Source organism: Erythrobacter sp. BLCC-B19 (assembly GCF_028621955.1).
Classification (GTDB): domain Bacteria; phylum Pseudomonadota; class Alphaproteobacteria; order Sphingomonadales; family Sphingomonadaceae; genus Erythrobacter.
The window spans coordinates 3,050,379-3,106,222 of record NZ_CP117516.1 but is presented as its reverse complement, the minus strand read 5'-3'; the positions used below and the strand labels follow the sequence as shown (position 1 = coordinate 3,106,222).

The following is a 55,844-nucleotide window of genomic DNA, read 5'->3' as shown; positions in this document are numbered from 1 at the left end:
AGCGCGCCAATAGGGGGGTGTTTCGGAGTGGTCAAGCCTGACATCGCCCCCTTGCTGCAAAAATTTTTCCGTCCGCCCGATCAATCGGCGAACGCGGCGTCCTCCAGCTGCAATTCGGCCGCCGGGCGGTTGCCCCAATCGTCGATCTTCGCGCGGCCCGCCAGGTGAAAGCGGCGGCCCTGATGGCGGTGGAGCAGGGTCTGACCCATCTCGCTCTCGCCTGCGCGGAAGGCGATCGCCTTGAAGCTCCTGCCGTCATTGCCCGCCGCGATGATCCGCACGTGATCCTTCCCGACGATATCCGCCTTGATGATCCGCACCGGCCCCACGGCAATGCGCGGCGCAGGCCAGCCGACGCCGTAGGGGCCGGCCGCCTCCAGCGTTTCGACCAGTTCGGGGGTGAGCCCGCCGGGGGCCAATGCCAGATCGAGCAGCATCGCCGCCCCGGCGCGCGCGCGCTCGACGTCGCGGGCAAGGCGGGTGTCGAGGAACTCGGCAAAGTCGGCCAGCCGCGCAGGTGCAATCGTAAGCCCGGCTGCCATTGCGTGGCCGCCCCCTGCGACCAGCAGGCCGGCCTCGCGCGCGGCGATGATCGCAGCGCCGAGGTCAACCCCGCTGATCGAGCGCCCCGAGCCCTTGCCCTGTGTTTCGTCGAGCGCGATCACCACGGCGGGCTTGCCGGTCTTCTCCTTGATCCGGCCCGCGACAATGCCGATCACCCCGGGATGCCAGCCGTGCCCCGAGAGCACCTGCACCGCCATATTGTGCTGGCCTGCCAGCTGCGCTTCAGCCGCCTCCTGCACCTCGGCCTCGATGGCGCGGCGTTCCTCGTTGAGCTGGGAGAGCTGGGCGGCGATGGCACGCGCCTCCTCCGGGTCGGTGGTGGTGAGCAGGCGCACGCCCAGCGTCGATTCGCCGATTCGCCCCCCGGCATTGATGCGCGGCCCCAGGGCAAAACCGAGGTCGCTGCATTGCGGCGCGCGGGTGAGGCGGCTTGCGTCCATCAGCGCGGCCATCCCGATCCGCTCGCGCCGGGCGAGGATTTTCAGCCCCTGCGCCACGAAGGCGCGGTTGAGGCCGTGGAGCGCGGCGACGTCAGCCACCGTCCCGAGCGCGACCAGATCGAGCAGGCCCATCAGTTCCGGCTCGCGCCGCCCGTCGGCAAACCAACCCCGCCCGCGCAACGTGCGCACGAGCGCCACGCCGAGCAGGAAGGCAACGCCGACGGCGGCAAGGTGCCCGTGGCTCGCCCCAAGGTCGCTCTCGTCAAGACGGTTGGGATTGACCAGCGCGGCGGCGGGGGGAAGTTCAGGCGCGCACTTGTGGTGATCGACGACGATCACATCGACCCCGGCGGCGCGGGCCATGCCCAGCGCCTCGTGGGCCATCGCGCCGCAATCGACCGTGACGATCAGCTGCGATCCGCTCTCGGCCAGCCGCACCAGCGCCTCGCCCGAGGGGCCGTAGCCTTCGAGCAGGCGGTCGGGGATGTAATAGCCTGCGTCGAGCCCCAGCTGGCGCAGCAGTTCGACCAGCAGCGCAGCGCTGGTGGCGCCGTCGACGTCGTAGTCGCCATAGATCGTCACCCGCTCCTGCGCGATCACTGCGGCAGCCAGTCGCTCGGCAGCGGTGTCCATGTCGCGGAAGACGGACGGGTCAGGCAGAAAGGCGCGCAAGGTGGGCTGGGCGTGACGGGGCAGGTCATCCTGAGCGACGCCGCGGGTCAGCAGCAGCTGATCGAGGATCGAGTGGCCAAGGCCATGCACATCCTCGCCCAGCTCCATGTTCCCGCCCCGCCAGCGCCAGGCCTTGCCTGACAGGGAGGCGGAAACGCCAAGAACCGGCGCCAAGCCGGGTGGGGGCAGGGGGGTGGTGGCCATGGCCCGTCGATAGCGCAAAGCCGCTGCAACCGACAGGTGCGCGCGGTTGACAATCGACAGCTGCAAGGGCCAGCCTTGCGCCATGTCGTCTGCCGCGCCCCGTCTGCTGATCCTGTGGCACAGCCGCACCGGCGCTGCGGCCGCCATGGCGCGCGCTGCGGCCGAGGGTGCAGGCGAGGCCGCCTGGTTGGTGGCGGCCGAGGATGCGGTGCCCGCGATGCTGCTGGCAGCCGGCGGCTATCTGTTCTGCTGTCCCGAAAACCTCGGCAGCATGAGCGGGCTGATGAAGGAGATGTTCGACCGCTGCTACTATCCGGCTCTCGGCCAGATCGAGGGGCGACCCTATGCGACCCTGATCGCGGCAGGATCGGACGGGGCAGGGGCCGAACGTCAGATCGACCGGATCGTGACGGGCTGGCGTCTTCGCCGCGTTGCCGATCCGCTGATCGTGAACCTTTCCGCCCAAACCCCAGAGGCCATTGCCGCACCCAAACAGGTGCCTGCCGCCCTGCTCGATCAGTGCCGGGAATTGGGGGCAGGATTTGCCGAAGGACTGCGGATCGGGGTGTTCTAGCGATTGCTCCGAATTGGGACAGGCTTGCGGTTTGGGGACTCGACGATGGCCGGCAAACAGGCCAAAGTTGGCGCGCACAACAAAAATGTGGCGGGCATAAATCGAGGGGGTCTCGAAGATTTCACAGTCGCAGCGCGCTCAAGTTGCTGAGCTGCATCTGCTGTTTGCCGCGGGCAGACGGCCTGATCGTGCTGCGGTGCGCGCGGCGCTGGCGCGCTTGCCCCTTGGCGCCGTCAGCCATGATCCCGATCCGTCTGCCCTTTCCGATGATGAAGCGCTGTGGGCGGGGCAGTTGCACTGGATCGAATTGCTGCGCGACGGTTTGACCTTCGATCTCAGCGGACTTGCCCCGGGCCCGGCCAGCGCCTTCCCCGCACTGGAGCACCGCTTCGACCTGCCAGCGCTTCCCACTGCGGCCGAATATGAGGCGATGACCTTGCGGCCGGGCCCGCATCTCGCATCCGCTGGTGCAAGCCTGCCCGTCAATCGGACGATGCTGATGCTGGCGTGCGATCTGGTGCGACAGTTCGAGGATCTGGGCGCGGTGGTCTGGAGCCCGGCAGGCAGCGCGATCGGCCGACGTTTCTTTGAAAGCGTGACCAGTGCATGGATCGAAGGCGGCCCGTTCCCGGCACTCGGCCTGACCGCCTTCACGGCAGCACCGGACGGCGCGCTGCAAAGCGTCGGGCTCGGCTTCTGGATCGGTCAGGAACTCAGGATCGAGCCGCCTCTCAGCCACGACCGCGTGGCAGCGACGCGGCTTGGGATCCGGATCATCAACCATCTGGTGATCGGCGGGCCGCTCGATCACGACGACCATATCGTCGCGCCCGATGGCACCCGCCTGGTGCTGCGTCCTGCGCGGGAGCGGGCCACGATCAGCGTCTGGCGTGAATAGATGCCGAACTGGGGTCGCACAGCCAGCCTGACTGTTATCGCGTTCCGCTCGGTCAATGCGCCGGGTTCGGCGGCTTATGACCCCGGTTTGCAGCGCCATCACCTGCTGCCCCGGCAATTGCTCTCGCAGCGCTGCTTTGGGGCCATGTTTGCCCATCTCGGGCGGGTTCGCGTCGGGTTTGACGACTTCCGCCGCAATGGCCTGCTGCTGCCCGCCACCGAAGCGGCCACGATCCGCACCGGGATGCCGCTCCACCGCGGGCCGCACCGGCGCTATAACGAGGTCGTGATCGCCCGCGTCGGCCGGATTGAGGTCAGCTGGGCCAACACCCGCCGCCATGACGAGCAAGCCGCGCTGGCCGATGCCCTGCTGCGTCTCGAACTGCTGCAAGGCGCCCTGCGCCGCCGCCTGCTGGCCGAGCGCCGGCGGGTCGTGCTCAACCGCAAGGACCCGCTCGGCACCGGCTTCGACTTCACCGAGCTCGACGCGATGGCCGAAGCTCTGTGGATGGCCGAGTAGGCCTTACTCCGCAGCTTCCGCCATCGCCGCCCATGCGGTGTAGCCGGAATTGGCGGCGAGGCGCGCCTTGGCCTCGTGATATTCGCGCTCGAACCGGGCGACGAGGTCTTCCACGGTGCCCACTTCCTTGATCGTCCCGATCCCCTGGCCCGAACCCCAGATGTCCTTCCACGCCTTGGCCTTGGTGTTGCCGCCGCTGCCGAAGTTCATCTTGCTGGGATCGCTTTCGGGCAGGTTGTCGGGGTCCATCCCCGCTGCCTCGATCGAGGAGCGCAGGTAATTGCCATGCACCCCGGTGAAGAGGTTGGTGTAGACGATCCCTTCCGAGGAACCTTCGACGATGCCGTTCTTGTAGCCATCGGTCGCATTGGCTTCCTTGGTGGCGATGAAGGCGCTGCCGCAATAGGCGAAATCGGCGCGCAGGGCTTGGGCGGCGAGGATCGAGGCACCGTGACCGATGGCCCCCGACAGCGCCACCGGCCCATCGAACCAGGCGCGGATTTCCTGCATCAGCGCGAAGGGCGAGAGCGCACCGGCATGGCCGCCTGCCCCTGCCGCCACCGGGATCAGGCCCGTCGCGCCCTTTTCGATCGCCTTCATCGCAAAGCGGTTGTTGATCACGTCATGCATCGTGATCCCGCCCCAATTGCGCACCGCGGTATAGATGTCCTCGCGCGCGCCCAGCGAGGTAATGATCATCGGCACCTGCCACTTGGCGCAGGTCGCCATGTCGGCATCGACGCGGTCGTTGGTCTTGTGGACGATCTGGTTGACCGCAAAGGGCGCCGCCGGGCGATCCGGGTTCGCGCGGTTGTGCGCGGCGAGTTCCTCGGTGATCTGGTGGAGCCATTCATCCAGCTGCGACTGCGGGCGCGCATTCAGCGCCGGAAAGCTGCCGATGATCCCCGCCTTGCACTGCGCGATCACAAGTTCGGGCCCGGAGACGATGAACAGCGGCGAGCCGATCAGCGGCAGGCGCAGGCGATCAAACGGGGCGGGAAGGGGCATCGGTTTCTCCTCAAAACGCTTTTGCGATCAACCCGCGTCTCTAGCGTGGGTTCCAAGGCTGCCAAGCGTGATTTTGATGGTGACGCAGCGTCAATCGAGCAGCTCAGGCGAGCACATCCTCGATCCCGTAGAACCGCGCCGCCGTGCCTGCGAACAGCGCTGCCTTCTCGTCAGCGCTGGCCGAACGGGCGAGGCGCTTGAAGGCGTTCCACAGCACCGCGTAATCCGCACCCCAGTAATCGACCGGGTAATTGCTCTCGAACATCGCGCGGCCCGCCCCGAAAGCCTCGATGCAGGTTTCGATATAGGGTCGCCACAGCGCGGCGAGGTGTTCGGAGGAATATCCGGCCGCCGGGCCTTCTTCGGGCAGCGCGCAAAAGGCCATCGCAAGGCCGCCGAGCTTGACCACCACGTTCTCGCATTCTGCCAGCGCGCGGATGTTGCGGCGCCATTCGTCAAAGCGTTCGTGAAGCCTGCCCTTGTAGCTGCCGATCCCGACCGGGGTGCCCACATGGTCGAGGCAGATCGGCTGATCGGGGAAGGCGCGCGCGAGATCGATCACGTCGGGCAATTGCGGTTCGAGCAGCCAGGCATCGAAGGTCATTCCGCGCTTGCCAAGCTCGGCAAACCCTTCGCGGAAGGTGGCATCGCGGTAGAGGCCTTGCGCGTGGTGGAACGGCGGACCGAGCACGCCCGGATCGGCGTCCCACGCGGCGGCGTGGCGGATGCCGCGGAAGCGGGTGGAGGCCGCTTGCAGCGCGTCCAGAACCTCGCCTGCCGCAGCCCCGAGGGTCAGATCGGCGTGGCCGACGATCCCGGCGCAATAGCGTGCCGGGCCATAGAGCCCGCTCGCCGATTGCGCCGCGACGCCATTGACGAATTCGACCTCGCCCACGTTCTTCAGCGCATCGCCATAGGCCCCGTTATAGAAGGCGCCGCACTCCATATAGACCGTGCCGATGATGTTGTGACCGGTGGTCAGGTGCGCGTGCAGCTGGTCGAAGGTGTAATAGGCATTGGGCACGATCGCGCTGATGAAGGGGTGGTGCGGCTCCGGGAACATTCCGACCAGCGGACGCAGATCCCACAGGTGATGGTGGGGATCGATGATGGGCAGATCGGGGTCGATGATCGCTTCGGTCATGCTCTCTCCTGTTTGCGTCGCGGGGCGGTTGTTCAGCCTCCAGAAATCTCCGCTACCCTTGTCTGTGCCGCGTTCGCCGCCTTGGCAAGTGACGGCGCGCGCGAGTGATAAATTGGGGGGTCGGGGATGCGCAGGATTGGTCTGTCAGGCGTAATGGGCGCAGCGCTGCTGTTGGGGCTCGGCGGCTGCACGGTGAAGCAATACATGGGCATCTCGGCCCGCACGCCGGTGACGCCGCAGGAACAGGCGCGGCTTGATGCTGCGCTGGCCGCGGTGCCGGCTAAGGGCAAGGCTGGCGGCTGCCCTTGGCGCGGCGCTGACGGGGTGGTCACCAATATCGCCTGCGATGCCATGCCTTTGCCGCAGCTCGCTCAGCTTGCCGGGATGGATCACAAGCCCGCGCTGCTTGAACTCGGTATCCGCTTCGAGGAAGGGCGCGGGGTGCCGCAGGATTGGGACAAGGCAGAACTCGCCTATCGCCGCGCGGCGTGGCAGAACTCCTACATCGCTGGCCAACAGGTCGCCGGGGTGGGCAGCCTGCAGCGTCCGATGGAGCCGATCATGGTGCCGGGCGCAGCGGGGCTGGAAAGCGCCGAAGTTCGTCTTGCCAATCTGCGCGCGCGCAAGAAGGCGCTCTAATCGATCAGGCCCACCGCAAGGTGCGCCCACACGGTCAGGAACAGCAGAACGGCAAGGATGATCCCGCCGATCCGCCAGCGCGGCGCATCGAGGAAGTGTATCGCTGCCTCGATCGCGCCGCACAGCAGCGCGAGCAGCAGCGCCATCGCCGCGAAGTCCTCAGCGCCCCACTGGGCCTCGCCCATCATCGTTCCGAGCGCCGGAAAGGCGAGCAGCATCGCCGCGCCGATCCACAGCTTGGGATGAAAGGTGAAACGCGATCGGGGTGTTGCCGCGCCGGGGGTGTCGGTGTTCATCAGGGCATCCCTCCCAAGATGCATTGGCCTGCCAAGAAGCCTTTTGGCATTTCCCGCATAACGTGCCACGCATTGCGCGGCGGGGAAAGAGGCAAGCGAGGAGGGCGTGATGGGGCTGCGCGACTGGTACGAGGCGAACGTCATGCCGCGGCTGATCACCTGTGCGTGCTCGCAGGGACAGGTGATGAAACGCCGCGCCGCGGTGGTGCCGAGGGCGCGCGGCGACGTGTTCGAGCTGGGCTGCGGGGGCGGGATCAATCACGAATTCTACGATGCCCGCGCGATCACCTCCTATGCCGGGATCGACCCGCATGAGGGGCTGCTCGATGCCACGCGCGCTGCGGCGCGGGCGAAGGGCTGGGCGGCCGACCTCAGGCAGGGGCGGGGCGAGGCGATTCCGTTCGCCGATGCCAGCTTTGACTGCGTGGTGTGCACCTTCACCTTGTGCTCGGTCGATGATCCCACGCAGGTGATGCGCGAGCTGCGCCGGATCCTGCGCCCCGGCGGGCAAGCCCTGTTCCTAGAACATGGCCGTGCGCCCGACGCTGGCGTGCGCGGGTGGCAGGAGCGGGTCGAGCCCTTGTGGAAACGGCTTGCGGGTGGCTGCCATCTGACCCGGCCCATTGCCAGCGCGCTGACCGGAGCAGGCTTTGCCGTCGAGACCTTGGGGCAGGGCTACACCCCCAAGGCGCCGCGCTTTGCCGGATGGATGGAGTGGGGGGTGGCGCGCAAGGCGGGCGCGTGATCAGCCGAGCGGCGCAGGCGGCAATTCGCCTGCCTCGACCCGCCGCAGCAGCTCCGTTGCAACCGGCATTCCGGGCGAAAGACTGAGCGCCTTGCCGAGCCATTCGCGCATCGCAGCGCCCTCGCTTTCGCCCTTGCCGCTTTTGGCGATGAGCCGCGCATAGCCGAAGCATCCCATCGCCAGCCCATCCTCGCAGGCCGCGCGGTAGGCGCCCGCGGCGCGCTGCCATTGCCGGCTGACCGGGGCATCCCTGTCGGGGTGGGCGGCAATCGCGCTGCCGGGAACCATGGGGCACACGAAGCCCGGATCATCGTCGCAGGCAAGATGATAGAGCGCCGATCCGCGCACGCGGTTGGTCGCAAAGCCGAAGCCGTGGTCGTAATGCCACGCGAGGTTCTGGCAGCTGTCACGATCCATCCGTTCGCACCCGAGCAACAGCGCCGCATTGGCGGCGGCCGGATCATCGCCGAGGCTCGCCTCAAGGTGGATATCGTAAAGGCTGGCGAGACCGAAGCAGACCGAGCCGGAACCGTCGAGGCAGGCCTGGCGCAGGCTATCGAGCGCGGCCTTGTCGCCTTTTGCTGCTTCGCGCGCGAGGTGGAGGCTGAGATTGCGGCAGCTGACCTGCGTGCCGAGTTTGCAGGCGCGGGCGTAGAAGGCAGTGCCCGCTGTGACTTGGGCCGGGGTCACGCTGCCGGTGCCCTCCTCGGCGGCGCGCAATTCCTCGCGGGCGAGATTGTGGCAGGCCGCACCTATCCCGCCATCGCAGGCGCGGGCCATCAGGGCGAGGTAGCGCGCCGCATCGGGTGCGACCCCTTCGCCGTCGCGGTAGACGATGCCGACTTCGAAGCAGTCGCGCATCGATCCCGCATCGCAGCCCTGTTGCCAAAGCGTGCGGGCAGTGTCGTAGTCGCCGCTGCGATAGGCTGCCATGGCTGGGCCTTCGTCGGTCTGTGCGGACTGCGACGAGGCCAAGGCAGGTGAGGCAAGCCCGGGCAGGGCGAATGCAATCAGGGCAGCGGCCAGCGCGATCAGCGACCGCACGGCGCGCTGCCCCTTGTGCATCTTACTCGCCGAAAGTGCGCTGCCACCAGCCGCGGCGCGGCTTGGCCTCGGCATCGGGAGCGGCATCGGCAGACGGCGCCGCTTCAGCTGCCGGTTCTGCGGCAGCAGGAGCGGGCTCGCTGACCTCGGCGGTCGCAGCAGGCTCGGCCTCGGCGACCTTGGCCTTGCGGGGCGCACGCTTGCGCTTGGGCTTTTCAGCCGGAGCCTCTTCGGCAGCTTCTGCCGGGACTTCCGCCTCGGCAGGTGCCTCTGCCTGTGCCGCAGCAGCTTCCGCTTCGGCGGCGAGCATGGCCTTGGTCTTGCGCGGGGCGCGCTTGCGCTTGGGCTTTTCGGCCGGGGCTTCGGCTTCTGCGTCAGCCGCGGCGTCCGTTTCGGCAGCCGCTTCGGGTTCGGCGGGCGCTTCGACCGGCGCAGGCAGTTCGGTGTCGCCTTCGCCATCGGAGGCCGCGTCGGCATCGCCGGTCAGGGCTTCGCCGTCGCTGTCCTGCCCGTCGCCATCACCGCCTTCGCGGCGCTTGCGACCACGACCGCCGCGGCGGCGGCGCTTTTTCGGACGGCCTTCGCCGCCATCCTCGTCATTGGCAGGCGCGGCATTGTCCGCCGCATCGTCAGCCTCATCGCCGCCTTCTTCGTCAGATGCGCCCTCGGAGCCTTCGCCCTCGACGCCATCTTCACGGTCGCGGTTGCGGCCACGGCCACCCCGACGACGACGACGCTTCTTCTTGCGCCCACCTTCGTCGTCACTGTCGCTCCGTTCGCGGCGCGGCTGACGCGGCTCGCGCGCCTCGGGCTCTTCTTCGGCGTAATCGTCCTCTTCCTCGGGCAGATCATCATCGTCGTCATCGACGATCGGCTCGAACTTGGGCGCATGAACCGGGCGCGGGCCGGCGCTGGAGACCGTCATCTTCGCGCCTTCGTCCTCGCCCTCGGGCACGACTTCGACGCTGACGCCGTAACGCTGCTCGATCTCGACGAGGTCGGCGCGCTTTTCGTTGAGGAGGTAGATCGCTGCCTCAGTGCTCGCGGCGAGACGGATCTGCGTGCCCTTGCCCTTGGCCGCCTCGTCCTCGATCAGACGCAGCGCCGAAAGGCCCGCCGACGATGCCGTGCGCACCAGCCCCGTGCCATCGCAATGCGGGCAGGGGCGGGTGGTGGCTTCGAGCACGCCGGTGCGCAGTCGCTGGCGGCTCATCTCCATCAGACCGAAGGAGCTGATGCGGCCGACCTGAATACGCGCGCGATCATTCTTGAGCGCGTCCTTCATCGCCTTCTCGACCTTGCGGACGTTGGAGGGGTACTCCATGTCGATGAAGTCGATCACGACAAGGCCCGCCATGTCGCGCAGGCGCAGCTGGCGGGCGATTTCCTTGGCGGCTTCGAGGTTGGTGTGGAGCGCGGTCGCCTCGATCCCGTGCTCCTTGGTGGAGCGGCCGGAGTTGATGTCGATCGACACCAGCGCTTCGGTCGGGTTGATGATGAGATAGCCGCCGCTCTTGAGCTGCACCATCGGATCATACATCGCGCGCAGCTGGTCTTCCGCGCCATAGCGCTGGAACAGCGGCACGGGATCGGAATAGGCCTTCACCCGCCGAGCGTGGCTGGGCATGAGGAGCTTCATGAAGGCCTTGGCCGACTTGTAGCCTTCCTCGCCCTCGACGACGACTTCCTCGATTTCCTTATTGTAGATGTCGCGGATCGCGCGCTTGATGAGGTCGCTGTCCGAATGGATCAGCGCGGGCGCGACCGAAGCCAGCGTCTTCTCGCGGATCTCGTCCCACACGCGGGCGAGGTAATCGAAGTCGCGCTTGATCTCGGGCTTGGTGCGGCTCATGCCGGCGGTGCGCACGATTAGGCCCATGGTCTTGGGCAGCTTGAGGTCGGACACCATGTCCTTCAGGCGCTTGCGATCGCTGGTGGAGCTGATCTTGCGGCTGATCCCGCCGCCGTGCGACGAGTTGGGCATCAGCACGGTGTAGCGGCCCGCGAGGCTCAGGTAGGTGGTCAGCGCCGCGCCCTTGTTGCCGCGCTCTTCCTTGACGACCTGCACCAGCAGCACCTGACGGCGCTGGATCACGTCCTGGATCTTGTAGCGGCGGCGCAGCGCCATACGCTTGGCGCGAACTTCGTCTACCTGCTTGGCGCGGCTGCGGCCGCCCTTGCTGTCACCCTTGCCCTGACGGCGGCGACCACGGCCACGGCCGCGACGTTCCTCGCCACCTTCGGTGTCTTCGGCGGCTTCTTCGCCGTTCTCGTCGTCCGAGCTGTCTTCTTCGTCCGATGCGCCGCCTTCGATGGTGGCGACATCGTCCTTGTCGGAGGTGTCGACTTCCTCGACGCCGTTTTCGGCAAAGTCTTCGGCGAGCGCTTCGCCGCTATTGTCCTCGGCGTCATATTCGGCGCCCGGCGAGATGCCCTCGTCTTCCTCTTCGGCGCGCAGGCGTTCTTCTTCCTCGGCGGCCTCGGCCTCTTCGGCGAGCAGCGCGTCGCGATCCGCCTTGGGGATCTGGTAGTAATCGGGGTGGATTTCGCTGAAGGCGAGGAAGCCGTGGCGATTGCCGCCAAAGTCGACGAAAGCCGCCTGCAGCGAGGGTTCGACCCGGGTTACTTTCGCAAGATAGATATTGCCCTTGATCTGCTTGTGTTCGGCAGATTCAAAGTCGAATTCCTCAATCCGGTTGCCTTGCAGAACCGCCACCCGGGTTTCTTCCGGGTGGCGCGCATCGATAAGCATGCGCGTTGCCATTGAAATGTCTCCATGCGCCCGGCCTTGCCCACAAGGGGGCATGAAGGGGGCGCGCATATTGTGGTGAACCGGCGAGGCGCTGGGCTGAGCCGGAAGGGATAATCGCGCTTGCGCCGCACAAGGCGGTCAGCGCGAAGCTCGTGTCTGCAGTGGCGAACGTGCGGCCAAGCGCCGCGTCTTGACCCGAAAGAGCACGCGAGCGCGAAGCGCGCTCCATGCTCGTCGATCGGGAAAAACGTGTCGTCACTGCATCAACCTGTCTTGAGCCGGGGGCGAGAGAGAAAAGGTGGTGCCCCGGCGTGGGAGGTGGGCAGATAGGGCGCAGCGCGCCTTGTTCCAACCTCTCCAACAACATCGCTAGCACTGTGGGGCAAACCCCGCAACTCTATTGCGCTGCCTGCTGACATGACCGTAAGCGCTTTAACCATCATGAGCTTTCGCACTCTCTTGCTGATGGTTCTGCTGGTGCCGGCGGCGGTGCTGGGCGGCGCGCAGGTGCTGGGGGTGGTGATCCCGGTGCCGCACTGGGGGCGCGGTTATGTGGTCGAAGTGCCGCTGGATGACGCCGTCGCCGAGCCTTTGATCCTGCCCAAGGTGGCGGGGCCGGACGATCCATCGCGTCCCTTGGTGGTGATCGACGCCGGTCATGGCGGGCGCGATCCGGGTGCAATCGGCGTGGATGCCGATGGGCGCAAGTTCGCCGAAAAGGACATCACCCTCGCAATCGCGCTGGCGTTGCGGGACGAATTGCTGAAGATCGGCGGTATTCGCGTGGCCTTGACGCGCGAGGATGACCGCATCCTGCCGCTGCCGCATCGTCCCGAGATTGCGCGCCAGCTTGAGGCGGATCTGTTCATCTCGATCCACGCCGATTCCGCCGGCGAGCGGTCTGATGTCAGCGGGGCGAGCATCTACACCTTGTCGGAAAAGGCCTCGAGCGAGGCGGCGGCCCGCTTCGCTGCGCGCGAAAACGATGCCGACCGGCTGAACGGCCTGACGATCGAGGGGCAGAGCGCGGCGGTCAGTGCGATCCTCGTCGAACTCTCCCAGCAGCGCACTCAGGAGGATGCGCTTGAATTTTCAGGGCTGGTGCTGCGCGAGGGGGACAAGCGGCTCGCCTTCCATCCGCAGCCCAGACGCGCTGCCGCACTGGCGGTGCTGCGCGCGCCCGATGTGCCTTCGGTCCTGTTCGAGAGCGGCTTTGTCACCAATCTGACCGATCGGGCGCGGCTGACCACGCGCGAGGGACGGGCGCAGTATGCCGCGGTGCTGGCCCGCGCGATCCAGGTCTATTTCGCGCGGCGCAGCAGCGCGGCCGAGGGCGGGGAATAGCATTGCAATGCGACTAGCCTTGCCGCCAGCCCGCGTGCTAGTTGGCGCGCGGCCATGACAGACACTGCCCCGCCTTCCGACCAAGCCTCACGCTGGGCCTATGTGCGTTATCGCGTCAATCGCGATCTCGGCGCAGCAGTCGGATGGTTCCGCGCGCGGTGGCGCGAGAGCCGGCTGTTCCGGCTCGTGGCCATCGCCTTCGGCGCTTTTCTTGCCCTGTGGATCGCGGTGTTCGTCTGGCTGGCAAGCGATCTGCCCGAGGCCGAAGCGCTGCTCACCTATGAAACCCCCTTGCCCACGGTCGTGCGCGGCTATGATGGCGAGATCGTCCATTCCTACGCCCGCGAACGCCGCGTGCAGCTGCAATATGCTGATTTTCCGAAGAAGCTGATCGAGGCCTATCTCGCGGCCGAGGACAAGACCTTCTTCAGCCACGGCGGGATCGACTATCTTGGAACCGCCAACGCCGTGTTCGATTACGCCCGCAAGGCCGGAACGGGTGAGCGCGCGGTGGGCGGATCGACCATCACCCAGCAGGTCGCCAAGAACCTGCTCCTGGGCGATGAGTACTCGGTCACCCGCAAGCTCAAGGAAATGATCCTTGCCGGCCGCATCGAAGGCGTGCTGACCAAGGAGGAAATCCTCGAACTCTATCTCAACGAGATCCCGCTCGGGCGGCGCAGCTTTGGCGTGCAGGCCGCATCGCGCGCCTATTTCGACAAGGATGTCGACCAGCTTGAACTGCACGAAATGGCTTTCCTTGCGATCCTGCCCAAGGCGCCGGAACGTTATGGCCGCAAGGGCCAGGAAGCAGCGGCACTCGAACGGCGCAACTTCGTGCTCGATCAGATGGAGCAGAACGGCTTCATTACCGGCTCCGAACGGCGCGCGGCGGCGGCCAAGCCGCTCGGGCTGGTCACGCAGCGGCGCGAGCGCAGCGTGGACGCGGGCTATTATCTCGAAGAGGTGCGCCGCGAGTTGATCGAACGCTTTGGCGAGACGGCCGAAAAGGGGCCGAACTCGGTCTATGCCGGCGGCCTGTGGGTGCGCACCAGTCTCGATCCGCAAATGCAGCTCGCCGCGCGCGACGCCTTGCGCGAAGGTCTGCTGCGCTATCACGGCGGGCGCGCGTGGTCCGGGCCGATCGCGACAATCGACCTGTCGGAAGGCAGTTGGGCCGGGCAGCTCCAGTCCTCGCCGCTGGGCATCAGCTACAAGGACTGGCGCGTGGGCGTGGTGACGCAGCGCAGCGGCCAGTCAGCACGGATCGGCTTTGCCGATGGCAAGGAGGCGCCGTTGTTCGGCCTGCCCAATGCCTTGAAGGCCGGCGATGTGATCGCCGCCAGCCCCAGCGGCAATGGCTATGCCGTGCGCACCATCCCCGAAGCGCAGGGCGCGCTGGTGGTGGAGCAGGCGCAGACCGGACGGATCATGGCGATGCAGGGCGGGTTCGACCACCGCCTGTCGGATTTCAACCGCGCGACGCAGGCCAATCGCCAGCCGGGCTCGACCATCAAGCCCTTCGTCTATGCGGCAGGGCTCGATAGCGGGATGACCCCTTCGACCCAGATCGATAACTCGCGCTTCTGCTATTATCAGGGTGCCAACCTTGGCGAGAAGTGCATCCGCGGATCGGGCAGCGGCGGGCAATATCCGATGCGCTATGGGCTCGAGCAGTCGCAGAACATCATGACCGTGCAGATCGGCATGACCGCGGGGATGCCCAATGTCGTCAAGGGGATCGAAAAGCTCGGGATCGGGAAGTTCCCGGCCTATCCCTCCACCGCGCTGGGGGCGGGCGAGACGACGCTGGTGAAGATGGTTGCGGCCTATTCGGCGCTGGCCAACCACGGGCGGCTCAATCCGCCGACGGTGATCGACTATGTGCAGGATCGCCGCGGCAAGGTGCTGTGGCGCGCCGATACCCGCGATTGCCGGGGCTGCAACATGGCCAAGTGGGATGGCAAGCCGATGCCGCGCTTTGGCGTCAAGGGTGCGCAGGCGATGGACGCGCGCACCGCGTTCCAGGTTATGCATATGCTGCGCGGCGCGGTGAGCCGTGGGACGGCGACGGTTCTGAACCCGCTCGGCCTGCCGCTGTTCGGCAAGACCGGCACGACCACCGGCCCCAAGGACGTGTGGTTCATCGGCGGCACGCAGGCGATGATCGCGGGCGCTTATGTGGGCTTCGATCAGCCGCGCAACATGGGCGGTTATGCCTATGGCGGCACCATCGCTGCGCCGATCATCAAGAGCCTGATCGAAAAGACCAAGCCCAAGTGGTCCGACCTGCCCGCCGTGGCGCCGCAGGGCGTGCGGATGGTGCGGGTCGACCGCCGCTCGGGCAAGCGGGTGTTCGATGGCTGGCCGACCGACGATCCCAAGTCGGCGATCATCTGGGAAGCCTTCAAGCCTGATACCGAGCCTGAGCGCTACACCCGTCAGGACGCGATTGCCGCCAAGCGCAACGAGATCATCGCGCTGATCCGCGCCGGGCGTCGCAATGCCGAAAGCGCGGTGGTGGACGAGCCTGTCGATGAGCCGGTCGACTATATCGACGCGGGCGGGGTCGATTGAGCTTGTGCGGGCGGAACCGCAGGCGGGGCTGGCGGGTTTATGCGCCATGACCTCACTTCGCACCGCTTTCGCCGCCGCACTCGTTCTGACTGCCGCTGCCGCCTCAAGCACCATCGCCTTGACCAGCGCCGCGGCTGAATTGCCCAAGGGCACCAAGGCACCCGGCTTTTCCACCCGCGCTGCCCTTGCCGGAAAGGAGTTCGGCTTCACGCTCTCCGCTGCGCTGGCGAAGGGACCGGTCGTGCTCTATTTCTATCCCAAGGCCTTTACCGAGGGCTGCACGCTTGAGGCCAATGCTTTTGCTGCGGCGATGCCCCAGTTCAAGGCGGCCGGTGCCAGCGTTATCGGGATGTCGAATGACGACATCGCCACGCTGAAGCGGTTCAGCAAGGAAGAATGTCGCGATGCCTTCCCCGTGGGTGTCGCCTCGCCTGCGATCATTTCATCCTATGACGTGGCGATGGGAAGTTCGGGACTTGCGACACGGACGTCCTATGTCATCGCGCGCGACGGACGGATCGTTGCGGTGCATTCCAACGCGGATTATCGCGGGCACGTCGAAAAGACCCTTGCGGCGGTGCGCGCGCTGAAGAAGTAGCACGGGGCTGCGCTTTACAATCGCGCCGCCCACGCTAAGCGGTGCGGCCCTGTCAGCTTTCAGGTGTGAAGGAAAACCCATGCGGGCCGAGGCCCAAGCCTATATCAACCGGATCGAAGCGGCCCTCGCGCTGGTGCGCCTGTCGCTCGACTGGGAGCGCGCCCTGCGCCGGCTCGACGAGCTGAACGCGCGGGTGCAGGACCCGAACCTCTGGGACAACCCCAAGCAGGCGCAGGCCATCAGCCGCGAGCAGAAGACGCTCGAGACGGCGGTGAACACGGTCAACGAGATCGCCGCCGAAATGGCCGACGCGATCGAATTCATCGAAATGGGCGAGGCCGAGGGCGAGGAGGCAATCGTCGAGGATGGTCTCGCCACGCTCGCCGCGCTCGCCGACCGGGCCGATGCCGACAAGGTGCAGGCGCTGCTATCGGGCGAGGCCGACGGCAACGACACCTATCTCGAAATCCACGCGGGCGCGGGCGGCACGGAAAGCCAGGACTGGGCCGAAATGCTCTTCCGGATGTATGGCCGCTGGGCCGAACGCCGCGGCTTTAAGGTCGAGACGGTCGAATATCAGGCGGGCGAGCAGGCCGGGATCAAGTCGGCGACGCTGCTCATCAAGGGCGACGGTGCCTATGGCTATGCCAAGACCGAAAGCGGCGTCCACCGCCTCGTCCGCATCAGCCCCTATGACAGCTCGGCGCGGCGCCACACCTCGTTTTCGAGCGTGTGGGTCTTCCCGGTGATCGACGATTCCTTCGAGATCGAGATCAACCCGGCCGACCTCAAGATCGACACCTATCGTGCTTCAGGTGCGGGCGGGCAGCACGTCAACACGACCGACTCCGCGGTGCGCATCACCCACCAGCCGACCGGCATCGTGGTCGCCAGCCAGCAGGACCGCAGCCAGCACAAGAACCGCGAAATCGCGATGAATATGCTGAAGGCGCGGCTTTACGAGGCCGAAATGCGCGCCCGTGAGGAAGCCGCCAGCGCCGAACATTCGGCCAAGAGCGACATTGGCTGGGGCCACCAGATCCGCTCCTACGTCTTGCAGCCCTACCAGATGGTCAAGGACCTGCGCACCGGCGTGGTCTCGACCTCGCCCGATGCCGTGCTCGACGGCGCAATCGACCCCTTCATCTCGGCCGCGCTCGCGCAGCGGGTGACAGGCGAGAAGGTCGAGATCGAGGATGTGGAGTAGAGGCGGATGATACGGCGCGCTCTCACCGCCGGTGCGGCTGTTTTCGCCGGACTGACGATGACAGGCTGTGACGGCATGGTGCCGGTTGCCCCCGGTGCGAGCGAGGATGCGCCCGTCTTCCCTGCACCCGACCGCGAGGTGGCCAAGGTCGTCTCCAACCAGTTTTCGAACGAAGATGCCCGCGACGAGCGCAACGAGGCGCAGGTGGTGATGGATCTCGCCGACATCCGCGCCGAAATGACGGTGGCGGATATTGGCGCGGGCGAGGGCTATTATACCGTCCGCCTCGCCGAACGTGTGGGCAAGGACGGGCGCGTTCTGGCGCAGGACATCAGCCGCGAAGCGCTCAAGCGGCTCGGCCAGCGGGTCGAAAAGGAACGGCTTGAGAATATCTCGATCAAGGAAGGCAAGGCCGACGACCCGCAATTGCCCGACGACAGTTTCGACCGCATCTTCATGGTGCACATGTACCATGAAGTGACGGCTCCCTACGCCTTCCTGTGGAATATGTGGCCGGCGCTGGCGGCAGGCGGACAGATCATCGTTGTGGAAAGTGAAAGCCGCGTCGGCAGCCATGGCCTGCCGCACACCTTGCTGTTCTGCGAGTTCGAGGCGGTTGGCTATGTGCTGGTCGAGTATATCGAACGCCCTGACATCAAGGGCTATTTCGCCCGTTTCCAGCGCGGGCCCAAGCGGACCGAGCCAGACGCTATCAAGGTTTGCGAAGCCGCCTAGCGGGGCGCATCCCGCGATGGTCGTTGCGGCCTGCGTATCTGATCTCTATGTCACCAACACGAATTGCGCGCCACAGGGACGGCGCGAAGGGGAGTTTTCATTGTTCAAGGGATTGAGCCCGATCGTCTATGGCGGGCGTGAAGTGTGGCCGCTGGTCGAAGGCGGCAAGGGTGTTTCGGCGACCAACCATGCCAGCTCCGGCGCGTGGGCGGCGGCGGGCGGGATCGGCACGGTCAGCGCGGTCAATGCCGACAGCTATGACGCCGACGGGAACCCGATCCCGCAGGTCTATCACGGCAAGACCCGCGAGGAACGCCATCAGGAGCTGATCCGCTACGCCATCGACGGCGCGACCACGCAGGTCAAGAAGGCCTATGAGATCGCAAACGGCAAGGGCGCGATCAATATCAACGTGCTGTGGGAAATGGGCGGGGCGCAGGCCGTGCTCGAAGGCGTGCTGGAAAACACCCGCGGCATGGTGACGGGCGTCACCTGCGGTGCGGGGATGCCCTACAAGCTCGCCGAAATCGCCGCGCGCTTCAATGTCTGCTATCTGCCCATCGTCAGCTCGGGCCGCGCCTTCCGCGCGCTGTGGAAGCGTTCCTATCACAAGGTCCCCGACTTGATGGCGGCGGTGGTCTATGAAGACCCGTGGCTTGCGGGCGGGCACAATGGCCTTTCCAACGCGGAAGACCCGACCAAGCCCGAAGATCCGTATCCCCGCGTCAAGACTCTGCGCGACATGATGCGAATTGAGGGCGTGCCGGATTCGGTTCCGATCGTGATGGCAGGCGGGGTGTGGTTCCTGCGCGAATGGAACGACTGGATCGACAATCCCGAGCTTGGCACCATCGCTTTCCAGTTCGGCACGCGGCCGCTGCTGACGCAGGAAAGCCCGATCCCGCAGATCTGGAAGGATATGCTGCGCACCGTGGAACCGGGCGACGTGCTGCTCCACAAGTTCTCGCCCACCGGCTTCTATTCGAGCGCGGTCAAGACCCCGTTCCTCTATGACCTGATGCACCGTTCCGAACGCCAGATCCCGTTCTTCAAGCGCGGCGAGGAAGAGGGCACGGTGCAGCTCGGCGAGGACGGCAAGGCGCGCAGCTTCTGGGTGAAACCCGACGACAAGGCCCGCGCCGAAATGTGGATGCGCGCGGGGCATAGCGAACCGCTCAAGACCCCCGACAACACTGTTGTGTTCGTCACGCCGGATGCGCGCGAGACGATCCGCAAGGACCAGCAGGACTGCATGGGCTGCCTGTCGCACTGCCAGTTCTCGAGCTGGAAGGATCACGACGACTACACCACCGGGCGTCTGGCGGATCCGCGCAGCTTCTGCATCCAGAAGACCTTGCAGGACATCGCCCACGGCGACGACCCCGACAACAACCTCGCCTTCGCGGGCCACGCGGCCTACCGCTTCAAGCAGGACCCGTTCTACTCGAACGGCTACACGCCCACGGTGGGCGAGCTGGTCGAGCGGATTTTGACGGGGGATTGATAAGGCGGCGGCCATGGACGATCACGCCCCGCCGCCGCTCTCGCTCTGGCTCCGCGAGCTGCCGATCACCGTGCCGATCGCGCTGGCTCCGCTGCGCCGCGCGCAGCCGGTTCCGGGCGCGCGGGACGGGGCGGGGCAGCCTGTTCTGGTGATCCCCGGCATCCTTTCCAACGACAGCGCAACCGCGCTGCTGCGCCGCACGCTCGATGCAACTGGCTACCGCAGTTACGCCTCTGAACTCGGCTTCCTGACTGGGATCAAGCCTGCGACCCTTGCCCGTGCCATCGACCGTCTGGCCGAGGTGGCCGAGGCAGAGCAGCGCAAGGTCGCGATTGTCGGTTGGAGCCTCGGCGGGCTCTACGCCCGCGTGCTCGCGCAGCGGCATCCTGATTTGGTCGAGCTGGTGATGACGCTCGGCTCGCCCTTCTCCGGCGACCGGCGCGCGAACAATGCTTGGCGACTTTACGAGGCGATCAACGACCACACAGTCGATGCGCCGCCCGTGCCGGACGATCCTGCGATAAAGCCATCGGTGCCGACCATCGCACTGTGGTCAAGGAATGACGGCGTTATCGCACCTGCCGCGGCGCGAGGCCTCCCGCATGAGCGGGATGCCGAGATCGAAGTCCCCTTCTCGCACTTCGCGCTCGCCTCGACACGGCCGGCGATCGCGCGTGTGGTGACCGAGTTGGGCAAGGCACTCGCGGGTTAGCGCACCAGCGCCGTCAGCACCTGATCGGGCGGGCGGTGCCCGTCGGCCCACATCCGGATATTGGCGATCACCTTGTGGCCCGAATCCTCGCGGCCCTCGGCGGTCGCGCTGCCGATGTGGGGGAGGGTCATGACGTTGGGGTGGGCGATGAGCCGCGGGTCAACGTGGGGCTCGTCAGGGTAAACATCGAGCCCTGCGCCCGCCAGATGCCCCGATTCGAGCGCCGCGATCAGTGTCTCCTGGTCGATCAGCTCGCCGCGCGCGGTGTTCACGATGCTGCTGCCCGGCTTCATCAGCGCGATGCGGCGCGCGTCGACCAGATGGCGGGTTTCGTCGGTGAGGGGGCAGTGCAGGGTGAGGATGTCGGCCTCGGCCATCAGTGTGTCGACGTCCGCCACGTAACGTGCGCCGAGCATCCGCTCCAGGGCCTCAGGCAGTTGCTTGCGATTGGTATAGGCGATCTCAAGCCCGAAAGCGCGCGCGCGGTGGGCGACCGCTTGCCCGATCCGCCCCATCCCGACGATCCCGAGCACCTTGCCGGCGAGCTTGCGGCCCAGCAGCCCCGAGGGCGCCCAGCCGGTCCACTCGCCGCGGCGCACCAGCGCGGTGCCTTCACGGATGCGGCGGGGCACGCCGATGATCCCTGCCATTGTCAGGTCGGCGGTGTCGTCGGTGAAGACGCCGGGGGTGTTGGTGACGATGATCTTGCGCGCGGCGGCGGCTTCCAGATCAATATGTTCGGTGCCCGCGCCGAAACTGGCGATCAGGCCCAGCCGCTCGCCAGCGCCCGCGATCAGATCGGCATCGATCCGGTCGGTCACCGTCGGCACCAGCACATCACAATCCTGCATCGCCGCAGCCAGTTGATCGCGTGTAAGCGGCACATCGCTTTCGTTGAGCACGACATCGAACAGCTCGCGCATCCGCGCCTCGACCGCCGGCATGAGATGGCGGGTCACAATCACGCGAGCGGGCGCGGCGAGGGGGCGGGCGGGGCGCTGGGTCATGGCAACGGGGCTAATGCCACAGGGGCGCGCTGGTCAAGGCGCGGATGCGATGCTGCGACTTGTATCCGCAAGGCTGAACGCGCTATCGCTCCGGGAATGCAGGGATTCCGTTTCATAACCGCCGTGGGCCTCGCGCTGACGCTCGCCGTCACGGCCCTTCTCGCGCCGCTCGCCGCGCAGGACCGGGTGCTGCCCTATTGGGCGATGCTGCGCTATGACAAGGTTAATATGCGCACCGGGCCGAGCAACGAATATCCGGTCGCCTGGGTGTATCTGCGCAAGGGTCTGCCGATGAAGGTGGTGCGCATTCGCGAAGGCTGGCGTCTGGTTGAAGATCACGAGGGGACGCAGGGCTGGATGTCGGCGAGCCAGCTTGATCCCGCCCGGGCCGGGCTGGTGATCGGCGAGGGTCTGGCCGAAGTGCGCGGCGCGCCGGATGCGACATCGGTCATCAAATGGCGCGCTCAGCCGGGGGTGGTGGCGCGGATCAAGCCGTGCAAGGCAGGGTGGTGCGAGGTCGATATTGCCGGCCGCAAGGGCTTTATGAGCGCGGCGCGGCTGTGGGGCTCCGAGGTATTGCCGGGCGACGAATAGTCGCGCCGCCCGGCACCTTCGATCAAACCAGCTCGACCGCCACTGCGGTCGCTTCACCGCCGCCGATGCACAGGCTCGCCACACCGCGGGTCTTGCCCTGCGCCTTGAGCGCCGCAATCAGCGTGACGATAATGCGCGCGCCCGAGGCACCGATCGGGTGACCCAATGCTGTGCCGCCGCCGTTGACGTTGATCTTCTCGTGCGGGATGCCGAGATCGCGCATCGCGAACATCGCCACGCAGGCGAAGGCTTCGTTCACTTCGAACAGGTCGACATCATCCACGCTCCACCCGGCGCGGGCGAGCACCTTCTGGATCGCCGGAATCGGCGCGGTGGTGAACTGTGCGGGAGCTTGTGCATGGGCGGCGGTGGCGACGACGCGGGCAACGGGCGCGAGACCCTTCGCTTCAGCCACACTCGCACGGGTCAGCACCAGCGCCGCGGCACCGTCCGAGATCGACGAAGAGGTCGCCGCGGTGATCGTTCCGTCCTTGGCGAAGGCGGGCTTCAGTTGCGGGATCTTGTCCGGGCGGCCCTTGCCGGGCGCTTCGTCATGCTCAACGACGACATCGCCCGCACGGGTGCTGACCGTCACCGGCACCACCTCGTCGGCAAAGGCGCCGCTGGCGATCGCCTTGTTGGCGCGGGCGAGCGATTCGATGGTGTAGGCGTCCATCTCCTCGCGGGTCATCTGGTAGGCGTTGGCGGTGTCCTGCGCGAAGGTGCCCATCGCGCGGCCCGGCTCGTAGGCGTCTTCCAGCCCGTCGAGGAACATATGGTCATAGGCGGTGTCATGCCCCATGCGCGCGCCCGAGCGGTGCTTCGTCATCAGGTAGGGCGCATTGGTCATGCTCTCCATGCCGCCGGCCACCACCACATCGACGCTTCCGCTGGCGAGCGCTTCTGCGCCCATGATGACGGTCTGCATCCCGCTCCCACAGACCTTGTTGACAGTGGTGGCCTGAACGCTGAGCGGCAGCCCTGCCTTGATCGCTGCCTGACGCGCCGGTGCCTGACCGAGCCCTGCGGGCAGCACGCAGCCCATGTAGGCGCGGTCGATGTCCTCGCCCGCAACGCCGGCGCGCTCGATCGCCGCCTTGACTGCGACCGCACCCAGATCGGTCGCGGCAACCTCGGCCAGCGCGCCCTGCATCGCACCCATCGGGGTGCGGGCGTATGAGAGGATCACGATCGGATCGGCGGGGGAAAGCTGGGTCATGGTATCGTCCTTCCTGAGGGATTATGTCCTTGGCGAGAGGCTCTAATGCTGCATTGCAATATTGGCAATCGGGTGAGGGGTGAGGCTGTACGCTTGTCAGGCGTGCGGTATTGGGCAAGAGTGCGTCCTAAATAACAACGCATATGTCCGAACGGGAGAACGACATGGCCGATGACCGCCGCGATCACCTTGAAGCCCTGCTGGCCCGCCAGCGCGCCGCTTTCACCGCCTCGCGCCCCGAGCCGCTGAGCCAGCGCAAGGATCGCATCCGCCGCGCAATGGCGCTGGTCAAGGAGCACGGCGAGGAATTCGCCAAGGCGATGAGCGCCGATTTCGGCAACCGCTCGCACCAACAGTCGATGCTGACCGATATCGCCGCCACGGTGGGGGCGGGCACCCATGCGTTGAAGCACCTCGATGGCTGGGCCAAGCCGGAGAAGCGCAAGGTGCAGTTCCCGCTCGGGCTGATGGGCGCGCGGGCCGAGGTGCGGTATGAACCCAAGGGGGTGATCGGCATTCTCTCGCCCTGGAACTTCCCGGTGCAGCTGGCTTTCGGCCCGCTGATGCAGGTGCTGGCCGCGGGCAACCGGGCGATGATCAAGCCGTCCGAATTTACCGAACGCACCAGCGAATTGATGGCGGTGCTGACGGCCGAGTATTTCGCGCCCGAGGAAGTCGCCGTCATCACCGGCGGGCCGGAAGTCGCGGCGGCGTTTTCCTCGCTCCCCTTCGATCACCTCGTCTTCACCGGGTCGACCGCCACGGGTCGCCGCGTGATGCAGGCGGCAGCCGCCAATCTCGTGCCGGTGACGCTCGAACTGGGCGGCAAGTCGCCGGTCATCATGGGCCGCAGCGCCGATTTCGCCAAGGCGGGCGAACGCATCGCCATCGGCAAGATGATGAATGCGGGGCAAATCTGCCTCGCCCCCGATTACCTGATGGTGCCCGAGGACAAGGCTGACGAGGCCGTGGCGGGCGTGACCGGCGCGGCCGCCACGATGTATCCGCGCGTGCTCGACAATGACGACTACGCCTCGATCGTTTCGGATCGCCACTTCGAGCGGCTGCAAGGTCTGGTCGAGGACGCCAAGGCCAAGGGCGCCGAGGTGATCGAGGTCAACCCGGCAGGCGAGGACTTCGCCAACGCCAACCAGCGCAAAATGCCGCTGACCGTGCTGCGCGGCGTCAGCGACGACATGACGGTGATGCAGGAGGAAATCTTCGGCCCCGTCCTGCCGGTGATGACCTACAAGTCGGTCGATCAGGCGGTGGATTACATCAATGACCACGACCGCCCGCTCGGCCTCTATTATTTCGGCGAGGACAAGTCCGAGCAGGAGCGGGTGCTGACCCGCACGATCTCGGGCGGGGTGACGACCAATGACGTGGTGTTCCATGTCTCGATGGAAGACCTTCCGTTTGGTGGGGTCGGGCCTTCGGGGATGGGGAGCTACCACGCCATCGAGGGTTTCCGCGAGTTCAGCCACGCCCGCGCGGTCTATCACCAGCCCAAGATCGACATTGCCAAGCTCGGCGGATTGAAGCCGCCCTACGGCAAGGCGACCGAGACGGCAGCGGCGCGCATGATGAAATGAGGGCGCTGGCCGCCGCGCTGGCGCTGGCACTTGCGGCTCCGCTCGGGGCCGAGGTGCCGCCTGCATGGCGGCCTGTCGATGCCGAGACGGGGCAGATCGCCGATGTGGCGGGGCTGGAGCAGCTGGCGCACGACTTCCCCGATAGCGCCAGCGTTCGGTTGCGCCTGTTCAATGCGCAATTGGAGGCGGGCGACGGCGAAGCGGCGCTTGCCAGCTTGCGCTGGCTCGCGGAACGCGGCCATGTGTTCAGCGCGGGCGCAAAGGCGCAGATCCCCCAGCTGATCGGTGCCGCCCATGCCGATGCGGCGCGTGCGCTGCTTATCCTCGCGCCTGACATCATCGCTGCCAGCACCGTCCATGACGAAATTCCCGCTTCGGCGGGGCTGATCGAGAGCGTTTTTTTCAGGCCCGATGGTGTGCCGGGGTTCGCCACATCTGTGTCACGCCGCTCGCTCTTTGTCCGCTTTTCGCAAGGAGATTGGCGCGAGATCGCGGTGCCCCGCAGTTGGGCGCTGTCTGGTGTGGCAGCCACTCCGGATGGCGAATCCGCATGGGTGGCCTCGGCCAATATCGACGGTGCTCCCGAGGATGCCGCGCGGTTCACGGGGTTGATCGAACTGCCGGGCGATATCGACAACTTTATCTATCGTCCGGCACCCGGTGGGGTGGCAGTGTCCGACCTTGCGGTGGGGCCTGACAGGGTAGTCTACGCCAGCGATCCGATTGGCGGCGGGGTCTATCGCCTTCGACCCAATGCGGCCGCACTCGAGGCGCTCGTGCCCCCCGGAACTTTCCGCTCACCCCAAGGGCTGGCGGTGAGTGCGGATGGCGCGCGGCTCTATGTCTCCGACTATCGGTATGGCCTCGCGATGGTCGATCTGGCGAGCGGCGGGGTGACGCGGCTTGCGAGCGACGTGCCCGCCGCGCTGGACGGCATCGACGGGCTCTGGCTATACAAGGGCGAGCTCATCGCGGTCCAGAACGGCACCAGGCCGATGCGGATCAGCGCCTTCCGTCTGTCGGACGATGGCGCCCGTATTGTCAGCCACCGCATCCTCGAGCAAGCCCATCCCGACTGGACCGAGCCGCTCGGCGGCAGCATTGCCGATGGTGCGCTCTACTATGTCGCCACCGGGCAGTGGGACCGTTATGACAAGGGCGCTTTGCGTGAAGGGATGGCGGCAATCCCCACCGTGATCCGCAGATTGCCGCTGGCCCCGCGCTGAGGCAGCGCCTGGCTCGCAACGTCTGTTCGATTTCCTGCAACATCCGTACGGGCTTTTCCCCGAGTCTCAGGCTTGCGCCACGCGCGCGACGGGCCTAGGGCGACCCACGGGATTAATAGCTTGGACATCGCTGTGATCGATCTCAGCCAGTATCTGCCGATACTGTTATTCGTGCTGGTCGCCCTCGGGCTGTCGGTGCTTTTCGTCGTGGCTCCGATGGCGGTGTCGCGCCTGACGGGCGTGCACAATCCGGATGCGGAAAAGCTGTCGGAATATGAATGCGGCTTTCCCGCCTTCGAGGATGCGCGCAGTCAGTTCGATGTGCGCTTCTACCTCGTCGCGATCAGCTTCATCGTCTTCGATCTTGAAGCCGCCTTCCTGTTCCCCTGGGCCGTCAGCCTGGGCGAGACGGGCTGGGTGGGCTGGCTGGGCATGATGGTGTTCCTGTTCATCCTCGCGGTGGGTCTTGCCTATGAATGGAAGAAAGGGGCGTTGGACTGGGAATGAATAACATCGTTTCTCCTCCCCAAGGGCTCCCCGACATGTCGAAACTCGACACCGCGCAAGGCGGCGACGTCCGCGCGCCTGATGCTGATTTCTTCAAGGCGCTCCAGACCGAGGTCACGGACAAGGGCTTCCTTGTCACTTCGACCGAGGAGCTGTTTCAGTGGGCCCGCACCGGCTCGCTGTGGTGGATGACCTTCGGCCTTGCCTGCTGCGCGGTCGAGATGATCCACGTGAATATGCCGCGCTATGACATGGAGCGCTTCGGCGCCGCGCCGCGCGCGTCCCCGCGCCAGTCGGACGTGATGATCGTGGCGGGCACGCTGTGCAACAAGATGGCCCCGGCGCTGCGCAAGGTCTACGACCAGATGTCCGATCCCAAATATGTGATCAGCATGGGCAGCTGCGCCAATGGCGGCGGCTATTACCACTACTCCTATTCGGTGGTGCGCGGCTGTGACCGGATCGTGCCGGTCGACATCTACGTCCCCGGCTGCCCGCCGACCGCCGAGGCGCTGCTTTACGGCGTGATGCAATTGCAGCGGAAAATCCGCCGCGTCGGCACCATCGAGAGGTAAGGGCGAGACACCATGGCTGTTCTCCACTCCGCTCCGAAGTTTGCTTCCAACGAGGGCGTGATCGACGCCATCAGCGAGACCATCAGCGTCTGGCTGATCGAGGCTGTCGAAGCGCACGGCGAAGTCATTTTCCGCGTCGAGCGCGATGCGGTGGAAAAAGTGCTGCGCATCTTCCGTGACAACCATGAGTACCAGCAGCTCATGGAAATCGCCGGGGCCGACTATCCTTCGCGCCCTGAGCGCTTTGAAGTCGTGTATATGCTCCAGAGCCTCACCAGGAACCACCGCGTGATGGTGAAGTGCTCGGCTTCCGAAGATACGCCGGTGCCCACCGTCACCACGCTGTGGCCCAACGCCGGTTGGCTCGAACGCGAGGTGTTCGATATGTACGGGGTCACCTTCGCCGGAAACCCCGATCTGCGCCGCATCCTCACCGATTACGGCTTCGAAGGGCACCCGTTCCGCAAGGACTTCCCGATGACGGGCTACACCGAACTGCGTTACTCGGAAGAGGAAAAGCGCGTGGTGTATGAGCCGGTCGAACTGGCGCAGGAAATGCGCAGCTTTGACTTCCTCAGCCCGTGGGAAGGCGCGGATTACGTGCTGCCGGGTGACGAGAAAGCCCCTGCCAAACCGGAAGGGGAGGCCAAGAAATGAGCATGAATCTCGAACAGTCGCCCACCACCGATGGCGAGGTCATCACCAACTACACGATCAACTTCGGCCCCCAGCACCCGGCCGCGCACGGCGTGCTGCGCATGGTGATGGAGCTGGACGGCGAGGTGATCGAGCGGATCGACCCGCATGTCGGCCTGCTCCACCGCGGCACCGAAAAGCTGATCGAGCATAAGACCTATCTTCAGGCGCTGCCCTATTTCGACCGGCTCGACTACTGCTCGCCGCTGGCGATGGAGCATTCCTATGTGCTCGCCATCGAGAAACTGCTGAACCTCGAAGTGCCGCTGCGTGCGCAATATCTGCGCGTGCTGTTCGCGGAATTGACCCGCATCTGCAACCACATGCTCAACATGGGCGCGCATATCCTCGATGTCGGCGCGTTCACGCCGAACCTGTGGATCATGGACCTGCGCGAGGACTGCCTCAACTTCTTCGAGCGGGCGAGCGGTGCGCGGATGCACTCGGCATGGTTCCGCCCCGGCGGCGTCCATCAGGATGTGCCGGAGAAGCTGCTGGTCGACATCGGCGACTGGCTCGACAACCGCTTCTTCCAGCTGTTCGAGGACGCGATGAGCCTCGTCATGGACAACCGCATCTTCAAGCAGCGCAACGTCGATATTGCCGTCGTGTCGCGCGAGGACGCGATTGCCTGGGGCTTCTCCGGCCCGATGATCCGTGCCGCCGGCCTGCCGTGGGATCTGCGCAAGTCGCAACCCTATGATGTCTATGACCGCATGGAGTTCGACATTCCGGTCGGCACCAACTCGGACTGCTACGACCGCTTCATGGTGCGCGTGAAGGAAGTCTACGAGAGCGCCAAGATTATCCGCCAGTGTCTGCGCGACATGCCGACCGGCCCGATTGCCAGCACCGACGGCAAGGTCTCGCCCCCCAAGCGCGGCGAGATGAAGCAGTCGATGGAGAGCCTGATCCATCACTTCAAGCTCTACACCGAAGGCTTCCACGTCCCCGCGGGCGAGGTCTATGTGGCGACCGAAAGCCCCAAGGGCGAGTTCGGCGTTTATCTCGTCAGCGACGGCACCAACAAGCCCTACCGCTGCAAGATCCGCCCCACCGCCTTCTCGCACCTTCAGGCGATGGACTTCATGTCCAAGGGCCACATGCTCCCCGACGCGACCGCCATTCTGGGCGCGATCGACGTGGTGTTCGGGGAGTGTGACCGGTGAGCAGGCTCGCCATCGCCGAGCAGATGATCGCGCATTACAACGCGCAGGATGCCGACGCCTATGTTGCGTTGATGACCGAAGATGCCTGCGAGGCTGGCTATCGCGGCGCGGTGGTGCGCGAGGGGCGCGAAGGAACGCGCGCTGGTCTCAAGGCGATGTTTGCCGAGTTCCCCGAGAACCGGGCTGAAATCGTAACGGGCTACGAGCTTGGCGAATTCGCCGTGCTGCATGAGCGGGTATACCGCTCGTCCGCTGCTGAGCCCTTCGAAGTCATGTCGGTCTATTCCTTCGAAGGCGACCTGTGTTCGCGGGTGGAGTTCATCCGCTGATGACTCGCCTCGCGCCCTCCTTGCTGCTGCTGGTGACGGCTGCTCAGGCGGCCGCGCAGGAACACGTGCCGGTTCCGGCCGGGCCCGAGGTCGAAGGCCTCGTCGCGGCGCTGGAAGCGAAGGATCGTGACGGGGCGATTGGCCGGATCAAGGGCATCTTTGCGCTGATGGACGACGACCGTATGGTGCGCACGCCCGCGGCCTTCGTCGATCTGGTGATCGGCTGCCCGGCAAAGCAGACCGGCGCGAATCTCAGCAAGTATTTCCAGCTCTACACCTACAGCTGGAAATGCCCGAACGGCGAGTATCAGGCGCAGCTCGGCAAGGATCCCGAGAGTTCCTATGTCGAGGTCGTCGATCCGGCCGACGCAGCGCGCCTTGCCAAGCGCGCGGCCGCACCGCCGATAAAGCCGATGGCCCCTCCGACAGCGCCGATGCTGCCCGCGCCGGAAAGCCCGGAAGCGCGCAAGGCCCGGATCGAGAAGGCGGCCGCTGTCGAACTCGCCGCGCTTAAGGCACTTGAACCGCAGCTCAAGGCAGGCCAGCTGACCGACGCGGCCGCGCTGACGAAGGATGCGAACTTCACCACCGGCTACCGCGATCTTGCGCAAAGCACCTTCATCGCCGAACGCGACAGCGACGGGCTGGCTGGCGCCAATGAACAGCTCGCCTGGCTGACCGCCAATATCGGCACGCCGGCCAGCGCCGAGTGCAAGCAGACCCGCAGCGACGGCGCTTATGGCCCCACTTTCTTCAGCAGTTGCCGGGTTGTCTCGCAACAGCCCGGGCACGGCTACACGGCGATGGTGTTCTTCCGTGATGCCAAGATCGCCGCGATCCAGTTCAACTACGTCAATCCTGCGGTTTTCGAAAAGAACCGCGAATTCCTCACGTCCAAGGCCGGTGCAAACTGATGGCTGACCGTACCCCCGCTCCCGACACCCCCGAACTGCGCGCCCGCTGGGGTGCTTTCGCGTGGACGCCGGAGAACAAGAAAACCGCCGACTGGCACATCGCCAAGTATCCCGAAGGGCGCCAGCGCTCGGCGGTGATGCCGCTGCTCGATCTGGCGCAGCGTCAGGTGGGTGCCGAGACCGATACGCAGGGCTGGCTGCCGCTGCCGGTGATCGAGTATGTCGCGAAGTATCTCGACATGCCGGTGATCCGCGTGCTTGAGGTCGCGAGCTTTTACTTCATGTATAACCTGAAGCCCGTCGGAAAATTCCACGTGCAGGTGTGCGGCACCACGCCTTGTATGCTGCGCGGCAGTGACGACATCATGTCTGCCTGCAAGAAGCGCGGGATGGTGAAGGGCGGGATCTCGGCGGATGGCCTGTGGACCCTCACCGAGGTCGAGTGCATGGGCAATTGCGCCACCGCGCCGATGGTCCAGATCAACGACGACAATTACGAGGACCTGACGCCAGAACGCCTCGACGCGGTGCTTGATGCGCTGGCGGCGGGGCAGACGCCCAAGGCCGGGACGCAGGAGCCGGGGCGTCACACCTCCGAGCCTGCGGGCGGGCCGACCACGCTGACCGCGATGGTGGATGCCAACCACGACTATCGGGGCGAGTGGTAAGGTGACCGCGGTCGCCTCCTTCCTCGGCGCGCTTGTGCTGGCGTTCATCGCCTACAAGCTCTTGATGGGCATGGTCCGCGTTGGCGTGATCATCCTCATCATCGCCGTGCTCTACGGGATGTGGTCGCAGGGGGCTTTCGCGTGAACCCGCTGACGCTCCTCTTTGCGATCCTCGGCCTTACCGGCTTTGCGCTCGGCGCAGTGCTGACTTCGACCGGGCCGTACGAGATGGGCGTGATTGTCATGGGCCTCGGCCTTGTGTTTCAGGTGATTTCGCTGGTGCGTATCAAGCGCGCCAAGAACAAGGGAATGCAGTGATGCTGGCGGATAAGGACCGCATCTTCACCAACCTCTACGGCTTTCAGGACTGGAGCCTGAAGGCGGCGCAGGCGCGCGGGGATTGGGACAACACCAAGGCACTGCTCGCGCGCGGGCAGGATGCGATCATCGAAGAGATCAAGGCCTCCGGCCTGCGCGGACGGGGCGGGGCGGGCTTCCCGACGGGGCTCAAGTGGTCCTTCATGCCCAAGGAATCGCGCGACGGGCGCCCGAGCTTCCTCGTCATCAATGCCGACGAATCCGAGCCGGGCAGCTGCAAGGACCGCGAGATCATCCGCCACGATCCGCACAAGCTGGTCGAAGGCGCGCTGGTCGCTGGCTACGCGATGCGCGCCCGTGCGGCCTACATCTACATCCGCGGCGAATATATCCGCGAGGCCGAGACGCTCCAGAAGGCGATCGCCGAGGCCTATGACGCCGGCCTGATCGGCAAGAACGCCTGCGGTTCGGGCTACGACTTCGACGTCTTCATGCATCGCGGCGCGGGCGCCTATATCTGCGGCGAAGAGACCGCGATGATCGAAAGCCTTGAAGGCAAGAAGGGCCAGCCGCGCCTCAAGCCCCCCTTCCCGGCGGGCGCGGGCCTCTATGGTTGCCCGACCACGGTGAACAACGTCGAGAGCATCGCGGTCGCGCCGACGATCCTGCGGCGCGGGGCTTCGTGGTTCTCGAGCTTCGGGCGCGAGAACAACAAGGGCACCAAGCTGTTCCAGATCTCCGGCCACGTGGAAAAGCCCTGCGTGGTCGAGGAAGCGATGAGCATCTCGTTCGAAGAGCTGATCGAGAAGCACTGCGGCGGCATCCGCGGCGGTTGGGACAATCTGCTCGCGGTGATCCCCGGCGGCTCCTCGGTGCCGCTTGTCCCCGCCGCACAGATCCGCAGCGCCCCTATGGACTTCGACGGGCTGAAGGAACTGGGCTCGGGCCTCGGCACTGCGGCGGTCATCGTCATGGACAAGTCGACCGACATCGTTCGCGCGATCAGCCGCCTCTCCTACTTCTACAAGCACGAGTCCTGCGGCCAGTGCACCCCCTGCCGCGAGGGCACGGGCTGGATGTGGCGCATGATGGAGCGCCTGCGAACGGGTGACGCCGCGATCGAGGAAATCGACATGCTGCAGGAAGTCACCAAGCAGGTCGAAGGCCACACCATCTGCGCGCTGGGCGACGCCGCCGCGTGGCCGATCCAGGGCCTCATCCGCCACTTCCGCCCCGAGCTCGAGCGGCGGATCAACGAACACAACGCCCAATTCCAAGAGGCAGCCGAGTAATGCCCAAGGTCACCGTAGACGGTCAGGAAATCGAGGTCCCGGCGGGCGCGACTGTGCTGCAGGCGTGCGAGCTGGCGGGCAAGGAAATCCCGCGCTTCTGCTATCACGAGCGCCTCTCCATCGCCGGCAATTGCCGCATGTGCCTCGTCGAAGTGAAGCCCGGGCCGCCCAAGCCGCAGGCCTCCTGTGCGCTGCCGGCTGCCGAGGGTCAGGAAATCCGCACCGACAGCCCGATGGTCAAGAAGGCGCGCGAAGGGGTGATGGAGTTCCTCCTCATCAACCACCCGCTCGATTGCCCGATCTGCGACCAGGGCGGCGAGTGCGATCTGCAGGATCAGGCGGTCGCCTATGGCCGCGGCGGCTCGCGCTATCACGAGAACAAGCGCGCGGTGACCGAGAAGTATATGGGCCCGCTGATCAAGACGATCATGACCCGCTGCATCCACTGCACCCGCTGCGTGCGCTTCTCGGAAGAGATCGCGGGCGTGGACGAGATCGGCGCGCTCTATCGCGGCGAGGACATGCAGATCACCACCTATCTGGAGCAGGCGGCGGCGCACGAGCTTTCGGCGAACGTCATCGACCTGTGCCCGGTCGGTGCCCTGACCTCGCGGCCCTATGCCTTCGAGGCGCGGCCGTGGGAGCTCAAGAAGACTCTGTCGATCGACGTTTCGGACGCAGTGGGGGCCAACATCACGCTCCACTCCAAGGGCCGCGAAGTCATGCGCGCGCTGCCGCGGGTGAATGACGACGTCAACGAAGAGTGGCTGTCGGACAAGGGACGCTATCAGGTCGATGGCCTCACCAAGCGCCGCCTCGACCGCGTGTGGGTGCGCCGTGACGGCCGCTTGCAGCCCGCCGATTGGGCCGAGGCTTTCGGGATGATCGCCGCCGCTCTGGAAGGCGACAAGGCCAGCATCGCGGCGGTGGCGGGCGATCTGCTCGATGCCGAGACGATGTTTGCCGCCAAGGCGCTGGTCAATGCTTGCGGCTCGCAGCTGACCGAAGCGCGCCAGACCGGCATGACCTATGATGTGTTGAACCTCGCGGCGGTGAATTTCAACAGCACCTTCGCGGGCATCGAGACCGCTGACGCGATCCTCATCATCGGCAGCAATGTCCGCTGGGAGGCCGCGCTGCTCAACGTCCGCCTGCGCAAGGCGGTGAAGGCGGGCGCCAAGGTCTACATCATCGGCCCCGAATGGGACCCGACCTATCCGGCGACCTTCCTCGGCTCCGACTTCAAGCTGCTCAACCGCGTGCCCAAGGAATTGGGTGACGTCATGAAGTCGGCCCAGCGCCCGGCGGTGATCGTGGGCGCCGCGGCGCTGGCCAAGGGCGCGCTTCCGGCGGCGCTCAAGCTGGTCGACAAGTTCGGCCTCGTGAAGGATGGCTGGAACGGCTTCAACGTGCTGCACATCTCGGCGGCGCGCATGGCTTCGCTGATGCTCGGCTTCACGCTTCCGGGCGGGATGGCCGATATCGCCGCCGCTTCGCCGAAGGTGCTGCTCAGCCTCGGCGCGGACGAGATGGACTACGCGCCCTACGCGGGGTCGCTGAAGGTCTATATCGGCCACCACGGCGACAAGGGCGCGCATCACGCCGACATCATCCTGCCGGGCGCGTCCTATGCCGAAAAGGACGGAACCTACGTCAACACGGAAGGCCGGGTGCAGTTCGCCGAGAAGGCGGTATTCGCCCCCGGCGACGCGCGCGAAGACTGGACGATCCTGCGCGCGCTGGCCGATGCGCTGGGCGTGAGCGTCGGCTTCGACAGCTTCGACCAGCTTCAGGCAGCCATGATCGCCGCCGCGCCCGCGCTGGGCGAAGAGGGCCTCGCCGATTACGGCGCACTCCCCAAGGCGGACAGCGGCGCGAAGTTCGAGGGCGAGCTTGCGGGCTATCCGATCAAGGACTTCTACCTCACCAACCCGATCGCCCGCGCGAGCGAGGTGATGCAGCGCTGCTCGGATGAGCTGCTCCACGGGGCCGACGTCAAGGAGGCCGCGGAATGACCGCCTTCTTCCAATCCCTCGGCCTCAGCTACGAATGGGCCTGGACCGTCGCGACGCTTGCCGCGATCCTGATCGTCTCGCTGCTCGTCATGTTCAGCGTGGCGATGGTGATCTATGTCGACCGCAAGGTGCTGGGCGCGATCATGATGCGGCGCGGGCCGAACGTGGTCGGGCCGTTCGGGCTGCTTCAGTCCTTTGCGGACGGGCTCAAGGTCTTTCTGCAAGAGACGATCATCCCGAGCGCCGCGAACAAGGGCATCTTCCTGATCGCGCCGATCATCACCTTCACGGTCGCGCTCGCGGCCTGGGCGGTGATCCCCTTCGATGCGGGGGTGGTGATTTCGGACATCAATGTCGGCCTGCTCTATATCCTCGCGATCTCCTCGATGGGGGTTTACGGCGTGGTGATGAGCGGGTGGGCGTCGAACTCCAAATACCCGTTCTTCTCGGCGATGCGCGCGTCTGCACAGATGATCTCCTACGAAGTCTCGATCGGTTTCGTGCTGGTCTGCGTGGTGCTGTTTGCCGGCACCTTCAACCTCTCGGGAATCGTGAACGCGCAGCAGGGCTTCGGGCTGGGGCTGATCAACGCCTATGCGGTGCACCCGTTGCTCTTCCCGATGTGGGTGGTGTTCTTCATCTCGGCGCTGGCTGAAACCGCGCGCGCGCCCTTCGACCTCACCGAGGCCGAGAGCGAGCTCGTCGCGGGTTACCAAACCGAATATTCCTCGATGAGCTTCGCGCTGTTCTGGCTGGGTGAATACGCCAACATCCTGCTGATGTGCTCGCTGAACACGCTGCTGTTCTGGGGCGGGTGGCTGCCGCCGCTCGACATTCCGGTGCTCTACATAGTGCCGGGGATCATCTGGTTCCTCGTCAAGACCTTCATCTTCTTCTTCATGTTCAGCTGGATCTGGGCGACCGTGCCCCGTTACCGCTACGACCAGCTGATGCGCCTCGGGTGGAAGGTGTTCCTGCCGATGAGCCTGCTGTTTGTGGCGGCGACCAGCGGCTACCTGATGGCGACGGGGCATTTCGGATGATCGGCCTGGCTCTGATGGCGCAGGTGATGGTCGAGACGCTCGACACCCGCCCGCAGCCCGAAATTCCGGCGACGGCATTCGTGTGTAGCCTTGCGCGCACAGCCGCAGATGGCTCGGCGACCGAGAGCTTCGACCTGAGAGGCCTTATTCCGGTCGCGCCCAAGGGCCATTTGCCCAATGCCAGCTTCGTGTTGGCGCTGGAAAGCGCATCGGGAAGCCCACTGGCAGGGCGCGCGTCGGTGACACCGAACGATGCCGGGGACTGGTTCCGCGATTACCAGATCTCCCGCCGGGTCGGTACCGCGCTCTACATCATCAATCTGAAACTGCGCCGCGAAGGCCAGTCGGTGGCTTACGTCACGGTCTACGACGATAGCTGGAACGCGGGGCGCGATGGCCAGTCGTTCGAGCCCTATCGCTATGACGCTGCCGGGCTGTGCAAAGCCGATTTTTCGCCGAAAGAGCAGGGATAATGACCACCGTCTCCCACCTCATCAAGTCGTTCACCCTTTGGGAATTCCTCAAGGCGCACGCCTTGACGCTGAAGTATTTCTTCAAGCCCAAGGTGACGATCAACTACCCCTTCGAGAAGGCGCCGCTCTCGCCCCGCTTCCGCGGTGAACACGCGCTGCGGCGCTATCCCAATGGCGAGGAGCGCTGCATCGCGTGCAAGCTGTGCGAGGCCGTGTGCCCCGCGCAGGCGATCACCATCGAGAGCGAGCCGCGCGAGGACGGCAGCCGCCGCACCACCCGCTACGACATCGACATGACCAAGTGCATCTTCTGCGGCTTTTGCCAGGAAGCCTGCCCGGTCGATGCGATCGTCGAGGGGCCGAACTTCGAATACGCCACCGAAACCCGCGAGGAGCTGCTTTACGACAAGGCCAAGCTGCTTGCGAATGGTGACAAATGGGAAAGGGCCATCGCGGCCAACCTTGAAGCCGACGCCCCCTACCGCTAGGGCGCGCGGCGACAAGGACATGGGGTTAACGGGCCGGGGCATTCTGCTGCGGCTCACACTTGGACTAAGGGATCAAATGCCGCTTTCTGGACACCCGGCGCCGCGCCGGGGCGCGCGGATCGGCGGAGACGCATCATGCTGATACAGGCCATCGCCTTCTATTTCTTTGCGACCATCGTCGTCGCCAGCGCTGTCATGGTGGTGATGGCGAGGAACCCCGTGCACTCGGTGCTGTGGCTGATCCTCGCCTTCTTCAACGCGGCCGGGCTGATGGTGCTGCTCGGCGCCGAGTTCATCGCGATGCTGCTGGTGATCGTCTATGTCGGCGCGGTTGCGGTGCTGTTCCTGTTCGTGGTGATGATGCTCGACATCGATTTCGCCGCGATGCGGGCAGGCTTCAGCCGCAATGCGCCGTTGGGGCTGCTGATCGCCGCGATCCTGCTGGCCGAGCTGATGCTGGGCGTGGGCGCCTACAGTGCGGGCGGGCTGACGCTGGGCACGCCGGATGGCTCTGCGGTGCAGGCGGCGGACACCAGCAATATCGAGGCGCTCGGCGCTCTGCTTTATGGCCGTTACATCGTGCTGTTCGAAATCGCGGGGATCATCCTCCTGGTCGCGATGATCGGTGCGATCGTGCTGACCTTCCAGCCGCCCAAGCCGGGTGCCCGCGCGCGGCAGGACGTGGGCAAGCAGATCCGCCGCCGTCCGGAAGAAGCCACTGTCATGAAGAACCCCGAAGTGGGTCAGGGGATCGAGCTGTGATCGGGATCGAACATTACCTTGTCGTGGGCGCGATCCTGTTCGTGCTCGGCGTGCTGGGGATTTTCCTCAACCGCAAGAACGTGATCGTCATCCTGATGGCGGTCGAACTGATCCTGCTTGCGGTGAACCTCAACCTCGTCGCTTTCAGCGCCTTCCTGAACGACCTCACCGGCCAGATCTTCGCGATGCTGGTGCTGACGGTCGCTGCGGCCGAGGCTGCGATCGGCCTTGCGATCCTCGTGATCTACTTCCGCACCCGCGGCTCGATCGCGGTGGACGATATCAACCGGATGAAGGGGTAAGGCGCGATGCATCCGATCCTCATCATCGTCTTCGCGCCGCTGGTCGCTGCCCTGATTGCGGGGCTCGGCAACCGGTTCATCGGCAATGTCGCGGCGAAATCCGTGACCACCGCTGGACTGTTTCTGGCTGCTGCCTTGAGCTGGCCGATTTTCCTCGGCTTTCTGGGTGGCACGGCGACCGCCGAGGTCGTGCCCGTCCTCAAGTGGGTGCAGTCCGGCACCCTGACCTTCGACTGGGCTTTGCGGGTCGATACCATGACCGCGATCATGCTGGTCGTGATCAATTCGGTCTCGGCGCTCGTGCACCTCTATTCGTGGGGGTACATGGAAGAAGACCCGGATCAGCCGCGGTTCTTTGCCTATCTCTCGCTGTTCACCTTCGCGATGCTGATGCTGGTGACGGCCGATAACCTCGTCCAGATGTTCTTTGGCTGGGAAGGGGTGGGGCTTGCGTCCTACCTGCTGATCGGGTTCTGGTACAAGAAGCCCAGCGCAGGCGCGGCTGCGATCAAGGCCTTTGTGGTCAACCGCGTGGGCGATCTCGGCTTCATGCTCGGCATTTTCGGCACCTACATGGTGTTCGGCACCACCTCGATTGCCGAAATCCTTGCAGCTGCGCCTTCGATGAGCGGGTCGACGATCACCTTCGTCGGGATGCGCCTCTACACCATGGATATCCTGTGCATCCTCCTGTTCATCGGCGCGATGGGCAAGAGCGCGCAGCTGGGCCTGCACACCTGGCTTCCCGACGCGATGGAGGGGCCGACCCCGGTGTCGGCGCTGATCCACGCGGCGACCATGGTGACGGCGGGCGTGTTCATGCTGTGCCGCCTCTCGCCCATGTTCGAGACCGCGCCGACGGCGCTGACCATCGTCACCATCGTGGGCGCGGCGACCTGCTTCTTTGCCGCCACGATCGGCACGACGCAGTGGGACATCAAGCGGGTGATCGCCTATTCGACCTGCTCGCAGCTCGGCTATATGTTCTTTGCGGCGGGCGTCGGCGCTTACGGCGCGGCGATGTTCCACCTGTTCACCCACGCCTTCTTCAAGGCGCTGCTGTTCCTCGGTGCGGGCTCGGTGATCCACGCGATGCACCACGAGCAGGATATGCGCTACTATGGCGGCCTGCGTAAGAAGATCCCGCTTACCTTCTGGGCGATGATGATGGGCACGCTGGCGATCACCGGCGTGGGCATCCTCGGGGTGTTCGGCTTTGCGGGCTTCTATTCAAAGGACGCGATCCTCGAGGCGGCCTATGCGCGTCACAACGGGGCGGGGCAGTTCGCCTTCTGGGCGGGCGCCATCGCGGCGCTGCTGACGAGCTTCTACTCGTGGCGTCTGATGTTCCTGACCTTCTGGGGCAAGCCGCGCTGGGAGCAGTCAGAGCACATCCAGCACGCTGTTCACGATGCGCACGGGCATGACGATCACGCGCACGGCCACGGCCACGATGACCACCACGGTCACGGCTCGGACGACGGCACGGCGGGCTATCACCCGCACGAAAGCCCGGTATCGATGCTGCTGCCGGTCGGTATCCTCAGCCTCGGCGCGGTGTTCGCAGGCTTCGTGTTCCACCACCAGTTCATCGACGGCGCGAGCTTCTGGAATGGGTCGATCTTCTACAACGAAGACCTGATCCACGCGATGCACGGCGTGCCGCTGTGGGTGAAGCTGACTGCAACCATCGTGATGCTGGTCGGCCTTGCGGGCGCTTACGTGGCCTACATCGCCAAGCCCGACATTCCTGCGAAGTTCGTCGCCACCTTCGGCGCGCTGCACCAGTTCGTCTATCGCAAGTGGTACTTTGACGAGCTTTACGACGCCCTGTTCGTCAAGCCTGCCTTCGCCTTCGGCCGCTGGTTCTGGCAACTTGGCGATGTCGGCACGATTGACCGCTTCGGCCCCAATGGGATCGCCTGGGTGGTCGAGCGTTCGTCGGTCGCCGCGAAGTCGATCCAGTCGGGCTATGTCTACACCTATGCGCTGATCATGCTCCTCGGGCTGGTCGGGGCTGTCACCTACGTTCTGCTTTAGGAGCGCGCTTCGTAATGGAAGGCCTTCCCATCCTGTCGCTGATGATGTGCGTGCCGCTGGCCGGTGCGGCGCTGTGCCTGTTCTCAGGCGCGGCGGCTGCCCGCTGGATCGCGCTCGGGGCGACGCTTGTCACCTTCGTTCTGGGCGTGTTGCTCTGGGCCAATTACGATGTGGGCGGCCCGCAATGGCAGTTCACCGAGCGCGCCGAGCTGTTCGCGGGCTTTAGCTATGCGCTGGGGATCGACGGGATCGCGCTGCTGCTGATCATGCTCAGCGTTTTCCTGATGCCGGTCTGCATCCTTGCCAGCTGGGACTCGATCGAGAAGCGCGTCGGCGAATACATGGCGGCCTTCCTGTTCATGGAGGTGCTGATGATCGGCACCTTTGCCGCGCAGGACCTGTTCCTGTTCTACGTCTTCTTCGAGGCGGGCCTCATCCCGATGTATCTCATCATCGGGGTGTGGGGCGGGGACAACCGCATCTACGCGAGCTACAAGTTCTTCCTCTACACGCTGCTCGGCTCGGTGCTGATGCTGATCGCGATGTTCTGGATGGTCGCCGAGGCCGGCACCTCCGACATCCCGACGCTGATGCAATACGGCTTCCCCCCGCAGGCGCAGACTTGGCTGTGGCTCGCCTTCTTCGCGAGCTTTGCGGTGAAGGTGCCGATGTGGCCGATGCACACTTGGCTGCCCGACGCGCACGTGCAGGCGCCGACCGCTGGTTCGGTGATCCTTGCAGGCGTGCTGCTGAAGCTGGGCGGATACGGTTTCATCCGGTTCAGCCTGCCGATGTTCCCCGAGGCGAGCGCTCAGTTCGCATGGCTGGTCTTCGCGCTGTCGATGATCGCGGTGGTCTATACCTCGCTGGTCGCGCTGGTTCAGGCCGACATGAAGAAGCTGATCGCCTATTCTTCGGTCGCGCACATGGCGATCGTTACTGTCGGCCTGTTCGCCTTCAATGTGCAGGGGCTCGAGGGCGCGATGATCGTGATGCTGTCGCACGGCCTCGTCTCGGGCGCGCTGTTCCTGTGCGTGGGCGTGATCTACGACCGCCTGCACACCCGCGAGATCGCGCGTTACGGCGGCATTGCCACCAATATGCCCTATTACGCGTTGTTCTTCCTGCTGTTCACGATGGCGAGCATCGGGTTGCCGGGCACCAGCGGCTTCGTGGGCGAATTCCTTTCGCTGGCCGGGATTTACCAGACATCGAGCCTCGTTGCCCTGATCTGCACCACCGGGATCATTCTGGGCGCGGCCTATATGCTTTACCTCTATCGCCGCGTGGCGTTCGGGCCGCAGACCAATGACGATGCCGCTGCGATGCCGGATATCTCGGCGCGCGAATGGGTGATGATGGCCCCGATTGCGGCGGCGGTGCTGTGGATGGGTGTCTATCCGGAAAGCTTCCTCGCCCCGATGCGCAAGGACATCGCTATGCTCGATGCGCGGCTCGCTGCTGCGGCGCCCGCTGGTGATGCTCGTCTTGCGCCGGGTACACCCCGCGCCAAGGCCGCCAACGCGCTGGAACATCACGGCGCCGGGCATGAGGGCATGGATCACGAGAGCGGCACAAAAGAGAATGCCGCGGAGGGCGCACACTGATGGATTTCGCCGCTTCTTTCGCACTTGTCCGGCCTGAACTGCTGCTGAGCGGTGCAGGGCTCGCGCTGCTGCTGGTTGCTGCCTGGGGCGGTGACAAGGCTGCGCGCCTCATCGCCATCATCGCCGCCAGTGCGCTGTTCGGCGCAGGTCTGATGCTTGTTCCGGCCCTGCACACTGGCACCGACGGCCCGGCCACGCTGGCATTTGGCGGACTTCTCAAGATTGACAGCTTCGCGCTGTTCGCCAAGGCGCTGATCTATCTCGCCGCCATTGCCGCCTTGATGATTGCCCCGGCTTTCTTCTCCAGCCCGTCAGCTGGGATCGAGCGCGGGATGCGCGCCGAATATCCGGTGCTGGTCTTGTTCGCGGCTGTTGGCATGAGCCTGATGGTGTCGGCCAATGATTTCATGAGCCTCTACCTCGGGCTCGAATTGAACAGTCTTGCCGCCTACGTGCTGGCCGCAATCCTTCGGCGGGACACCCGCTCGGGCGAGGCGGGTCTCAAGTACTTCGTGCTGGGCGCACTGGCTTCGGGGATCCTGCTATACGGGATGAGCCTGCTGTATGGCTTCACCGGCGGCACTGCGTTCGAGGCGGTGCGCGCAGGTCTTACCGGGCAGATGGGCACCGGCGCGCTGCTGGGTCTGATCTTCGTGCTCGCAGGCCTCGCCTTCAAGATCAGCGCCGTGCCGTTCCACATGTGGACGCCTGACGTCTATGAAGGCGCGCCGACGCCCGTCACCGCCTTCTTCGCCACCGCCCCCAAGGTCGCCGCCGTGGGTCTGACCGCGCGCGTGGTGTTCGAGGTGTTTGGCGGTCAGGTTGTCGCATGGCAGCAGATCGTGATGTTCATGGCGCTGGCCTCGATCATCTTCGGCGCGTTGGGGGCAATCGGGCAGGAGAACCTGAAGCGTCTGCTGGCCTATTCCTCGATCAACAATATCGGCTTCATCCTGCTCGGCCTTGCCGTGGCGAATGTCGACGGCGCGTCGGCGATGCTGGTCTACCTGTTCATCTACGTCGCCATGAGCATCGGCAGCTTTGTCGCGCTGCTGATGCTGCGGGGCGAGGATGGGCAGGTGTTTGAAACCTTCGCCGACATCCGCGGCCTTTCGGTCACCCGTCCGGCGATTGCCTGGGCACTGCTGATCTTCATGTTCAGCCTCGCCGGCATCCCGCCACTGCTCGGGTTCTACAGCAAGTTCGTGGTGTTCCAGGCGACCATCGAGGCGGGGCTTGTGGCCTTCGGCGCCATCGCCATCGCAGTGAGCGTGATCGGGGCGTTCTATTACATCAAGTTCGTCAAGGTGATGTTCTTCGATGAACCCGCAGGCGTCGTCACCGGTAAAAGCGAGACGGGGCACTGGGTGCTGCTTGGCCTCACCGCGCTGATCATCTCGCCGCTCGGTTACCTGCTGACACCTTCGCTGACCGATCTGGCCGACAAGGCCGCCCGTTCGCTGTTCATCGTCTCGGTTTGATCCACCTCGCCGAACAGACCGGCTCGACCAATGCCGACCTCGCCGCCGCCCTGCGCGGCGGGGAGGGGTGGCCAGAGGGATCGTGGCTGGTCGCCCGCCGCCAGACCGCCGGACGCGGACGGCAGGGGCGCGAGTGGTTCGACGGGGCGGGCAATTTCATGGGCTCGACGGTGGTGCAACTGGGCGAGGGTGGCCCGCCGCCCGCCAGCCTCAGCTTCGTCGCCGCGCTCGCCGTTCGCGATGCGGCGGCCGCGGTGGTGGGGGAGGGGGCTCCGCTTGGCCTCAAGTGGCCGAACGATGTTCTGCTTGATGGCGGGAAGCTCTCGGGCATTCTGCTCGAAATGGTGCGCGGGCATATCATTGTCGGCATCGGGGTGAACCTTGCACATGCGCCGCAAGTTGAAGGCCGCAAGACCGCCGCGCTGGCAGACGTTGCCGCGCCGCCGCTGCTCGAGGATTTCGCTGCAAGCCTTGCCGCCGCCTTCGACCGCAGGCTGGAAGCGTGGCGCACCTACGGCCTTGGTGCGACACTTCACGCCTTCCAGAACCAGTCGGTCCACGCGCAAGGGGCACCGCTCACGGTCCACGATACCGACGGCTCGGTGCTCTCTGGCACCTTTGCCGGACTCGAGGAATCCGACGGAGCCTTGCGCCTGCGCTTGGCGGATGGGCGCGAACGTGTCATTCGCGCAGGCGACATTTCTTAAGCCAAGGACTGCAACCCATGCTGCTCGCCGCCGATGTCGGGAACACCAATGTCGTCTTCGCGCTGTTCACCTATGAGCCGGACGGCACGCACACCATCCGTGCGCGGTGGCGCATTGCTACCGATCCGCGCCGGACGGGGGACGAATATGCGGTGTGGCTCCTCCAGCTCCTGAAGATCGAAGGGGTAGAGCGCGACGCGATCACGCAGATCATCGTTGCCTCGGTGGTGCCGCGCGCCGACCACAACCTTACCGTTCTGTGCGAGAAGTATTTCGGCATCACCCCCCTGTTCGCAGGGCAGGGCACCGCGCGCTGGCGGTTCGAGATCGATGTTGACCAACCGTCATCATTAGGGGCCGACCGCGCGCTCAACATTCTTGCCGCGCATCACAAATATGGCGGTGACCTCATCATTGTTGATTTCGGCACAGCGACCAAGTTCGAGGCGGTGGATTACACCGGCGCCTACAAGGGCGGGTCGATCGCGCCGGGGATCAATCTCAGCCTTGATGCGCTCGTGGGCAAGACCGCCAAGCTCCCGCGCATCGCTATCCGTGCGCCTGCCAGTCGATCCGTGATCGGCCGCAACACCGAAGACCAGATGCTGATCGGCGTGTTCTGGGGCTACGTTGCAATGATGGAAGGCATGGTCGCCAAGATGAAGGCCGAGATCGGCCGCCCTGCCAAGGTCGTCGCCACGGGCGGTCTTGCGATCCTGTTCGACGACGCGACCGACATCTTCGACCATGTCGATGCCGACCTCACCCTTGATGGCCTCGCCATCCTCGCCCGCCAGGCTGAAACCGCCTGAGTGCGCATAGCGTAAGAGACCTTGTGAAGAACGATTACACCCCCGAAGACGAACTCCTGTTCCTTGCGCTGGGCGGCTCGGGCGAGATTGGCATGAACGTCAATCTCTACGGCTGCCAGGGCAAGTGGATCATGGTCGATCTGGGCATGACCTTCTCGGGCAACGAATATCCCGGCGTCGAGCTGGTCTTCGCCGATCTCGACTTCATCGAGGAGCGGCGCAAGGATCTGCTCGGCATCGTCCTGACCCACGCGCACGAGGATCACATCGGCGCGGTGCCCTATTTCGCGGGTGACCTGGGCGTGCCGCTTTATGCGACACCCTTCACCGCCGATCTGGTGGCGAGGAAGCTGGAAGAGGCCGGGCTGCTCGGACAGGTCGAACTCAACATTATCGAAGACGATCACGGCCAGATCGACCTCGGCCCGTTCACTATCACCTACCTGCCGCTGGCGCACTCGATTGCCGAGGGCAATGCCCTGCTGATCGACACGCCGCACGGGCGCATCTTCCACACTGGCGACTGGAAGCTCGACGATGATCCGATCATCGGCGAACCCACCACCGAGGAAGAACTGCGCGCAATCGGTGCAGATGGCGTGTTGGCGCTGGTGTGCGATTCCACCAACGTCTTCAACCCCAATGCCTCGGGCAGCGAGGGTGCGGTGCACAAGGCGCTGATGGAGGAAGTCGCGCGCCACACAGGCAAGCGCGTCGTCGTCACCACCTTCGCGAGCAATGTCGCGCGCCTGCAAACGCTGGGCGAAGTGGCGCGGGAAACGGGGCGGCAGATCTGCGTCGCGGGCCGTTCGCTCGATCGCATTATCGAGGTGGCGCAGGACAACGGCTACCTCGCTGATTTCCCCACCCCGGTCGACTTCGACACCGCGATGGGCCTGTCGCGTGGGCAGGTGCTGATCCTCGCCACCGGCGGGCAGGGCGAGCCGCGGGCGGCGCTCGGGCGGATGGCGGACATGAACCACCCGATCGAACTGGTCGCTGGCGATGTGGTGCTGTTCTCCTCGCGCCAGATCCCCGGCAACGAGATCGCCATCGGCAAGATCCAGAACCAGCTCGCCGCGCGCGGTATCCAGATGGTGACCGACCGGCAGGCGCTGATCCACGTCTCGGGCCACCCGGGGCGGCCGGAGCTGGAGGCGCTCTACGATTGGCTCAAGCCCGAGGTGCTGGTGCCGGTGCACGGCGAAATCCGCCACATGGCCGAGCAGGCCCGCGTCGGCAAGGCGAGCGGAATCCCGCATCAAGTGGTGCAGAAGAACGGAGACATCGTCCGCCTCGCGCCGGGCAAGCCGGGCAAGCTCGGCGAAGTGCGCGCCGGGCGTCTGGTGCTCGATGGCGACATCATCTCGCCCGCTGATGGCGATGCGATCACCATGCGCCGCCGGATCGCGGGTGAGGGCGTGCTGGTGGTGGTGCTGGCGCGCGGGAGCCGTCCGGTGATCGAGGCGGTGGGCCTGCCGCTTGACGAGGACCTCCCCGAATTTCTCGCCGAGGCATCCGAGGATGTGCTCAACGCCATCAAGCGCCTCAAGGGCCGCGACGCGAAAGATGAGGCCGCGATCCGCGAGGCGGCGCGCCTTGCCGCCCGCCGCGCGGCGCAGCGCTGGTCAGGCAAGCGCCCGCAGGTGCGGGTTGTCATGCCGGGAGCAGCCGCCTGATGCAGATCACCTCGATTGCGGCGATCTACTTCCTGTTCTTCGTGATGAGCGGCTTTCTGATGCTGCCCTTCGGCGTCAAGACCGCCGACGAGGTGGGGGCGGACAAGGTGCCGGGGCAGGCCGATAGCGCGCCGATCAACTTCCAGCCCGGCAAGGTCGCTGCCCGCGCATCAGTGGTCGCAGCGCTCGCCACGGCGCTGTTCGTGGCCAATTACCACTATGGCTGGGTGACGGTCGCGGATATCGATTTCCTGCCCAAACCGCCTGCTGCCAGCGCCACCTAGGTGCGGAACCGCTGGATTGCCTGCGCGAGAGCGACGTAGAGCTTGCCCATGTCCGATCCCAGCATCGTCACGCTCAGCACGTGGCCATCGCGGGTCGAGAGCGTCTGCCGCAGCAGTGCCTCGAAATCGTGGATGTAGCGGCTGACATTGGCCTTGAACGTCTCGTCGGCGCTGTAGAGCGTGGCGATATCCTTGGCGGTGCCATTGTCGATAAGGCGCACCGCGCGGCGGGTGAAGATGCCGCGGTCGCCCTTGAGATAGGCGTCCCACGCTGTGTCGGCGACCTCGGTTGAGAGGCCTGCGGTGATGTCGATAGCCGCAGAATTGAGGCTGTCGGTGATCAGCGCCATCCGCCGCGCAAAGTCATTATTGACCTGCTCTTCAGCCAGTTCGCGCGCACGAGTGACGCGCTGTTCGAGATTTCCGGTAAGTTCGTTCACCTTGACCAGCTGATCGCGCAGCTGAATTGCCGCCTCGCGCCCGACCCCGGCGGCGTGTGCCGCGGATTGTTCAAGCTTGCCGAGCGTGGAAGCCGCCTCGGTGCGCAGCGCACGTTCAAGCACGCCGACGGCGTCGGCCCCGATACTGCCAGCCAGCGCCAGCAACCGCTCGCGCGCACCCTGATCGAGCGTGGCGAAGGCCTGCGCGATGGCCTCTTCGAGCGTGCCGAGCGCCGCGCGCAGCGTGTTCTGACTGGCGTTCGCCAGCGCGCCGCTTTCCTCTGCCAGTCGCGCAAAGCCGCCGCGCAGCCCCTGAAGCCGGGCGAGGGCGTCCTCGGTCTCCTCCGCAAGATGCGACTTGAACCCGGCAATCGCGACTTCAGCCGCGTCGATTTCGCTACGGGTCTTGAGCAGATAGTCGGACAGGTCGCTGCCTGCCTGCGTGCTCCGCAGCATCAGCGCTTCGACCTTGTCGGCGCGGGCCTCGACCCCTTCGAGCGCCCCGTTGGCCGCGCTGATCGCGGTCGTCAGATTCTCACGGCAGGTGCGGGTGCCCGATTGCAGGATTTCGAGCATCCGCACGCTGCTGTCGGTGAGCTGCACCAGCTGCGCCTCGGTCGCGGCAAGTGCCACACGCTTGTCGGCGAGCTGCTGCATGAGGGCGTTCAGGCCTTCGCCAAGCGTCGAGCGGGTGGCCTCACCGGACTGGCTGATGGCCGCGATCGCGCGTTCGAGCTCGGCCGCCTGTTCGCCGAGCGCATCACCAAGCGCCACCAGCTTTTCAATCTCGGCCATCTGCGCCTCGCGCCGCTGCGCCAGCGCATCATCGAGCGCGGCGAGCCGCTGCGCCAAGACTTCGCTGGCCTGCGCTTCGGTCGTCTCGAAGGCGGCCTGGCGCTGCTGGATCAGCTCTTCAAAGCGGCTGCCGCGCGCCTCGATCTGGCTGTCTATCTGCTGCGCGGCATCGCGCAGATCGGCGAGGCGCTGCGCACTTGCGGCCTGCGTGCTGCGGTCAAGCTGGTCGACCAGCTGGAGCTTTTCCGTCATCGCCTCGTGCAAGGCGGTGATGGTTGCCGCGAAATCGGTTTGCGCCTGCGTGGTTGCGGCGTGCAGGCTGTCGGCGATGGTGTTTGCCTGCGCGCGAATATCCTCCACCCGTCCGGCTTGCGCGCTGAGTGCTTCGCTTTCGAGTGCGGCAATGCGTTCGCGATAGGCCTCCGCTTCGTTCTGCAAGGCGGCAAACCGCTGGGTCACGAGCGCTTCGACCCGTGCGACCTGCGTTTCGAACTGGCCCAGGGCATCGCCCACCTGCGCAGTCAGGCGCGCAACCTGCGCTTCGCTGCTGTTGCCTGCTTCGCCCAGCGCGGTCATGCCGCCGGTAAGCTTGCCGAGCTGATCCTCGGCGGTGCGCCCTGCCGCACCGATCTGGTTGGCCACGTCGCGAGCCGCGTTCGCAATCACGGGCAGATCATCGCGCAGGCGGTTCATATTGCCGAGCGCGGTCTCACTCGTGGTGCTGATGGCTTCGACCTGTGCGCCGTTGCTGGCAATAAGCGCCTGCAATTCACCCGCATGGGCACCCAGCCGCTCTGCCGCAATGCGGCCCAGTGCTTCAAGATCACGCGCTTGGGCGGCAAGAAACTCGCGCGCCAGACTGAGCTCGCGGTTGACCACCTTGAGCCGGGCTTCAAGCGCGGCGCTCTCTCGGTTCATCAAAGCGGCAGTATTGGCAAAGCGCACCGCTTCGGCCTGCGAGGAACGCATCGCCAGCAGCCAGCCGATCCCCACCAGCGCGACCGGCACCGCCCAGCTGACCACCCAGCTCGCCCATTGCGCAGGCGCGGCGCCCGCCAGCATTTGCGCCCAATTGGCCCAGACGAAGAACCCGCTCCATGCGGCAGTAACCAGAATGGCCAGCACCGCCATAAGCCTGTGCGAGCCGCCCGGATGATCGCCAGCATGGGCCTCGTCCTCAGCCCAGCTTTCAGCAAGGTCGAGCGTCTCTTCCCCCGCAAGAGCCTGCCCGCCGACCTCCGGAAGTGTCGTATCCCCCGAGCCGCTTTCGCCGCCGCTGCGCCCCAAGGCGCGCATCTGGTGCCGTCCTGTCATGGGCGCTTTCATACCACACCGCCGTTGTGGATAAACCCCGCATTAACCCAATCGCGCGTATTCGCGGGAGCATGGCATTCAATCATGGCGCCCTTGATGCAACCCTGGCGGCAGCGGCCGGCGATGATGCCGCGCTGCTGCGCGAGTTGCGTGCGGCCTTCATCGAAAGCGCGATGCGGCAGCTTGACCTGCTCAAGCGGGCGCGCTGCGACGGCAATTGGCACGTTGCGGCGATGCGGCTGAAGGGGCTGGCGGCGAGCTTCAATGCCGAAGACCTGCTGCAAGCTGCGGAAATCGCGCTTCACGCCGCACCAGGCGAGCCTATGGCGATCCGCGAGGTCGAGGGCGTTCTCGCCCGCTTCAGCCGCGCACAGACCGCTGACCTGCGCCGCGACGCCCGTCGCTGACAGCCATCGCCTCGCCGATGGGCGGGGTAATCTTTCAACTGCGGCTTGAACCCATGCTCTGAACGCGTCACCCTCGCGGCCGCAATGCCGAGGGGGTAATGATGCGCGTTGGCCTGATCGCTGCGCTGAAGACAGATCGCGAGGGGAGCCTGCGCGCGTCTTTGCCGCTTGCGGGGCGCAGCGTGCTGGCGTGGCAAGGTGCGCTGCTGCAATCGCTCGGCGTCGAGCGGGTGGTCTGCCTGACTGCGACCCATTCGGCCGAAATCCTCGCGCTCCAGCACAGCATCGAGGGTAGCGGCGCGGCCTTCCATGCCTTGACCGGCTTTGCGGCGCTGCCTGCTCTGGTGCGCGCCGAGGATGATCTCTTCATCATCGCCGACGGCTTGGTGCCCGATGCCGAGATCGTGCGCGGGATGTTCACCAGCGAGAGCGCCTTGCGTCGCATGGTTGCGGCATTTCCGGCCGACCATCCCCTTGCCGCGGCCTTCCCGGAGGATTTCGAACGGATCGATGCGAGCCGCAATTGGGCCGGAGTCCTTGCGATGCGCGGCGCGCCGGTGCAGCAGCTTGCGGATTTCCCAGCCGATGCCGATGCCGTGTCCCTGCTGCTGCGGCTTGCCTTGCAAAGCGGGACACCCCTACGCGACCTTGCAGCGCACGAACCCCTGGATCAGCGCTGGATCTTGGCCGATGACGGCGACCGGGTCGCGGCGGCCGGGGAAGCGCTGATCGCCAGCGCCGCCCCACCACGCGACTGGCGCGCTCCGATGGAGCTGCTCGCCGGTCTGCTGGCCCGTGCGCTTGCGCAGCGCGGTCAGGGGCAGGGCGGGCTGGTGGCGGGCGGGATCGGGCTGGCGCTCCTGTTGACCGGCGTGATGACGGCTGCGTTCGGCCCGCCTGCCGCAGGGCTGCTGCTGGCAGGGCTGGGCACCCTTGGTCTGCGGGTGGCGCAGGCCCATGCGGCGCTTGCCCGGCGCTTGCTGGAAATTGTCAAACCCAGCACCGCCACCGGCGCGGAGATGCTGGGCGCGGTGAGCGACCTCCTCACCGCGCTCCTGCTGTGGTTTGCGCTTGCGCCGTGGCCGAGTTGGCAGCCGCTTGCCGTGCTTGGCCCGGTCACTGTCGGTTTGGCCGTTCTGGCCGCGCGCAGCGAGGGTGAGGCGCTCGCCCGCCCTGCCGCAGACCGCGCTTCCTGGCTCCTGGTGCTTGCGCTTGCCTCTGCCTTTGACCTGTTGCCTGAAGCGCTGGCCTGTCTCGCCTTGGGGCTATTGACAGCTTTGCTGCTGCGCGGACGCAAGACTTGATCTAACGCGGTCTTAACTATGTGGGGGTAACCCTCGCAAGGATGGGCGAAAAGACGATGGACCTGGCCGCCGACGCTGCTGTCGAGGCGATCCTCACAGAGGAGCTCGCGCGGGAAACCCGTGCGCTGACGGCGGTCGTCCCGGTCTTGCGCCACCTGCTGAGCAGCGAAGCGCAGGCGCTGGTCAGCGACGCGGTGCTCGCCCGGGTGCGCGGCATGATCCACGACCTTGCGGCACAATTGCTGGCGCTGCGGGCGGGCAGCGATCCGGCCATAAGGTTGCCCGCCCATTCGATCGAGGCATCCGTGCTCGATCCGCTGGCCGAGCAGCTGATGGCCGACGAAGCCCTGCTCGCCCATTGCCATGCACTTGCCGCCGAGAGCCTGATTGCCGAACGCCTGCAAACGCGCCACGCGGTCGATCCGGTGCTGAGCCCCTTGCTCCAGGAACTGATCGCGGCAGAAGACCCCGCCATTGCCAGCCTCGCCATGGCGACACTCGCAGGGCAATCGCGCTTCGTGCAAAGCCAGCGGCGCATGGAATTGCCGCTCGCCGAACTTCCCGCCGAACTGTTCCATCGCCTGCTGGCGGGCGTGCAGAGTCAGATGGGCGATAGCGAGGCCGCGACGCGCTTGCAGGCCGGTTACGACGAGGCGGCGGGGCGGCTTGGCCTGCTGGCACGGCTCGTCGCAGCGATGCGCCGGGGCGCGGTGGCGGCGCTGGGTCTGGACCATGCCGGGGTTGCGCTGTTCGCCAGCGCACTCGCAGCCGCGACACGCCAGCCGCGCGCCGGTGTCGTGCTCGCCTGCCTTGATGGGCAGGGACTGCGGCTCGCATTGCTGTTGCGGGCAGGCGGCGTCGATGGCCGGGCGGCGGAGCGGCAGGTGATGCTCGCCGATCCGAACGGACGTCCGCCGCGCGGGCTCGCCGAAATTGCCCCCGCGCAGGCCGAGGCGCTGCTGGCGGGCAGCGGTGGCGGGCGATGAACGCGATGGATCACACCGACAGCCTGCTCGGCGCCTATGGCCTCACGGATGCGCGCGACCGGCTTCTGAGCGCGGATGCGCCGCTCGCCGAGTTGCAGGAGCGCTGCGGGGGCGACCTGCCGGGCACGCTCGCGATCCCTGAACTGCTGGCATTGGTGCAGCAGGCGCGGGCGATGGGCCTCAAGATCGCGCGCAGCTTTTCCGCATTTGATGGCGATGCTGAAGTTTCCGGCTTTGCGCGCATTCACCCCCTTGCGGAGGGCGAAGGCGGCGGCTGCGAGGTGCTGGTCGAGAACTGGCAACGCAGCCCGCTGACGCCGCCCAGCGCGCGCGAGTTCGCGGAAAAGATCGATGCCATCGACCGCGCCACCGCGGAAGTCAGTGCCCGGCTCGACGCACGCCAGCGCTTGCAGGTGCTGAGCGCACTCGCGCCCGATGCTGCCGAATTGCAGAAGGCTGCCACCGAAGCCCCCGGCACGACCTGGAGCACGCTGGTCGAATTGACCGGCGTCAGCCATCATCAGCCGCTCCACTGGCGGCTGCTCGACGGAGCCACGTGCCGCTTTGCCGGGTCGGCCCGCAATTGGCGGGTGCGCCTGATCCCGCTCGGCCCCGATGCGCAAAACCCTGCGGGGTTCGAACTGCTGCTGATCGCCGAAGAGCCGCTCGGCGAAACGGTGGCCGACCAGGCCGACAGCGCGGCGCCCGAGGCTCTCCCCTCGCGCCTCGTCGGCACAGCGCTGACCCCGGTGCTGCGCCAGCCGGTCGCGCGGATCATTGCCAATGCCGAAAGCATCCGCGCCCGCCTCGCCGGCCCGCTGCGTGATGAATACAGCGAATACGCGGGCACGATCGCCAGCGCCGGGCAGCATCTTGCCGCCATGCTGGACGATCTTGCCGATCTCGAAGTGGTCGAAACGCCGGGCTTCTCGACGGCGAGGGAGCCCGTCGATCTCGCCGATGCGGCGCGCCGGGCAGCGGGGATCCTCGGGGTGCGCGCGCAGAACCGCGACACCGTGCTGGTGGTCGAAGGCGAGCGCGGCGCGGCGGTGGCGACGGCGGAATTCCGGCGCGTGCTGCAAATCCTCATCAACCTGATCGGCAACGCCATTGCCTACGCCCCGGCCGCAAGCACGGTGACGATCACCGCGCTTGCGGCCGGTGAGGGGCGGGTGGCTCTCACGGTCGCCGACGAGGGGCCGGGCATTACCCCCGAACAGGCCACCCGCATCTTCGACAAGGGCGAACGTCTCGGCCGTGACAGTGACGGTGGTCGTGACGGGGGATCAGGCCTTGGCCTCTATATCTCGCGCCGTCTAGCCGAGGCGATGGAAGGGAGCCTCACCGTCAGCGCGGCACCCGGCGGCGGGGCGTTGTTCCGGCTCGAACTTCCGGCGCATTGATCAGCGCCTGATCTTGCTGGCCCACCACAGCAAAAGCGCGCCAACCACTGTGGTCAGCGCGCCGTAAAGCACCCATTGCTGCTGCGCGAGCATGAAGCTGCTGGCGGGCCAGTTCAAAAGCCCTGCGCCCTGAAGCGCCCAGATGATGCCCATGACGACTAGGAAAACCCCTGCCGTCCTGAGCATCATCATGGGGTGTCAGTCTCTCAGCGCTTGTCGAGCGGGATGTAATCGCGCTCCGTCGGGCCGGTGTAGAGCTGGCGCGGACGCCCGATCTTCTGGCCGGGATCGCTGATCATCTCGTTCCACTGCGCCACCCAGCCCACGGTGCGGGCGAGGGCAAACAGCGCGGTGAACATCGTGGTCGGGAAACCGATCGCCGAAAGGATGATGCCCGAATAGAAGTCGACGTTGGGGAACAGCTTCTTCTCGATGAAGTAGGGATCGCTGAGCGCGATTTCCTCAAGCCGCAACGCGGTTTCGAACAGCGGATCGGTGACCTTCAGCGCATCGAACACTTCGCGCACGGTCTTCTGCATCACCGTCGCGCGCGGGTCGTAGTTCTTGTAGACCCGGTGACCGAAGCCCATCAGGCGGAACGGATCGTTCTTGTCCTTGGCGCGCTCGATATAGTGCGGGATTTTGTCGGGCGTGCCGATTTCCTTGAGCATATTGAGCGCCGCTTCATTCGCGCCGCCATGCGCCGGGCCCCACAGGCAGGCGATGCCGGCCGCGATGCACGCAAACGGGTTCGCGCCCGAAGAGCCCGCCAGACGCACGGTCGATGTCGAGGCGTTCTGTTCGTGATCGGCGTGGAGGATGAAGATCCGGTCCATCGCGCGCTCGACCGCCGGGATCACCTCATATTCCTCGGCCGGAACGCCGAAGGTCATGCGCAGGAAATTGCCGGTGTAGGACAGGCGGTTGTCCGGATACATGAAGGGCTGGCCGACCGAATACTTGTAGGCCATCGCCGCAATCGTCGGCATCTTGGCGATCAGCCGGTGCGAGGCGATCATGCGCTGGGTCGGATCGGCGATGTCGGTGCTGTCGTGATAGAACGCCGACAGCGCGCCGACCACGCCGCACATCACCGCCATCGGGTGCGCATCGCGGCGGAAGCCCCGATAGAAGGTCATCAGCTGCTCGTGCAGCATGGTGTGGCGAGTGATGGTGTAGGTGAACTTGTCGAGCTCGTCCTTGCTCGGCAGTTCGCCGTTGAGCAGCAGGTAGCTGACTTCCATAAAGCTGGAATGTTCGGCCAGCTGGCCGATCGGATAGCCGCGGTGCAGCAGCACGCCCTCGTCACCATCGATGTAGGTCAGCGCGCTTTCGCAGCTGGCGGTCGAGGTGAAGCCCGGGTCGAAGGTGAACGCCCCCGTCTGCGCGTAGAGCTTGCGGATGTCGATCACATCGGGGCCGGTGCTGCCTTCGAGCACCGGATATTCGAAGGTCTTGCCCCCGAGTTCGAGTTTCGCCGTCTTGTCTGCCAAGATCTATCTCCTGTCCAAAATCCCTGCCGCGCCCCGTGCGACCCGCAGCCTGCCCTAGGCGGCCTGCGCTTCGAGCCGGGCGAGCGCTTCGTCCCGGCCCAAAAGGACCAGCACGTCGAAAATACCGGGTGATGTGGTCGTCCCGGTTAGCGCCGCGCGCATCGGCTGCGCCAGCTTGCCAAGGCCCAATCCCTGCTCCTCGGCGAGCGCCTTCGTAGTGGCTTCGAGCGCCTCGCTTGTCCAGTCGTTTTGCGCTGCAAGTGCGTTGCAAATGACGCGCAGGATGGTGCGCGCGTCACCTTCGAGCAGGGCGGCGGCCTTTTCGGTCATAGCCAGGGGGCGTTTGGCAAAGAGAAATGCTGCGCCCTCAATGACTTCGATGAGGCTCTTGGCGCGGACTTTGAGAAACGGCATCGCCCGGGTCAGCAGCTCGACATCGGCATCCTCGCCCAGCCTTTCGGCAACCAGCGCGGCAAGGCGCGCGTCATCAGCCTCGCGCAGATAGTGACCGTTGAGATTCTCGAGCTTCTTGATGTCGAAGCGCGACGGGCTCTTGCCAACGCCGGAAAGGTCGAACAGCTCGACAGCCTCGGTGCGGGTGATTTCCTCGCGGTCGCCGTGCCCCCAGCCCAGACGCAGCAGATAATTGAACAGCGCCTCGGGCAGGATGCCGAATTCGTCGCGATAATTCTCGACCCCCAAGGCACCGTGGCGCTTGGACAGCTTGGCCCCGTCGCTGCCGTGGATCAGCGGGATGTGGGCATAGACCGGATCAGGCCAGTTGCCCTCGATCGCGTTCATCGCGCGGATGATCGGCAGCTGGCGGAAGGCGTTGTTGAGGTGATCGTCGCCGCGGATCACATGGGTCACCCCCATGTCGTGATCATCGACCACCACCGCGAGCATATAGGTCGGCGTCCCGTCAGCGCGCAGGATGATGTAATCGTCGATTTCCTCGTTCTTGACCGTTACCGGGCCTTGCACCTGGTCATGGATCGTCACTTCGCCTTCGTTCGGGGTCTTGAGCCGGATGACGAAGGGAGCACCTTCCGGCGCCTCGGCCGGATCGCGGTCACGCCAGCGGCCGTCATACCGCAGCGGCTGCTTGTTGGCGCGCTGATGCTCGCGCATGGCCTCAAGCTCTTCAGGCGTGGCAAAGCACTTGTAGGCGTGGCCGGCGGCCAGCAGGATCTGCGCGACTTCAGCGTGGCGCTCGGCCCGGTCGGACTGGAACACCGGCGGCGCATCATAATCAAGCCCTAGCCAGGCCAGCCCTTCGATGATCTTGTCGATCGCGTCCTGGGTGGAGCGCTTGCGATCGGTGTCCTCGATCCGCAGCAGCGTGCGGCCGCCGTGGTGGCGGGCGTAGAGCCAGTTGAACAGCGCGGTGCGCGCGCCGCCGATATGCAGATAGCCCGTGGGCGAGGGCGCGAAGCGGGTGACCACCTCACCAGTGGTGGCGGTGTCTGCGCTGCTGCTTTCGCTTGCCATAAGCTTCGAGTTCCTGTTCACTTTGAGCGGCTTGGCGCCAGCATCCGATGGGGCTGAGCCGGCCGGGGGACAAGCCGATGCGCGATGTGCCGATCATTCCTATGGGGGAGGATCCGGGCGGCCCGGATACTGCCGCGCAGCGACGTGCGCGCCCTTGGCAAACCGGGGACCACTTGTCCAGCGCTGCGGGCGCGATCCGGCAAGGGCTGGATGCTGGCGAGCGCTTTCTCGGC

General features: G+C 65.7%; 54 protein-coding genes and 1 pseudogene (1 of these 55 only partly in view). 43 read left to right on the top strand and 12 right to left on the bottom strand.

From position 1 onward, the window contains the following. Positions 1 to 80: 80 nt before the first annotated feature. Positions 81 to 1,880: a single-stranded-DNA-specific exonuclease RecJ gene (gene recJ / locus PS060_RS14620; protein WP_273984175.1), complete on the bottom strand. Its 1,800-nt coding sequence runs from the start codon at positions 1,878 to 1,880 to the stop codon at positions 81 to 83. 82 nt (positions 1,881 to 1,962) lie between these two features. Here recJ and PS060_RS14615 point away from each other — a divergent pair, with 82 nt between their 5' ends. The 3 genes from PS060_RS14615 to PS060_RS14605 all read left to right on the top strand — a co-directional run bounded on the left by PS060_RS14615 (position 1,963) and on the right by PS060_RS14605 (position 3,871). After that, complete coding sequence (locus PS060_RS14615) at positions 1,963 to 2,454, top strand: flavodoxin family protein (RefSeq protein ID WP_273984173.1); 492 nt, start codon at positions 1,963 to 1,965, stop codon at positions 2,452 to 2,454. Between the two features lie 196 nt (positions 2,455 to 2,650). Further along, positions 2,651 to 3,352, top strand: coding sequence for a hypothetical protein (locus PS060_RS14610; RefSeq protein ID WP_273984172.1), 702 nt, complete (start codon positions 2,651 to 2,653; stop codon positions 3,350 to 3,352). After that, positions 3,353 to 3,871, top strand: a complete 519-nt coding sequence (locus tag PS060_RS14605) for an AHH domain-containing protein (protein ID WP_273984171.1) — start codon at positions 3,353 to 3,355, stop codon at positions 3,869 to 3,871. 3 nt (positions 3,872 to 3,874) lie between these two features. Here the strand turns inward: PS060_RS14605 and PS060_RS14600 are convergent, their stop codons facing one another. After that, positions 3,875 to 4,879, bottom strand: a complete 1,005-nt coding sequence (locus tag PS060_RS14600; RefSeq protein WP_273984169.1) for an NAD(P)H-dependent flavin oxidoreductase — start codon at positions 4,877 to 4,879, stop codon at positions 3,875 to 3,877. 103 nt (positions 4,880 to 4,982) lie between these two features. After that, positions 4,983 to 6,023, bottom strand: coding sequence for an amidohydrolase family protein (locus PS060_RS14595; protein ID WP_273984167.1), 1,041 nt, complete (start codon positions 6,021 to 6,023; stop codon positions 4,983 to 4,985). Positions 6,024 to 6,149: 126 nt separating this feature from the next. On the opposite strand from PS060_RS14595, the gene PS060_RS14590 reads away from it, so the two are divergent. Beyond that, complete coding sequence (locus PS060_RS14590; protein ID WP_273984164.1) at positions 6,150 to 6,662, top strand: SEL1-like repeat protein; 513 nt, start codon at positions 6,150 to 6,152, stop codon at positions 6,660 to 6,662. Here PS060_RS14590 and PS060_RS14585 read toward each other — a convergent pair. Then, a complete protein-coding gene (locus PS060_RS14585; RefSeq protein WP_273984162.1) occupies positions 6,659 to 6,958 on the bottom strand; it encodes a hypothetical protein in 300 nt (99 codons plus the stop codon). The two genes, PS060_RS14590 and PS060_RS14585, sit on opposite strands and share 4 nt — an antisense overlap. Positions 6,959 to 7,067: 109 nt before the next feature. On the opposite strand from PS060_RS14585, the gene PS060_RS14580 reads away from it, so the two are divergent. Next, the gene (locus PS060_RS14580) at positions 7,068 to 7,703 is read left to right on the top strand and encodes a class I SAM-dependent methyltransferase (protein ID WP_273984159.1); all 636 of its coding nucleotides are present in this window, start codon (positions 7,068 to 7,070) and stop codon (positions 7,701 to 7,703) included. Here PS060_RS14580 and PS060_RS14575 read toward each other — a convergent pair whose 3' ends face one another. Together PS060_RS14575 and PS060_RS14570 are read right to left on the bottom strand one after the other, a co-directional pair. Then, on the bottom strand, positions 7,704 to 8,768 hold the full coding sequence (locus tag PS060_RS14575; protein ID WP_273984157.1) for a tetratricopeptide repeat protein: 1,065 nt from the start codon (positions 8,766 to 8,768) through the stop codon (positions 7,704 to 7,706). Between the two features lies 1 nt (position 8,769). Further along, entirely contained in the window at positions 8,770 to 11,511 is a 2,742-nt protein-coding gene (locus PS060_RS14570; RefSeq protein WP_273984155.1) for an Rne/Rng family ribonuclease, read from the bottom strand. Positions 11,512 to 11,940: 429 nt separating this feature from the next. On the opposite strand from PS060_RS14570, the gene PS060_RS14565 reads away from it, so the two are divergent. The 7 genes from PS060_RS14565 (at position 11,941) to PS060_RS14535 (ending at position 20,176) form a co-directional block, all read left to right on the top strand. Next, positions 11,941 to 12,843: an N-acetylmuramoyl-L-alanine amidase family protein gene (locus PS060_RS14565; RefSeq protein WP_273984152.1), complete on the top strand. Its 903-nt coding sequence runs from the start codon at positions 11,941 to 11,943 to the stop codon at positions 12,841 to 12,843. Between the two features lie 54 nt (positions 12,844 to 12,897). Continuing rightward, positions 12,898 to 15,420, top strand: a complete 2,523-nt coding sequence (locus PS060_RS14560; protein WP_273984150.1) for a penicillin-binding protein 1A — start codon at positions 12,898 to 12,900, stop codon at positions 15,418 to 15,420. A gap of 46 nt (positions 15,421 to 15,466) precedes the next feature. Further along, positions 15,467 to 16,018, top strand: a complete 552-nt coding sequence (locus PS060_RS14555) for a peroxiredoxin (RefSeq protein WP_273984148.1) — start codon at positions 15,467 to 15,469, stop codon at positions 16,016 to 16,018. A gap of 79 nt (positions 16,019 to 16,097) precedes the next feature. Beyond that, entirely contained in the window at positions 16,098 to 17,225 is a 1,128-nt protein-coding gene (gene prfB / locus PS060_RS14550; protein WP_273984147.1) for a peptide chain release factor 2, read from the top strand. A gap of 6 nt (positions 17,226 to 17,231) precedes the next feature. After that, positions 17,232 to 17,960: a class I SAM-dependent methyltransferase gene (locus PS060_RS14545; protein ID WP_273984145.1), complete on the top strand. Its 729-nt coding sequence runs from the start codon at positions 17,232 to 17,234 to the stop codon at positions 17,958 to 17,960. A gap of 100 nt (positions 17,961 to 18,060) precedes the next feature. Beyond that, entirely contained in the window at positions 18,061 to 19,464 is a 1,404-nt protein-coding gene (locus PS060_RS14540) for an NAD(P)H-dependent flavin oxidoreductase (protein ID WP_273984143.1), read from the top strand. Between the two features lie 13 nt (positions 19,465 to 19,477). Beyond that, positions 19,478 to 20,176 (top strand): alpha/beta hydrolase, encoded by a 699-nt coding sequence (locus tag PS060_RS14535; protein WP_273984142.1) that lies wholly within the window; start codon positions 19,478 to 19,480, stop codon positions 20,174 to 20,176. On the opposite strand, the gene PS060_RS14530 is transcribed toward PS060_RS14535, so the two are convergent. Then, the gene (locus PS060_RS14530) at positions 20,173 to 21,183 is read right to left on the bottom strand and encodes a 2-hydroxyacid dehydrogenase (RefSeq protein WP_273984140.1); all 1,011 of its coding nucleotides are present in this window, start codon (positions 21,181 to 21,183) and stop codon (positions 20,173 to 20,175) included. The genes PS060_RS14535 and PS060_RS14530 overlap by 4 nt on opposite strands. A gap of 96 nt (positions 21,184 to 21,279) precedes the next feature. Between PS060_RS14530 and PS060_RS14525 the strand changes: the two genes are divergently transcribed. Then, positions 21,280 to 21,777, top strand: a complete 498-nt coding sequence (locus tag PS060_RS14525) for an SH3 domain-containing protein (protein WP_273984138.1) — start codon at positions 21,280 to 21,282, stop codon at positions 21,775 to 21,777. Positions 21,778 to 21,799: 22 nt separating this feature from the next. On the opposite strand, the gene PS060_RS14520 is transcribed toward PS060_RS14525, so the two are convergent. Beyond that, the gene (locus PS060_RS14520) at positions 21,800 to 22,996 is read right to left on the bottom strand and encodes an acetyl-CoA C-acyltransferase (protein ID WP_273984137.1); all 1,197 of its coding nucleotides are present in this window, start codon (positions 22,994 to 22,996) and stop codon (positions 21,800 to 21,802) included. A gap of 164 nt (positions 22,997 to 23,160) precedes the next feature. On the opposite strand from PS060_RS14520, the gene PS060_RS14515 reads away from it, so the two are divergent. The 25 genes and pseudogenes from PS060_RS14515 (at position 23,161) to PS060_RS14395 (ending at position 45,978) form a co-directional block, all read left to right on the top strand. Further along, the gene (locus PS060_RS14515) at positions 23,161 to 24,591 is read left to right on the top strand and encodes a coniferyl aldehyde dehydrogenase (RefSeq protein WP_273984136.1); all 1,431 of its coding nucleotides are present in this window, start codon (positions 23,161 to 23,163) and stop codon (positions 24,589 to 24,591) included. Then, a complete protein-coding gene (locus PS060_RS14510) occupies positions 24,588 to 25,817 on the top strand; it encodes a hypothetical protein (protein WP_273984135.1) in 1,230 nt (409 codons plus the stop codon). The genes PS060_RS14515 and PS060_RS14510 overlap by 4 nt, the downstream gene beginning before the upstream one ends. 132 nt (positions 25,818 to 25,949) lie before the next feature. After that, a complete protein-coding gene (locus tag PS060_RS14505; protein WP_273986932.1) occupies positions 25,950 to 26,324 on the top strand; it encodes an NADH-quinone oxidoreductase subunit A in 375 nt (124 codons plus the stop codon). Between the two features lie 35 nt (positions 26,325 to 26,359). Continuing rightward, entirely contained in the window at positions 26,360 to 26,899 is a 540-nt protein-coding gene (locus PS060_RS14500; protein WP_273984133.1) for a NuoB/complex I 20 kDa subunit family protein, read from the top strand. Positions 26,900 to 26,911: 12 nt separating this feature from the next. Continuing rightward, a pseudogene (locus PS060_RS14495) lies at positions 26,912 to 27,535 on the top strand (NADH-quinone oxidoreductase subunit C); the annotation flags it as partial. A 17-nt stretch (positions 27,536 to 27,552) separates the two neighbouring features. Continuing rightward, a complete protein-coding gene (locus tag PS060_RS14490; RefSeq protein WP_273984131.1) occupies positions 27,553 to 28,764 on the top strand; it encodes an NADH-quinone oxidoreductase subunit D in 1,212 nt (403 codons plus the stop codon). A 23-nt stretch (positions 28,765 to 28,787) separates the two neighbouring features. Then, positions 28,788 to 29,093, top strand: a complete 306-nt coding sequence (locus tag PS060_RS14485) for a nuclear transport factor 2 family protein (protein WP_337960243.1) — start codon at positions 28,788 to 28,790, stop codon at positions 29,091 to 29,093. Beyond that, entirely contained in the window at positions 29,093 to 30,007 is a 915-nt protein-coding gene (locus PS060_RS14480; RefSeq protein ID WP_273984128.1) for a hypothetical protein, read from the top strand. The genes PS060_RS14485 and PS060_RS14480 overlap by 1 nt, the downstream gene beginning before the upstream one ends. Then, entirely contained in the window at positions 30,007 to 30,675 is a 669-nt protein-coding gene (gene nuoE / locus PS060_RS14475) for an NADH-quinone oxidoreductase subunit NuoE (RefSeq protein WP_273984127.1), read from the top strand. The genes PS060_RS14480 and nuoE overlap by 1 nt, the downstream gene beginning before the upstream one ends. Position 30,676: 1 nt before the next feature. Continuing rightward, positions 30,677 to 30,820 carry a hypothetical protein gene (locus tag PS060_RS14470; RefSeq protein ID WP_273984126.1) on the top strand — a complete coding sequence of 48 codons (144 nt, stop codon included), beginning with the start codon at positions 30,677 to 30,679 and terminating at the stop codon, positions 30,818 to 30,820. Next, entirely contained in the window at positions 30,817 to 30,993 is a 177-nt protein-coding gene (locus PS060_RS14465; protein WP_273984125.1) for a hypothetical protein, read from the top strand. Before PS060_RS14470 ends, PS060_RS14465 begins: the two co-directional genes overlap by 4 nt. Beyond that, entirely contained in the window at positions 30,993 to 32,285 is a 1,293-nt protein-coding gene (gene nuoF, locus PS060_RS14460; RefSeq protein ID WP_273984124.1) for an NADH-quinone oxidoreductase subunit NuoF, read from the top strand. Before PS060_RS14465 ends, nuoF begins: the two co-directional genes overlap by 1 nt. After that, positions 32,285 to 34,300, top strand: coding sequence for an NADH-quinone oxidoreductase subunit NuoG (gene nuoG / locus PS060_RS14455; RefSeq protein WP_273984121.1), 2,016 nt, complete (start codon positions 32,285 to 32,287; stop codon positions 34,298 to 34,300). Before nuoF ends, nuoG begins: the two co-directional genes overlap by 1 nt. Continuing rightward, a complete protein-coding gene (gene nuoH / locus PS060_RS14450; RefSeq protein ID WP_273984120.1) occupies positions 34,297 to 35,343 on the top strand; it encodes an NADH-quinone oxidoreductase subunit NuoH in 1,047 nt (348 codons plus the stop codon). Before nuoG ends, nuoH begins: the two co-directional genes overlap by 4 nt. Continuing rightward, positions 35,340 to 35,816 (top strand): hypothetical protein, encoded by a 477-nt coding sequence (locus PS060_RS14445; protein ID WP_273984118.1) that lies wholly within the window; start codon positions 35,340 to 35,342, stop codon positions 35,814 to 35,816. The genes nuoH and PS060_RS14445 overlap by 4 nt, the downstream gene beginning before the upstream one ends. Further along, entirely contained in the window at positions 35,816 to 36,304 is a 489-nt protein-coding gene (nuoI, locus tag PS060_RS14440; protein ID WP_069310315.1) for an NADH-quinone oxidoreductase subunit NuoI, read from the top strand. Before PS060_RS14445 ends, nuoI begins: the two co-directional genes overlap by 1 nt. Before the next feature lie 138 nt (positions 36,305 to 36,442). Then, positions 36,443 to 37,066, top strand: coding sequence for an NADH-quinone oxidoreductase subunit J (locus PS060_RS14435; protein WP_273986931.1), 624 nt, complete (start codon positions 36,443 to 36,445; stop codon positions 37,064 to 37,066). Then, positions 37,063 to 37,368, top strand: a complete 306-nt coding sequence (gene nuoK / locus PS060_RS14430) for an NADH-quinone oxidoreductase subunit NuoK (RefSeq protein ID WP_273984116.1) — start codon at positions 37,063 to 37,065, stop codon at positions 37,366 to 37,368. Before PS060_RS14435 ends, nuoK begins: the two co-directional genes overlap by 4 nt. A gap of 6 nt (positions 37,369 to 37,374) precedes the next feature. Next, on the top strand, positions 37,375 to 39,408 hold the full coding sequence (gene nuoL, locus PS060_RS14425) for an NADH-quinone oxidoreductase subunit L (protein ID WP_273984114.1): 2,034 nt from the start codon (positions 37,375 to 37,377) through the stop codon (positions 39,406 to 39,408). A gap of 14 nt (positions 39,409 to 39,422) precedes the next feature. Next, positions 39,423 to 41,015, top strand: a complete 1,593-nt coding sequence (locus PS060_RS14420) for an NADH-quinone oxidoreductase subunit M (RefSeq protein WP_273984112.1) — start codon at positions 39,423 to 39,425, stop codon at positions 41,013 to 41,015. Continuing rightward, positions 41,015 to 42,496 carry an NADH-quinone oxidoreductase subunit NuoN gene (gene nuoN, locus PS060_RS14415; RefSeq protein ID WP_273984110.1) on the top strand — a complete coding sequence of 494 codons (1,482 nt, stop codon included), beginning with the start codon at positions 41,015 to 41,017 and terminating at the stop codon, positions 42,494 to 42,496. The genes PS060_RS14420 and nuoN overlap by 1 nt, the downstream gene beginning before the upstream one ends. Continuing rightward, on the top strand, positions 42,493 to 43,203 hold the full coding sequence (locus tag PS060_RS14410) for a biotin--[acetyl-CoA-carboxylase] ligase (protein WP_273984108.1): 711 nt from the start codon (positions 42,493 to 42,495) through the stop codon (positions 43,201 to 43,203). Before nuoN ends, PS060_RS14410 begins: the two co-directional genes overlap by 4 nt. Before the next feature lie 17 nt (positions 43,204 to 43,220). After that, positions 43,221 to 44,015, top strand: a complete 795-nt coding sequence (locus PS060_RS14405; RefSeq protein ID WP_273984107.1) for a type III pantothenate kinase — start codon at positions 43,221 to 43,223, stop codon at positions 44,013 to 44,015. 92 nt (positions 44,016 to 44,107) lie between these two features. Next, the gene (locus PS060_RS14400; RefSeq protein ID WP_443112424.1) at positions 44,108 to 45,694 is read left to right on the top strand and encodes a ribonuclease J; all 1,587 of its coding nucleotides are present in this window, start codon (positions 44,108 to 44,110) and stop codon (positions 45,692 to 45,694) included. After that, positions 45,694 to 45,978: a DUF1467 family protein gene (locus PS060_RS14395; RefSeq protein ID WP_273984102.1), complete on the top strand. Its 285-nt coding sequence runs from the start codon at positions 45,694 to 45,696 to the stop codon at positions 45,976 to 45,978. The genes PS060_RS14400 and PS060_RS14395 overlap by 1 nt, the downstream gene beginning before the upstream one ends. Here PS060_RS14395 and PS060_RS14390 read toward each other — a convergent pair. After that, entirely contained in the window at positions 45,975 to 48,527 is a 2,553-nt protein-coding gene (locus PS060_RS14390) for an ATPase (RefSeq protein ID WP_273984099.1), read from the bottom strand. The two genes, PS060_RS14395 and PS060_RS14390, sit on opposite strands and share 4 nt — an antisense overlap. A 71-nt stretch (positions 48,528 to 48,598) precedes the next feature. On the opposite strand from PS060_RS14390, the gene PS060_RS14385 reads away from it, so the two are divergent. The 4 genes from PS060_RS14385 (at position 48,599) to PS060_RS14370 (ending at position 52,627) form a co-directional block, all read left to right on the top strand. Further along, positions 48,599 to 48,934, top strand: a complete 336-nt coding sequence (locus PS060_RS14385; RefSeq protein WP_273984098.1) for an Hpt domain-containing protein — start codon at positions 48,599 to 48,601, stop codon at positions 48,932 to 48,934. A 98-nt stretch (positions 48,935 to 49,032) separates the two neighbouring features. Further along, positions 49,033 to 50,238 (top strand): hypothetical protein, encoded by a 1,206-nt coding sequence (locus PS060_RS14380; protein ID WP_273984097.1) that lies wholly within the window; start codon positions 49,033 to 49,035, stop codon positions 50,236 to 50,238. Between the two features lie 56 nt (positions 50,239 to 50,294). After that, entirely contained in the window at positions 50,295 to 51,224 is a 930-nt protein-coding gene (locus PS060_RS14375) for a hypothetical protein (protein WP_273984095.1), read from the top strand. 5 nt (positions 51,225 to 51,229) lie between these two features. Beyond that, positions 51,230 to 52,627: a sensor histidine kinase gene (locus tag PS060_RS14370; RefSeq protein WP_273984093.1), complete on the top strand. Its 1,398-nt coding sequence runs from the start codon at positions 51,230 to 51,232 to the stop codon at positions 52,625 to 52,627. Here PS060_RS14370 and PS060_RS14365 read toward each other — a convergent pair whose 3' ends face one another. Genes PS060_RS14365 through gltX form a run of 3 tightly spaced genes read right to left on the bottom strand, consistent with a single transcriptional unit; the run spans position 52,628 to position 55,611 of the window. Beyond that, complete coding sequence (locus PS060_RS14365; protein ID WP_273984092.1) at positions 52,628 to 52,819, bottom strand: hypothetical protein; 192 nt, start codon at positions 52,817 to 52,819, stop codon at positions 52,628 to 52,630. 14 nt (positions 52,820 to 52,833) lie between these two features. After that, entirely contained in the window at positions 52,834 to 54,120 is a 1,287-nt protein-coding gene (locus PS060_RS14360; RefSeq protein ID WP_273984090.1) for a citrate synthase, read from the bottom strand. Between the two features lie 54 nt (positions 54,121 to 54,174). After that, positions 54,175 to 55,611 (bottom strand): glutamate--tRNA ligase, encoded by a 1,437-nt coding sequence (gltX, locus tag PS060_RS14355; protein ID WP_273984088.1) that lies wholly within the window; start codon positions 55,609 to 55,611, stop codon positions 54,175 to 54,177. A 173-nt stretch (positions 55,612 to 55,784) separates the two neighbouring features. Here gltX and PS060_RS14350 point away from each other — a divergent pair, with 173 nt between their 5' ends. Continuing rightward, positions 55,785 to 55,844: the 5' portion of a ComEC/Rec2 family competence protein gene (locus tag PS060_RS14350; protein WP_337960222.1), read on the top strand. It continues 2,166 nt past the right edge of the window; 60 of the gene's 2,226 nt are visible here — the first part of the coding sequence; its start codon is at positions 55,785 to 55,787; the stop codon falls past the right edge of the window.

Excerpts from the sequence above, each read along its gene's own strand:
- PS060_RS14615 (WP_273984173.1), top strand. The coding sequence starts at position 1,963 with ATGTCGTCTGCCGCGCCCCGTCTGCTGATCCTGTGGCACAGCCGCACC.
- PS060_RS14560 (WP_273984150.1), top strand. The coding sequence starts at position 12,898 with ATGACAGACACTGCCCCGCCTTCCGACCAAGCCTCACGCTGGGCCTAT.
- PS060_RS14545 (WP_273984145.1), top strand. The coding sequence starts at position 17,232 with ATGATACGGCGCGCTCTCACCGCCGGTGCGGCTGTTTTCGCCGGACTG.
- PS060_RS14500 (WP_273984133.1), top strand. The coding sequence starts at position 26,360 with ATGTCGAAACTCGACACCGCGCAAGGCGGCGACGTCCGCGCGCCTGAT.
- PS060_RS14490 (WP_273984131.1), top strand. The coding sequence starts at position 27,553 with ATGAGCATGAATCTCGAACAGTCGCCCACCACCGATGGCGAGGTCATC.
- PS060_RS14515 (WP_273984136.1), top strand. The coding sequence starts at position 23,161 with ATGGCCGATGACCGCCGCGATCACCTTGAAGCCCTGCTGGCCCGCCAG.
- PS060_RS14445 (WP_273984118.1), top strand. The coding sequence starts at position 35,340 with ATGATCGGCCTGGCTCTGATGGCGCAGGTGATGGTCGAGACGCTCGAC.
- prfB (WP_273984147.1), top strand. The coding sequence starts at position 16,098 with ATGCGGGCCGAGGCCCAAGCCTATATCAACCGGATCGAAGCGGCCCTC.
- PS060_RS14510 (WP_273984135.1), top strand. The coding sequence starts at position 24,588 with ATGAGGGCGCTGGCCGCCGCGCTGGCGCTGGCACTTGCGGCTCCGCTC.
- PS060_RS14580 (WP_273984159.1), top strand. The coding sequence starts at position 7,068 with ATGGGGCTGCGCGACTGGTACGAGGCGAACGTCATGCCGCGGCTGATC.
- PS060_RS14380 (WP_273984097.1), top strand. The coding sequence starts at position 49,033 with ATGATGCGCGTTGGCCTGATCGCTGCGCTGAAGACAGATCGCGAGGGG.
- nuoN (WP_273984110.1), top strand. The coding sequence starts at position 41,015 with ATGGATTTCGCCGCTTCTTTCGCACTTGTCCGGCCTGAACTGCTGCTG.
- PS060_RS14530 (WP_273984140.1), bottom strand. The coding sequence starts at position 21,183 with ATGACCCAGCGCCCCGCCCGCCCCCTCGCCGCGCCCGCTCGCGTGATT.
- PS060_RS14565 (WP_273984152.1), top strand. The coding sequence starts at position 11,941 with ATGAGCTTTCGCACTCTCTTGCTGATGGTTCTGCTGGTGCCGGCGGCG.
- recJ (WP_273984175.1), bottom strand. The coding sequence starts at position 1,880 with ATGGCCACCACCCCCCTGCCCCCACCCGGCTTGGCGCCGGTTCTTGGC.
- nuoF (WP_273984124.1), top strand. The coding sequence starts at position 30,993 with ATGCTGGCGGATAAGGACCGCATCTTCACCAACCTCTACGGCTTTCAG.
- PS060_RS14480 (WP_273984128.1), top strand. The coding sequence starts at position 29,093 with ATGACTCGCCTCGCGCCCTCCTTGCTGCTGCTGGTGACGGCTGCTCAG.
- PS060_RS14405 (WP_273984107.1), top strand. The coding sequence starts at position 43,221 with ATGCTGCTCGCCGCCGATGTCGGGAACACCAATGTCGTCTTCGCGCTG.
- nuoL (WP_273984114.1), top strand. The coding sequence starts at position 37,375 with ATGCATCCGATCCTCATCATCGTCTTCGCGCCGCTGGTCGCTGCCCTG.
- PS060_RS14555 (WP_273984148.1), top strand. The coding sequence starts at position 15,467 with ATGACCTCACTTCGCACCGCTTTCGCCGCCGCACTCGTTCTGACTGCC.
- PS060_RS14595 (WP_273984167.1), bottom strand. The coding sequence starts at position 6,023 with ATGACCGAAGCGATCATCGACCCCGATCTGCCCATCATCGATCCCCAC.
- PS060_RS14395 (WP_273984102.1), top strand. The coding sequence starts at position 45,694 with ATGCAGATCACCTCGATTGCGGCGATCTACTTCCTGTTCTTCGTGATG.
- PS060_RS14400 (WP_443112424.1), top strand. The coding sequence starts at position 44,108 with ATGAACGTCAATCTCTACGGCTGCCAGGGCAAGTGGATCATGGTCGAT.
- PS060_RS14420 (WP_273984112.1), top strand. The coding sequence starts at position 39,423 with ATGGAAGGCCTTCCCATCCTGTCGCTGATGATGTGCGTGCCGCTGGCC.
- PS060_RS14520 (WP_273984137.1), bottom strand. The coding sequence starts at position 22,996 with ATGACCCAGCTTTCCCCCGCCGATCCGATCGTGATCCTCTCATACGCC.
- nuoE (WP_273984127.1), top strand. The coding sequence starts at position 30,007 with ATGGCTGACCGTACCCCCGCTCCCGACACCCCCGAACTGCGCGCCCGC.
- nuoG (WP_273984121.1), top strand. The coding sequence starts at position 32,285 with ATGCCCAAGGTCACCGTAGACGGTCAGGAAATCGAGGTCCCGGCGGGC.
- PS060_RS14535 (WP_273984142.1), top strand. The coding sequence starts at position 19,478 with ATGGACGATCACGCCCCGCCGCCGCTCTCGCTCTGGCTCCGCGAGCTG.
- PS060_RS14485 (WP_337960243.1), top strand. The coding sequence starts at position 28,788 with ATGATCGCGCATTACAACGCGCAGGATGCCGACGCCTATGTTGCGTTG.
- gltX (WP_273984088.1), bottom strand. The coding sequence starts at position 55,611 with ATGGCAAGCGAAAGCAGCAGCGCAGACACCGCCACCACTGGTGAGGTG.
- PS060_RS14375 (WP_273984095.1), top strand. The coding sequence starts at position 50,295 with ATGGACCTGGCCGCCGACGCTGCTGTCGAGGCGATCCTCACAGAGGAG.
- PS060_RS14390 (WP_273984099.1), bottom strand. The coding sequence starts at position 48,527 with ATGACAGGACGGCACCAGATGCGCGCCTTGGGGCGCAGCGGCGGCGAA.
- nuoH (WP_273984120.1), top strand. The coding sequence starts at position 34,297 with ATGACCGCCTTCTTCCAATCCCTCGGCCTCAGCTACGAATGGGCCTGG.
- nuoI (WP_069310315.1), top strand. The coding sequence starts at position 35,816 with ATGACCACCGTCTCCCACCTCATCAAGTCGTTCACCCTTTGGGAATTC.
- PS060_RS14570 (WP_273984155.1), bottom strand. The coding sequence starts at position 11,511 with ATGGCAACGCGCATGCTTATCGATGCGCGCCACCCGGAAGAAACCCGG.
- PS060_RS14385 (WP_273984098.1), top strand. The coding sequence starts at position 48,599 with ATGGCATTCAATCATGGCGCCCTTGATGCAACCCTGGCGGCAGCGGCC.
- PS060_RS14575 (WP_273984157.1), bottom strand. The coding sequence starts at position 8,768 with ATGCACAAGGGGCAGCGCGCCGTGCGGTCGCTGATCGCGCTGGCCGCT.
- PS060_RS14590 (WP_273984164.1), top strand. The coding sequence starts at position 6,150 with ATGCGCAGGATTGGTCTGTCAGGCGTAATGGGCGCAGCGCTGCTGTTG.
- PS060_RS14605 (WP_273984171.1), top strand. The coding sequence starts at position 3,353 with ATGCCGAACTGGGGTCGCACAGCCAGCCTGACTGTTATCGCGTTCCGC.
- PS060_RS14370 (WP_273984093.1), top strand. The coding sequence starts at position 51,230 with ATGGATCACACCGACAGCCTGCTCGGCGCCTATGGCCTCACGGATGCG.
- PS060_RS14365 (WP_273984092.1), bottom strand. The coding sequence starts at position 52,819 with ATGATGATGCTCAGGACGGCAGGGGTTTTCCTAGTCGTCATGGGCATC.
- PS060_RS14600 (WP_273984169.1), bottom strand. The coding sequence starts at position 4,879 with ATGCCCCTTCCCGCCCCGTTTGATCGCCTGCGCCTGCCGCTGATCGGC.
- PS060_RS14585 (WP_273984162.1), bottom strand. The coding sequence starts at position 6,958 with ATGAACACCGACACCCCCGGCGCGGCAACACCCCGATCGCGTTTCACC.
- PS060_RS14525 (WP_273984138.1), top strand. The coding sequence starts at position 21,280 with ATGCAGGGATTCCGTTTCATAACCGCCGTGGGCCTCGCGCTGACGCTC.